Annotated in this window: 54 protein-coding genes (2 of these 54 cut by a window edge); 47 read left to right on the top strand and 7 right to left on the bottom strand. The window is 40.2% G+C overall.

What is annotated here, in order from left to right; all coding sequences use genetic code 11:
* From CPS94_RS04880 to recD2, 21 genes are all read left to right on the top strand, one after another.
* Positions 1 to 1,521, top strand: the 3' portion of a protein-coding gene (locus tag CPS94_RS04880; protein ID WP_112286386.1) for a penicillin-binding transpeptidase domain-containing protein. It extends 627 nt beyond the left edge of the window; the window shows 1,521 of its 2,148 coding nt (coding positions 628-2,148); its start codon lies off the left edge, out of view; its stop codon occupies positions 1,519 to 1,521.
* A gap of 33 nt (positions 1,522 to 1,554) precedes the next feature.
* Positions 1,555 to 2,517 (top strand): phospho-N-acetylmuramoyl-pentapeptide-transferase, encoded by a 963-nt coding sequence (mraY, locus tag CPS94_RS04875; RefSeq protein ID WP_056959361.1) that lies wholly within the window; start codon positions 1,555 to 1,557, stop codon positions 2,515 to 2,517.
* Between the two features lie 21 nt (positions 2,518 to 2,538).
* Complete coding sequence (murD, locus tag CPS94_RS04870) at positions 2,539 to 3,909, top strand: UDP-N-acetylmuramoyl-L-alanine--D-glutamate ligase (protein ID WP_112286385.1); 1,371 nt, start codon at positions 2,539 to 2,541, stop codon at positions 3,907 to 3,909.
* A 1-nt stretch (position 3,910) separates the two neighbouring features.
* Positions 3,911 to 5,005, top strand: coding sequence for an undecaprenyldiphospho-muramoylpentapeptide beta-N-acetylglucosaminyltransferase (murG, locus tag CPS94_RS04865; RefSeq protein WP_112286384.1), 1,095 nt, complete (start codon positions 3,911 to 3,913; stop codon positions 5,003 to 5,005).
* A 160-nt stretch (positions 5,006 to 5,165) separates the two neighbouring features.
* Positions 5,166 to 5,867, top strand: coding sequence for a cell division protein FtsQ/DivIB (locus tag CPS94_RS04860; RefSeq protein ID WP_225418307.1), 702 nt, complete (start codon positions 5,166 to 5,168; stop codon positions 5,865 to 5,867).
* A gap of 152 nt (positions 5,868 to 6,019) precedes the next feature.
* Positions 6,020 to 7,366: a cell division protein FtsA gene (gene ftsA / locus CPS94_RS04855; RefSeq protein ID WP_004048973.1), complete on the top strand. Its 1,347-nt coding sequence runs from the start codon at positions 6,020 to 6,022 to the stop codon at positions 7,364 to 7,366.
* Between the two features lie 26 nt (positions 7,367 to 7,392).
* Entirely contained in the window at positions 7,393 to 8,649 is a 1,257-nt protein-coding gene (gene ftsZ, locus CPS94_RS04850; RefSeq protein ID WP_004048971.1) for a cell division protein FtsZ, read from the top strand.
* A 17-nt stretch (positions 8,650 to 8,666) separates the two neighbouring features.
* Entirely contained in the window at positions 8,667 to 9,104 is a 438-nt protein-coding gene (locus CPS94_RS04845) for a cell division protein SepF (RefSeq protein WP_004048969.1), read from the top strand.
* Positions 9,105 to 9,114: 10 nt separating this feature from the next.
* A complete protein-coding gene (locus CPS94_RS04840; protein WP_004048968.1) occupies positions 9,115 to 9,369 on the top strand; it encodes a YggT family protein in 255 nt (84 codons plus the stop codon).
* Between the two features lie 17 nt (positions 9,370 to 9,386).
* Positions 9,387 to 10,169: a YlmH family RNA-binding protein gene (locus CPS94_RS04835; RefSeq protein WP_004048966.1), complete on the top strand. Its 783-nt coding sequence runs from the start codon at positions 9,387 to 9,389 to the stop codon at positions 10,167 to 10,169.
* 24 nt (positions 10,170 to 10,193) lie between these two features.
* Positions 10,194 to 10,940, top strand: coding sequence for a DivIVA domain-containing protein (locus CPS94_RS04830; protein WP_004048964.1), 747 nt, complete (start codon positions 10,194 to 10,196; stop codon positions 10,938 to 10,940).
* 313 nt (positions 10,941 to 11,253) lie between these two features.
* Positions 11,254 to 14,049 (top strand): isoleucine--tRNA ligase, encoded by a 2,796-nt coding sequence (ileS, locus tag CPS94_RS04825; protein ID WP_039936113.1) that lies wholly within the window; start codon positions 11,254 to 11,256, stop codon positions 14,047 to 14,049.
* 100 nt (positions 14,050 to 14,149) lie between these two features.
* Complete coding sequence (locus CPS94_RS04820; protein ID WP_004048961.1) at positions 14,150 to 14,692, top strand: NUDIX hydrolase; 543 nt, start codon at positions 14,150 to 14,152, stop codon at positions 14,690 to 14,692.
* Between the two features lie 10 nt (positions 14,693 to 14,702).
* Positions 14,703 to 14,927, top strand: coding sequence for a hypothetical protein (locus CPS94_RS04815; protein WP_004048960.1), 225 nt, complete (start codon positions 14,703 to 14,705; stop codon positions 14,925 to 14,927).
* Between the two features lie 20 nt (positions 14,928 to 14,947).
* Positions 14,948 to 15,634, top strand: coding sequence for a 5'-methylthioadenosine/adenosylhomocysteine nucleosidase (locus CPS94_RS04810; RefSeq protein ID WP_004048959.1), 687 nt, complete (start codon positions 14,948 to 14,950; stop codon positions 15,632 to 15,634).
* 12 nt (positions 15,635 to 15,646) lie between these two features.
* Positions 15,647 to 16,795 carry a cysteine desulfurase family protein gene (locus CPS94_RS04805; RefSeq protein ID WP_112286382.1) on the top strand — a complete coding sequence of 383 codons (1,149 nt, stop codon included), beginning with the start codon at positions 15,647 to 15,649 and terminating at the stop codon, positions 16,793 to 16,795.
* Between the two features lie 17 nt (positions 16,796 to 16,812).
* Positions 16,813 to 17,151, top strand: a complete 339-nt coding sequence (locus tag CPS94_RS04800) for a DUF1831 domain-containing protein (RefSeq protein WP_004048957.1) — start codon at positions 16,813 to 16,815, stop codon at positions 17,149 to 17,151.
* 129 nt (positions 17,152 to 17,280) lie between these two features.
* Positions 17,281 to 18,408: a tRNA 2-thiouridine(34) synthase MnmA gene (mnmA, locus tag CPS94_RS04795; RefSeq protein ID WP_238145387.1), complete on the top strand. Its 1,128-nt coding sequence runs from the start codon at positions 17,281 to 17,283 to the stop codon at positions 18,406 to 18,408.
* Between the two features lie 94 nt (positions 18,409 to 18,502).
* Positions 18,503 to 19,156 carry a histidine phosphatase family protein gene (locus tag CPS94_RS04790; RefSeq protein ID WP_112194738.1) on the top strand — a complete coding sequence of 218 codons (654 nt, stop codon included), beginning with the start codon at positions 18,503 to 18,505 and terminating at the stop codon, positions 19,154 to 19,156.
* A gap of 12 nt (positions 19,157 to 19,168) precedes the next feature.
* A complete protein-coding gene (locus CPS94_RS04785; RefSeq protein ID WP_112194740.1) occupies positions 19,169 to 19,828 on the top strand; it encodes a tetratricopeptide repeat protein in 660 nt (219 codons plus the stop codon).
* A gap of 11 nt (positions 19,829 to 19,839) precedes the next feature.
* Complete coding sequence (recD2, locus tag CPS94_RS04780) at positions 19,840 to 22,233, top strand: SF1B family DNA helicase RecD2 (protein ID WP_112194742.1); 2,394 nt, start codon at positions 19,840 to 19,842, stop codon at positions 22,231 to 22,233.
* A 96-nt stretch (positions 22,234 to 22,329) separates the two neighbouring features.
* Here recD2 and CPS94_RS04775 read toward each other — a convergent pair whose 3' ends face one another.
* From CPS94_RS04775 to CPS94_RS04765, 3 genes are all read right to left on the bottom strand, one after another.
* Positions 22,330 to 23,316 carry a diacylglycerol/lipid kinase family protein gene (locus CPS94_RS04775; RefSeq protein ID WP_191981790.1) on the bottom strand — a complete coding sequence of 329 codons (987 nt, stop codon included), beginning with the start codon at positions 23,314 to 23,316 and terminating at the stop codon, positions 22,330 to 22,332.
* A 210-nt stretch (positions 23,317 to 23,526) separates the two neighbouring features.
* Positions 23,527 to 25,203 carry a ribonuclease J1 gene (rnjA, locus tag CPS94_RS04770; RefSeq protein WP_004048946.1) on the bottom strand — a complete coding sequence of 559 codons (1,677 nt, stop codon included), beginning with the start codon at positions 25,201 to 25,203 and terminating at the stop codon, positions 23,527 to 23,529.
* A gap of 3 nt (positions 25,204 to 25,206) precedes the next feature.
* Complete coding sequence (locus CPS94_RS04765) at positions 25,207 to 25,419, bottom strand: DNA-directed RNA polymerase subunit epsilon (protein WP_010688769.1); 213 nt, start codon at positions 25,417 to 25,419, stop codon at positions 25,207 to 25,209.
* Positions 25,420 to 25,703: 284 nt separating this feature from the next.
* Between CPS94_RS04765 and CPS94_RS04760 the strand changes: the two genes are divergently transcribed.
* Positions 25,704 to 26,174 carry a hypothetical protein gene (locus CPS94_RS04760; protein ID WP_112194747.1) on the top strand — a complete coding sequence of 157 codons (471 nt, stop codon included), beginning with the start codon at positions 25,704 to 25,706 and terminating at the stop codon, positions 26,172 to 26,174.
* Positions 26,175 to 26,247: 73 nt separating this feature from the next.
* Here CPS94_RS04760 and def read toward each other — a convergent pair whose 3' ends face one another.
* Complete coding sequence (gene def / locus CPS94_RS04755; protein ID WP_112194749.1) at positions 26,248 to 26,802, bottom strand: peptide deformylase; 555 nt, start codon at positions 26,800 to 26,802, stop codon at positions 26,248 to 26,250.
* Between the two features lie 278 nt (positions 26,803 to 27,080).
* Here def and CPS94_RS04750 point away from each other — a divergent pair, with 278 nt between their 5' ends.
* From CPS94_RS04750 to holA, 16 genes are all read left to right on the top strand, one after another.
* The gene (locus tag CPS94_RS04750; protein WP_238145386.1) at positions 27,081 to 27,983 is read left to right on the top strand and encodes a Rossmann-fold NAD(P)-binding domain-containing protein; all 903 of its coding nucleotides are present in this window, start codon (positions 27,081 to 27,083) and stop codon (positions 27,981 to 27,983) included.
* Between the two features lie 18 nt (positions 27,984 to 28,001).
* The gene (locus CPS94_RS04745) at positions 28,002 to 28,292 is read left to right on the top strand and encodes a UPF0223 family protein (RefSeq protein WP_112194753.1); all 291 of its coding nucleotides are present in this window, start codon (positions 28,002 to 28,004) and stop codon (positions 28,290 to 28,292) included.
* On the top strand, positions 28,292 to 29,077 hold the full coding sequence (locus CPS94_RS04740) for an inositol monophosphatase family protein (RefSeq protein WP_112194755.1): 786 nt from the start codon (positions 28,292 to 28,294) through the stop codon (positions 29,075 to 29,077). The genes CPS94_RS04745 and CPS94_RS04740 overlap by 1 nt, the downstream gene beginning before the upstream one ends.
* Positions 29,078 to 29,229: 152 nt before the next feature.
* Positions 29,230 to 31,071, top strand: coding sequence for a translational GTPase TypA (gene typA / locus CPS94_RS04735; RefSeq protein WP_004048932.1), 1,842 nt, complete (start codon positions 29,230 to 29,232; stop codon positions 31,069 to 31,071).
* Between the two features lie 144 nt (positions 31,072 to 31,215).
* Positions 31,216 to 31,506 carry a DUF1507 family protein gene (locus CPS94_RS04730; RefSeq protein WP_112194757.1) on the top strand — a complete coding sequence of 97 codons (291 nt, stop codon included), beginning with the start codon at positions 31,216 to 31,218 and terminating at the stop codon, positions 31,504 to 31,506.
* Positions 31,503 to 32,705 (top strand): FtsW/RodA/SpoVE family cell cycle protein, encoded by a 1,203-nt coding sequence (locus CPS94_RS04725; RefSeq protein ID WP_112194759.1) that lies wholly within the window; start codon positions 31,503 to 31,505, stop codon positions 32,703 to 32,705. Before CPS94_RS04730 ends, CPS94_RS04725 begins: the two co-directional genes overlap by 4 nt.
* A 42-nt stretch (positions 32,706 to 32,747) precedes the next feature.
* Entirely contained in the window at positions 32,748 to 36,173 is a 3,426-nt protein-coding gene (locus tag CPS94_RS04720) for a pyruvate carboxylase (protein WP_112194761.1), read from the top strand.
* A complete protein-coding gene (locus CPS94_RS04715) occupies positions 36,173 to 37,294 on the top strand; it encodes a CAP-associated domain-containing protein (protein WP_112194763.1) in 1,122 nt (373 codons plus the stop codon). Before CPS94_RS04720 ends, CPS94_RS04715 begins: the two co-directional genes overlap by 1 nt.
* Positions 37,295 to 37,346: 52 nt before the next feature.
* The gene (locus CPS94_RS04710; RefSeq protein ID WP_004048926.1) at positions 37,347 to 37,637 is read left to right on the top strand and encodes a YlbG family protein; all 291 of its coding nucleotides are present in this window, start codon (positions 37,347 to 37,349) and stop codon (positions 37,635 to 37,637) included.
* A gap of 96 nt (positions 37,638 to 37,733) precedes the next feature.
* Positions 37,734 to 38,294: a 16S rRNA (guanine(966)-N(2))-methyltransferase RsmD gene (gene rsmD / locus CPS94_RS04705; RefSeq protein ID WP_004048925.1), complete on the top strand. Its 561-nt coding sequence runs from the start codon at positions 37,734 to 37,736 to the stop codon at positions 38,292 to 38,294.
* 1 nt (position 38,295) lies between these two features.
* Positions 38,296 to 38,766, top strand: a complete 471-nt coding sequence (coaD, locus tag CPS94_RS04700; RefSeq protein WP_004048924.1) for a pantetheine-phosphate adenylyltransferase — start codon at positions 38,296 to 38,298, stop codon at positions 38,764 to 38,766.
* Between the two features lie 62 nt (positions 38,767 to 38,828).
* Entirely contained in the window at positions 38,829 to 39,110 is a 282-nt protein-coding gene (locus tag CPS94_RS04695) for a hypothetical protein (protein WP_112194765.1), read from the top strand.
* 94 nt (positions 39,111 to 39,204) lie between these two features.
* On the top strand, positions 39,205 to 39,477 hold the full coding sequence (locus tag CPS94_RS04690; RefSeq protein ID WP_238145385.1) for a ComEA family DNA-binding protein: 273 nt from the start codon (positions 39,205 to 39,207) through the stop codon (positions 39,475 to 39,477).
* 59 nt (positions 39,478 to 39,536) lie between these two features.
* Positions 39,537 to 40,025, top strand: coding sequence for a ComE operon protein 2 (locus tag CPS94_RS04685; RefSeq protein ID WP_056959413.1), 489 nt, complete (start codon positions 39,537 to 39,539; stop codon positions 40,023 to 40,025).
* Positions 40,026 to 40,111: 86 nt separating this feature from the next.
* Positions 40,112 to 42,262 (top strand): DNA internalization-related competence protein ComEC/Rec2, encoded by a 2,151-nt coding sequence (locus CPS94_RS04680; protein WP_112194769.1) that lies wholly within the window; start codon positions 40,112 to 40,114, stop codon positions 42,260 to 42,262.
* A 77-nt stretch (positions 42,263 to 42,339) separates the two neighbouring features.
* Positions 42,340 to 43,371, top strand: a complete 1,032-nt coding sequence (holA, locus tag CPS94_RS04675; protein ID WP_004048916.1) for a DNA polymerase III subunit delta — start codon at positions 42,340 to 42,342, stop codon at positions 43,369 to 43,371.
* A gap of 50 nt (positions 43,372 to 43,421) precedes the next feature.
* Here the strand turns inward: holA and rpsT are convergent, their stop codons facing one another.
* Complete coding sequence (gene rpsT, locus CPS94_RS04670; RefSeq protein WP_004048909.1) at positions 43,422 to 43,676, bottom strand: 30S ribosomal protein S20; 255 nt, start codon at positions 43,674 to 43,676, stop codon at positions 43,422 to 43,424.
* A 273-nt stretch (positions 43,677 to 43,949) separates the two neighbouring features.
* Between rpsT and rpsO the strand changes: the two genes are divergently transcribed.
* From rpsO to gndA, 7 genes are all read left to right on the top strand, one after another.
* The gene (gene rpsO, locus CPS94_RS04665) at positions 43,950 to 44,219 is read left to right on the top strand and encodes a 30S ribosomal protein S15 (RefSeq protein ID WP_004048905.1); all 270 of its coding nucleotides are present in this window, start codon (positions 43,950 to 43,952) and stop codon (positions 44,217 to 44,219) included.
* Between the two features lie 178 nt (positions 44,220 to 44,397).
* Entirely contained in the window at positions 44,398 to 46,107 is a 1,710-nt protein-coding gene (locus CPS94_RS04660) for a ribonuclease J (protein ID WP_112194771.1), read from the top strand.
* 69 nt (positions 46,108 to 46,176) lie between these two features.
* Positions 46,177 to 47,061 (top strand): hypothetical protein, encoded by an 885-nt coding sequence (locus CPS94_RS04655; RefSeq protein ID WP_112194773.1) that lies wholly within the window; start codon positions 46,177 to 46,179, stop codon positions 47,059 to 47,061.
* A 205-nt stretch (positions 47,062 to 47,266) separates the two neighbouring features.
* Positions 47,267 to 48,454 carry an elongation factor Tu gene (gene tuf / locus CPS94_RS04650; protein WP_112194775.1) on the top strand — a complete coding sequence of 396 codons (1,188 nt, stop codon included), beginning with the start codon at positions 47,267 to 47,269 and terminating at the stop codon, positions 48,452 to 48,454.
* A gap of 168 nt (positions 48,455 to 48,622) precedes the next feature.
* A complete protein-coding gene (gene tig, locus CPS94_RS04645; protein WP_004048893.1) occupies positions 48,623 to 49,909 on the top strand; it encodes a trigger factor in 1,287 nt (428 codons plus the stop codon).
* A gap of 169 nt (positions 49,910 to 50,078) precedes the next feature.
* Positions 50,079 to 51,314 (top strand): ATP-dependent Clp protease ATP-binding subunit ClpX, encoded by a 1,236-nt coding sequence (gene clpX / locus CPS94_RS04640; RefSeq protein WP_112194777.1) that lies wholly within the window; start codon positions 50,079 to 50,081, stop codon positions 51,312 to 51,314.
* A gap of 80 nt (positions 51,315 to 51,394) precedes the next feature.
* Complete coding sequence (gene gndA, locus CPS94_RS04635; protein WP_112194779.1) at positions 51,395 to 52,819, top strand: NADP-dependent phosphogluconate dehydrogenase; 1,425 nt, start codon at positions 51,395 to 51,397, stop codon at positions 52,817 to 52,819.
* Between the two features lie 5 nt (positions 52,820 to 52,824).
* Here gndA and CPS94_RS04630 read toward each other — a convergent pair whose 3' ends face one another.
* On the bottom strand, positions 52,825 to 54,480 hold the full coding sequence (locus CPS94_RS04630) for an IS1182 family transposase (protein WP_112286381.1): 1,656 nt from the start codon (positions 54,478 to 54,480) through the stop codon (positions 52,825 to 52,827).
* Between the two features lie 374 nt (positions 54,481 to 54,854).
* On the opposite strand from CPS94_RS04630, the gene CPS94_RS04625 reads away from it, so the two are divergent.
* Both CPS94_RS04625 and CPS94_RS04620 read left to right on the top strand, forming a co-directional pair.
* Entirely contained in the window at positions 54,855 to 55,541 is a 687-nt protein-coding gene (locus CPS94_RS04625; protein WP_004048888.1) for a response regulator transcription factor, read from the top strand.
* Positions 55,541 to 57,070 (top strand): HAMP domain-containing sensor histidine kinase, encoded by a 1,530-nt coding sequence (locus CPS94_RS04620; RefSeq protein ID WP_112194781.1) that lies wholly within the window; start codon positions 55,541 to 55,543, stop codon positions 57,068 to 57,070. Before CPS94_RS04625 ends, CPS94_RS04620 begins: the two co-directional genes overlap by 1 nt.
* A gap of 28 nt (positions 57,071 to 57,098) precedes the next feature.
* Here the strand turns inward: CPS94_RS04620 and yidC are convergent, their stop codons facing one another.
* Positions 57,099 to 57,671, bottom strand: partial view of a membrane protein insertase YidC gene (gene yidC / locus CPS94_RS04615; RefSeq protein ID WP_004048886.1) — the 3' portion only. The gene runs 339 nt beyond the window's last position; the window shows 573 of its 912 coding nt (coding positions 340-912); the start codon falls outside the window, past its right edge; its stop codon occupies positions 57,099 to 57,101.

The following is a 57,671-nucleotide window of genomic DNA, read 5'->3' as shown; positions in this document are numbered from 1 at the left end:
TTTGAAAAGCAATTAAAAGGTGTCAACGGAGTCAATAAGCTCGCCATTGATTCACGCGGGACGACTTTACCTAATTCTAAATCGCAAAGTAAGCCCGCTAAAGATGGTGACAATGTTTATACCACTTTAGATACCCGGATCCAGACTTATTTAGAGACTTTGATGAATAAAGCTCAAGAAACTTATAAGCCCAAATCGATGACAGCCGTTTTGATGAATGCCAAGACTGGCGAGATCATTGCGGCGAGTCAACGTCCGACATTTAACCCTCAGACAGGAGAAGGGCTAAATGATATGTGGCGCAATATCTTGTTAGAAGACACCTATGAACCTGGTTCGATCATGAAGATCTTGACGATGGCAGCAGCGATCAATAGTGGAAATTATAATGCCAACGCCACTTTTAAGTCAGGGTCTTATCAGATCGACAATCAACGGATCAATGATTGGAATACGACTGGTTGGGGGGAGATTACCTATCGTGAAGGTTTCATTCGTTCCTCAAACGTTGGGATGGCTAAGCTAGAACAAGCAATGGGAGAAAAGACTTGGCTAAATTACATCAAAAAATTTGGTCTTTTGAAGTCAACAAATGCTGGCTTAGGTAATGAAGCAGCAGGTAGTATCGAATATAAATATCCGATCGAACAAGCTAACACTGCTTTTGGTCAAGGGATAAATGTGACTGTCTTCCAAATGCTACAAGCAATGTCGGCTGTGGCTAATAATGGTAAGATGGTCAAACCTTATCTAGTAAGTAAAGTTGTTGACCCAAATAATGGCAAGACAGTCTTTTCGCAATCACCAACTGTGACCGGAAAACCGATCAGAAGCTCAACTGCTAAAGAAGTCCGTGAAATGATGCAAGATGTTGTAACTGACAAAGACGGGACTGGGACGGCTTACAAGATCGATGGCTATGATGTTGGGGTCAAGACTGGGACGGCTCAGATCGCTAACGAAAATGGAACGGGTTATTTAAGTGGTGAGACTAATTATCTTTTCTCTGTTGCTGGGATGGCACCGATAAATGATCCTAAGTACATTTTATACATCACGATGAAACAACCTAAGACCTTTGCTGATCAGGGGGAAACAGGAATGTTAGCTTCTATTTTTGATCCTTTGATGAAACGAGTCTTGGATGAGGCAAACGACTCAAATGATGAAAAGGTACAGACTAGTGTCCCAGATGTGAAGGAGATGTCACCTAAAGAAGCTAGTGAAGAAGTGACTCAAAGCGATTTAGTACCAGCAGTGGTCGGCGAAGGTAAAAAGGTCATTGAGCAATCACAGACTGCGGGCACGAGCATGTTGACCGGAGAGCGTGTGATCTTAGTTACAAATGGAACACTAACGATGCCAGATATCACTGGATGGTCGCGACTTGATGTGATGAAATTATCCGAGCTGACAGGCATTGACTTAGACGTCCAGGGGAATGGTTACGTTACTAAGCAAAGCGTTGCACCTGGTGAGAAGCTAAGTAAGCAAACAAAATTGACAGTTGAGTTAAAATAAAATAGATAGAAAAAAAGAGGAAGGAAAAATAACATGACTATTTTTCAAATGTTGATCCCGGTGATCAGCAGTTTAGTATTGACTGCTTTATTTACACCGATGTTTATCAACTATGCACACAAAAAAAAGCAAGGACAAATGATCCGCGAAGAAGGTCCAAGTTGGCACCAAGTAAAAGCGGGTACACCAACGATGGGGGGCTTTGTCTTTAATTTAGCGATCATCGTTACGGGGCTTTGGGTCCCCTTAGGTTTGCACATGCTAAGTCCTAAGATCTTGGTCTTAGACTTTATTTTATTGTTATATGGCTTTTTGGGGTTTTTTGACGATTCTGTTAAGCTATGGAAAAAACAAAATGAGGGCTTGAAGCCTTGGCAAAAATTATTGGGGCAAATAATCGGGGGCTTGATCTTTTTAGCCGTCTATCACCATGAAAAGTTGCCTTTTGCGCTTTCATTTTTTGGACACGAGATCACTTTAGGCTTCATCTATGTATTATTTGTGCTCTTTTGGTTGGTCGGCTTTTCAAATGCGGTCAATTTGACCGATGGGATCGATGGCTTAGTATCAGGTCAAGCGATCATTGCCTTTGGTGCTTATGCGATCATCGCTTATCACCAAGCACAATACGATGTTTTGATCTTCTGTTTATCCGTGATCGGAGCTTTGATCGCCTTTTTAGGGTTTAATCATAAACCGGCTAAGATCTTCATGGGTGATACTGGTTCATTAGCTCTAGGGGGAGCTTTAGCAGCCGTTTCGATCATCTTGCATCAAGAGTTGTCATTGCTGGTGATCGGGATCATCTTTGTATTAGAGACGCTTAGTGTGATCTTACAAGTTGCAAGCTTTAAGTTGACCGGCAAACGGATCTTCAAGATGAGTCCGATCCACCATCATTTTGAAGAATGTGGCTGGAGTGAATGGCGTATCGATCTAACTTTTTGGGCAATTGGCCTAGTAGCTGCGATCATTGCAGTTATGACGATAATTTAATATCAAAGGAAGTCATTAGACATGAAAAATGTGACAGATTATAAGGATAAAAACGTATTAGTCGTTGGTTTAGGGAAAAGTGGGCTCAATAGTGCCTACCTGTTAAAAGAACTCGGAGCCAATGTGACGGTAAATGATAAGAATATTCCAACCGATAAGCAAGTCTTATCTGAGCTGGAAAATGCTGGTATCAAAGTAATTGTTGGCTCACATCCGCTTGCTTTGTTGGATGAAGCGGAATTGATCGTGAAAAATCCTGGGATCCCCTACACGAATCCTTTGATCGCTGAAGCCCAAAACAGAGGCTTTTTGATCATCACCGAACCTGAATTAGCGTATGAGATCGCTGATGCTGATCTAGTAGGCGTTACTGGGACAAATGGTAAGACGACAACGACGACTTTGATCTCCTTGATGTTAAATCATCTAAAGAATAAAAATAAGGCCTATGCTTGTGGTAATATCGGGATCTCAGCCGTTGAAACAGCCAAAAAAGCAACCGTTGACGATATCTTAGTCATGGAACTCTCCAGTTTCCAACTACTAGGGATCACTAAACTCCATCCTAAGATCGCAGTCTTGACTAATATTTACGAAGCACATACTGATTATCACGGTTCACGTGAAAATTATGTCAAAGCTAAGATGCGCTTATTGAAAAATCAAACAAAAACTGATCACTTTGTAGTCAATTTTGACCAAGCTGAATGGCGTGAGCTTAGCCAACAAGCTAAAGCTAAGGTCGTACCATTTTCACGGACAGCTTTTACTAAAGAAGGCGCCTACGAAGAAAATGGGATCTTATATTTCAAAGATGAAGCGATCATGCCTGCTGATGAGATCAAAGTTCCCGGAACACACAACATTGAGAATGCTTTAGCGGCGATCGCAGTTGCCAAACTCATGGGAGTAGCAACAGCTGATATCGTTGAAGTATTGCAGACTTTTTCGGGAGTCAAACATCGAACGCAATATGTGACAACGTTTAATGAGCGCAAGTTTTATAATGACTCTAAGGCAACCAATATCGAAGCAACTGAAAAAGCACTTGCTGGTTTCAAAACACCAGTTGTCTTGTTAGCTGGTGGGCTAGACCGTGGTTTTACTTTTGAGCGTTTAGTACCATATCTAAAAGAACATGTCAGTGCTTTGGTCGTTTTTGGTGAGACCAAAGAATTATTGAAAGAAGCTGGAAAACAGGCTGGCTTAGACCAGATCGTCGAGGCCAAAGATGCAATCGACGCTGTGCCTAAAGCTTATGCTCTTAGTCGACCAGGTGATACGATCTTATTGTCACCAGCATGTGCAAGTTGGGATCAATGGAAGACATTTGAAGAACGTGGCGATAAATTTATCGAAGCAGTAGAAAATTTAGAAAAAAAGGATGAATAGTATGCGACTATTAGTATCTGGTGGCGGAACGGGTGGCCATATCTACCCAGCGCTAGCACTGATCGAAGCTATCAAACAACAACGACCTGACACAGAGGTTTTATATGTTGGGACAACTAAAGGATTAGAGAGTAAGATCGTTCCAAATGCCGGGATCCCTTTTAAAACGATCGAGATCCAAGGCTTTAAACGTTCACTTTCTCCTGAAAATTTTAAGACAGTATATCTCTTTTTAAAGAGTGCGCATGACTCTAAAAAGATCATCAAGGAATTCAAACCAGATGTTGTGATCGGAACTGGTGGCTATGTTTGTGGAGCAGTGGTGTATGCGGCTGCCAAAATGAAGGTCAAAACGATCATTCACGAGCAAAATAGTGTTGCTGGTGTAACGAATAAGTTTTTGAGTCACTATGTTGATAAGGTTGGGATCTGTTTTGATGATGTGAGAGCTGATTTTCCCGCTAAAAAAGTTGTCTTTACCGGTAATCCGCGGGCACAACAAGTAGCAACGATGAAGCCAACAGGGCGCTTAGCTACAGAATACCAGCTTGATCCAAATAAAAAGACGATCTTGATCTTTGGTGGTTCACGTGGGGCCTTAGGAATCAATAATGCTAGCCTAGAAGCAATAGAATATTTCAAAGATCAGCCATATCAAGTATTATTTGTGACGGGACGTGTTCACTATGATAAGATCATGGAAGATAGCCGTGTTAAGGACTTGCCAAAAAATGTAGTGATCAAGCCTTATATTGCGGATATGCCATCGATCTTACCCGAGATCGCTGCGATCGTGGGTCGTGCTGGGGCAACTAGTTTGGCTGAGATCACTGCGCTAGGGATCCCAACGATCTTGATCCCTAGTCCATATGTCACACATGATCATCAAACTAAAAATGCCCAAAGTTTAGTAAATAAAGGGGCAGCTCTAATGATCAAGGAAAGTGAACTTAACGGTAAGGTCTTATTTGAAAATATCCAAGCGATGATGGCTGATCCTAAAAAACAAGCACAAATGGCAGCTAATGCTAAAAAAGCAGGTGTACCGGATGCAGCTGATCGTTTGATCAAGGTGATGAAAGATTTACTAGATTAGTAGTTAGTGAGAGGGGCTGAAGAGGATCAGATTTTGGAAGAAAAAGAAGCCAGTTGTCCCTAACCAGAAACTTCAACCATGGCTCGAAAAACAAGCAAAACGCGGTCAGGATAAGCCAAAACCACCAGCTAAAGATCTGTTCAATGGCAAATTGATCCGATTGACTGAACAGCGCAAAAAAGCATTGCGTCAACAAGCGTTATTTCCGCTAGTCTTTTTTTCGATAATGACATTATTGACGCTTTGTTTGATCTTACCGATCAGTCGCGTTAGATCAGTGACAGTCGATTCAAATGATAAGCAGTTACGCGTGGCAGTCATCAAAGCCAGTGGACTTCATTATTATGAATCTTTGTTCAATGTGTGGTTCAATGCTAGCAAGATCGAAAATAAGATCCAGAGCAAAGTAGGCTTAGTTGAGCAAGCGACATTACGCTATGTAGATGTTAATAATATAGTGATCGACGTAAAAGAAGATCCCCAAGTAGGCTATATTTATCGGAATAATAAGTATTATAAGATCGGAACGACTGGACGACCTTTGAGTGAAGGAACTCCTATAGTAAAGGGCAGTTATCCCGTGTTTTATAATTTTAAAGATAAAGCCAAGTTGAAATTAGCAGTCACAAAAATGCAAGAATTGCCTACCGAATTGAAAAAGTCCGTTTCAGAGATCCACTATGATCCATCTAAAGTAAATCCAAATCGGATCAAGCTTTACATGAATGATGGCAATGAGGTCATTGCTGATCTTTCAACGCTGACAAAGAAGATGAAATATTACCCTCAGATCGCGACAAAAATGGAGCAAAAAGGCATCGTTGACCTTGAAGTTGGGGCATTTTCATACCCAAAAAATTAAGAATTAGAAATAACTAAAATGTTGTGAACTAAATTTTTTATTTTGGGGGGTTGACAAGTAGCCAATTACTATATTTTTGTGTTAAAATTAACCTATTGAATTTAAATAATAAACAATGAGAACATTATTAAAATCATAAGGGAGGCAAATTGATGGGAAACTCTAGTATCTATGTTGGCATAGACATCGGTACGACTTCGATTAAAGTCATAATAGCTGAGTATCTCAAAGACCAGATCAACATAATCGGTTACGGTAATACACGTTCTGCCGGTCTCAATCGTGGAGTGATCGTTGATATTGACCAAGTTGTTAAGGCGATAAAAGAAGCTGTGAAGCAAGCCGAAGAAAAGGCAAATATTCAAATTTCTGAGGTGAGTGTTGGTGTTCCAGCTAATATGCTCCAAATAGAGCGTTGTAAAGGGATGATCGCCATCGGTAACGAAGACGGTAACTCTAAAGAGATCAGTGATATTGATGTTCGGCGTGTGACCGAAGCTGCTTTGGTCCAAAATTTACCACCTGAACGCGATGTGATCGATATTGTTACAGATGAGTTTATCGTTGATGGCTTTGATGGGATCAAAGACCCACGAGGAATGGTCGGCGTCAGATTAGAGATGCAAGGAGTAATGTACACAGGTCCTAAGACGATCTTACATAATACTCGTAAATGTATCGAACGGGCAGGGTTAAAGGTCAAAGATATGATCGTAGCCCCACTTGCATTATCTCAAGTTGCATTGACTGATGGCGAAAAGGACTTTGGAGCGATCTTGATCGATCTTGGTGGTGGGCAAACAACGGCTGCTGTGATCCACGATCATCAATTGAAGTATACTTATGTTGATCAAGAGGGTGGCGATTATGTGACCCGTGATATTTCGATCGTCTTGAATACTTCGATCGAGAATGCTGAGATCTTAAAACGAAATTATGGCTATGCCGATGAAACATTAGCTTCAAGTGAAGATACTTTCCCAGTAACTGTTGTGGGACAACAAGAGCCAGAGATGATCACTGAAGAATATTTAGCTCAGATCATTGAAGCTCGTTTACAGCAGATCTTTGGTAAACTGAAAGCTGATCTAGATCGGATCAATGCTTTACAGTTACCGGGAGGGATCGTCTTGACTGGTGGCTTAGCTGCCTTGCCAGGTGTCAAAGAATTGGCCCAAAAAGTCTTTGGGGTCAATGTTAAAGTTTTTATTCCTCAAGAGATGAATTTACGATTTCCATCTTTTGCACAGGTCATTGGGATCGTAGAATACGTCACGCAAGAAAATGAGATCGATCAGATCATCAGACGAACGCTCGACGGTCAAGAATTCATCAGTAAACCAAAAGTAAACCAGATCGATGAAGATGAACAACAAGATGTCGAGACTGATTTTGATCCAGTAGCTGATGGGTATGATACACCTAGGGATAAAAAGAAAGAAGATAAACCTAAGAGAATGGATCGATTCAAGGCGATATTTGATAAATTCTTTGACTAAAAGATTAGGAGATGGAGGAATACAGAATGGAATTTGCATTAGACGCAGATCAAATGGAACATGGTGCCACAATTAAAGTTATTGGTGTTGGTGGCGCTGGTGGTAATGCGGTCAACCGTATGATCGCCGATGATGTTAAAGGGGTAGAATTTATCGTTGCGAACACAGATGTGCAGGCATTGAAAAATTCTAACGCAGAAACAAAGATCCAATTAGGACCTAAATTGACTCGGGGATTGGGGGCAGGTGCTAACCCTGAGATCGGAAGTAAGGCTGCTCAAGAAAGTGAAGAAGCCTTAGCGGAAGCCTTGAGCGGGGCCGATATGATCTTTGTCACGGCTGGTATGGGCGGTGGCACTGGTACTGGTGCTGCCCCTATCATTGCTAAGATTGCTAAAGAGCAAGGTGCTTTGACGGTCGGGGTCGTGACGCGTCCATTTAGTTTTGAAGGTCCAAAGCGTGCTCGTTTTGCTGCTGAAGGTGTGGCAAAGATGAAAGAGCATGTTGATACTTTAGTTATCATTGCTAACAACCGCTTGCTTGAGATCGTTGATAAGAAAACCCCGATGTTGCAAGCTTTCCAAGAAGCTGATAACGTGCTACGTCAAGGTGTGCAAGGGATCTCTGATCTGATCACTTCACCAGGGTACGTGAACTTGGACTTTGCTGACGTTAAGACAGTGATGCAAAATCAAGGGTCTGCTTTGATGGGGATCGGTTCTGCTAACGGCGAAACCCGGACCGAAGAAGCAACTAAGAAAGCTATCTCTTCACCATTGCTCGAAGTTTCGATCGACGGTGCAGAACAAGTCTTGTTAAACATTACTGGTGGCCCAGATCTAAGCTTATTTGAAGCTCAAGCTGCTTCAGATATTGTTTCCCAAGCAGCTACAAGTGATGTCAATATCATCTTTGGGACTTCGATCAACGAATCTTTGGAAGATAACGTAGTCGTGACTGTGATCGCAACTGGGATCGATAAAAAGAAAAAAGAAAATAGCGCATCTAAAGTTGTACCACCACGAACGTTCAATACACCAACGCCAAGTGCACCAGAAAACAACGCGGCCACACGATCAGCACAAAATAATGATCCATTAGGTGATTGGGATCTTTCCCGTGAGATCAACGGTACAAGAAAAGCAGCGCAACAACGTGAGACTGAATTTCAAAATGTTGAGAAGAAGGATTTTAACGTCTTTGGTTCCAATTCTTCAGCTGAACAAAGTAGTGACGAAGACGATTTAAATAATCCACCATTCTTTACTCGGCGCCGTCATTAAGACAAGGAGGCTGAAAAATGTCATTTTCAAGCAAACTCAGTAGTTTCTTCAGCGTAGATGATGATTTTGAAAATTACGAAGAAGAGCCACGTGAGGAAAGTTATCCAGGGTCTAAAGCTACCACTGAAAGTCGAGATGAGAGAAACGTAATGGCTTTGCACAATGAACGTCGGCCACTTGAAAAGAAGATCATGCTGTTTGAACCTCGGATCTTTTCTGATGTTAAAGCGATCGCTGGCAAGCTTTTGGCGGGGCAAGCAGCTGTCGTTAATTTTCAAAGGATCGATGATGAGCAAGCACATCGCGTAGTTGATTTTCTTTCAGGCGTAGTTTTTGCAGTCGATGGTGAGATCCAACGCATCGGTGAACAGATCTTTTTATGTACTCCGCATGATTTTGAAGTTGAGGGCAACTTGACTGATACGATGCGTAATGGTGATTATAAGTACAATTAAGGAGAATAATTTGGGAATATTAAGTCTTATCAGTAGTTTATTTAGTTTGTACTCTTTTTTGATCATCGCCTATTGTTTATTATCTTGGTTTCCAGGAGCTTATCAAACGCAATTAAGCCAATTATTGATCAAAGTGTGCCAACCATATTTACGGTTATTTGATTTTATTCCACCGATCGCTGGGATCAGCTTTGCTCCGGTGGTCGCATTGATCGTGTTACAGTTTGTTGAAAAAGGGGTCTTTATGTTGTTTTATCTCTTTTAGTGAAATGGGGGAGTATGGTGAATAGTGAGGTCTATCAACATTTTCGCGCAGAAGAAAAGCCACTGATCGATTCATTGAACGATTATATCAACCAAGCGCAAAATGAATATCGCCCGATCTTGACACACTTTTTAGATCCTAGACAACAGCATATTACCCAGTTCTTATTACAGGCTGATGATATGATCAAAGTCAAAGCTGATGGCGGTTTTGCTCAAGCAGAACGAAAACGACTCTTATTTTATCCTGACTATTATGAACCACAGACAAAGGATTTTGAGTTGCAACTGCTAGAGATAAATTATCCAACTAAATTTGTGTCGTTGACCCACGGACAAATTTTAGGGACTTTGGCAAATAGTGGGTTAGAGCGCGAAGTTTTAGGCGATATTATCACAGATTCACAGCGTTGGCAGATCATTGTCCAAAAAAATATCAGTGATTATCTGCTACAACAAGTCAAACGGATCGGTAAGATCAATGTCAACTTGGAAGAAAAAAACTTGGCTGAGCGCCTTGTTCCTAATAATGATTGGGAACTTGAAACTGTCTTTACCAGTTCGCTTCGGATCGATACGATGATCGCAACAGTCTATAATATATCGCGTAACCGTGTCAAGGAATTGATCAATGCCAAGAAAGTCCAGCTAAATTGGATGGTGTTGACCAAACCGGATACAGAGTTGGGCGCTTTAGATATTGTTTCGGTCCGTGGTTTTGGCCGGATCAAGTTGGGTGCTGTATTAGGTAGATCAAAGCGAGGTAAGTTGCGCTGTGAAGTTGCTGTAATTAGAAAATGATTTAAAAATTTGGAGGTGTTGGGGATGTCATTGACCCCTTTGGATATTCATAATAAAGAGTTTCATACCAAGTTACGTGGTTATGATCAAGATGAAGTCAACGATTTCTTAGATCAGATCATCAAAGACTATGAATTAGTCTTAAAAGAAAATGCACATTTAACTGAGAGCTTGAAACAAAGCCAAGAAAAATTGAAGTATTTCAATGATTTGAAAGATTCTTTGAATCAATCGATCATCGTTGCTCAAGAAGCTGCTGATAAAGTCAAAGCTAATTCGCAACGTGAAGCTGAGATCATCAATCGTGAAGCTCAAAAGCAAGGACAAGATATTATTGACCAAGCAAATGAAAAAGCACGTCATATTATCGATGAAGCTTCCAAGAAATCAAAACGTTTGGCTTTGGAGACCGACGATTTGCGCAAGCAAGCCCGTATCTTCCGCCAAAAGCTTCAAGTTATGCTGGAATCCCAGCTTGAAGTTGTTAAAGGTAGTGAATGGGACGATATTTTGCAACAAGGTGAAACAACGAGCTATGAAGCGATCCAAGAAGCAATTCGTCACGATGATACCCTTGACAAATCCCATGCAAAAGAAGTAAAATCATTCTCAAATGATACAGACGCAGAAAATGAAGTTTATGTTGCTGACAATACACCTGTGAGTGAAACAGTTGAAGAAGCAAAAGAGACTGAAACAGTAGTTATCTTCCCTGATTCTAACGATAATACTAGTTCACAACGCTTTGCTGATGACAGCAACAACGACTAGGCGTCTAGCTTAACAGATATAGTGCTAAGATTATAAGAGAACACGGACCTCTTTTTATGATGTCAGCGAGCCGGAAAAATGGTGCAAGGACCGGCCATCCTCTGAATTTAGGTTTATCACCTCTTTTTTATCGAACTGAAATCAAGTAGGTTTGGTCGGTTGATCGCGTTATATGATCAAAGAGTGGAATTTATTTAAATTCTTAAATTGGGTGGTACCGCGAGATCTCGTCCCTTTGTGGGCGAGATCTTTTTGTTTTATCAAAAAGAAAGGATAGCTGTGTCTTACCACCTGAGCACAGTGGGTAAAGAGTATGCGAATCAAAGATACTTTGAACTTAGGGAAAACCAAATTCCCAATGCGTGGCAATTTGCCTGTTCGTGAATTAGAACGTCAAAACGAATGGGAAGAAAATAAGGTTTACGAAAAGCGCCAAAAATTAAATGAAGGTAAGCCAACTTTTGTCTTACATGATGGACCTCCATATGCCAATGGTAACATCCACATGGGACATGCGATGAACAAGATCTCAAAAGATATTATTGTCCGTGCTAAGTCAATGATGGGCTTTAGAGCGCCATATGTGCCTGGTTGGGATACACACGGGTTACCGATCGAACAACAGCTCAAAAAAGCTGGGGTCGACCGTAAAGCTTTATCTGTAGCTGATTTTCGTGAAAAATGTCGTGCATATGCTTTAGAACAAGTTGATAAGCAACGGACCGACTTCAAACGTTTAGGGGTCGCAGGCGAATGGGATGACCCATATGTGACTTTAGATCCTGAATATGAAGCTCAACAAATTCGGGTCTTTGGTAAGATGGCTGAAGAAGGACTTATTTACAAAGGTAAGCGTCCAGTTTACTGGTCTTGGTCATCAGAATCTGCTTTAGCTGAAGCCGAAGTTGAATACCATGACGTGACTTCACCATCTGCTTTTTATGCAGAACGAGTTCTTGATGGTAAGGGTGTCTTAGATGAAGATACATACATGGTCGTATGGACAACGACACCATGGACGATCCCAGCTTCAGAAGGGATCACGATCGATGCTTCTTTTGATTATGCAGTGGTCCAACCAGCTGGCGAAGACCGTAAATTCGTGATGGTAGCTGATCTGATCCAAAAGAATGCTGAATTATTCGGCTGGGAAGATGTTAAGACTTTGAAGGTCGTTAAGGGTCGAGAACTTGAATACATCACAGCGCAACATCCATTCTACGAAGATCGTGAATTATTAGTCATGTTAGGTGACTTTGTAACGACTGAATCTGGTACAGGTTTAGTCCACACGGCTCCTGGCTATGGTGATGATGACTACAAGATGGGGATGAAGTATGGTTTAGAGATCTTTGCTCCTATTAATGATACTGGTCATTTAACAGCTGAATGTGGTCCTGAATTCGATGGGGTCTTCTATGAAGATGCTAATGAAGTTGCTTTGAACAAATTACGTGAAGCTAACTTGCTCTTAAAGGAAATGGATTATGCACACAGCTATCCATTTGACTGGCGGACTAAAAAGCCGATCATCTTCCGGGCGACACCACAATGGTTTGCTTCAGTCGATAAGATCAGAGATAACATTTTGAATGCGATCAATGAAGTTAAGTTCTTACCTGTATGGGGTCAAAAACGTCTCTACAATATGATCCGTGACCGTGGTGACTGGGTCATCTCACGCCAACGTGTTTGGGGCGTTCCCCTTCCGATCTTCTACGCTGAAGACGGAACAGCGATCATGGAAAAAGAAACGATCGAGCATGTGGCTAAATTAGTCGAAAAACACGGGTCAAATATCTGGTTCAAATTAGATGCTAAAGATCTATTGCCAGAAGGCTATACTAACGAACATTCACCAAATGGTAAGTTCACTAAAGAAACTGACATCATGGATGTGTGGTTTGACTCAGGCTCTTCTCACCAAGGTGTTTGTGCTCAACGTGATTACTTGACCTATCCAGCCGATCTTTACTTGGAAGGCTCTGACCAATATCGTGGCTGGTTCAACTCGAGTTTGATCACAAGTGTGGCGGTCTCAGGGCATGCTCCATACAAGCAGATCTTGTCGCAAGGTTTCACCCTTGATGCTGAAGGACGCAAGATGAGTAAGTCATTAGGCAACACGATCGTTCCTGAAGAAGTTATCAAGCAGATGGGCGCTGAGATCATCCGGCTTTGGGTCTTAAGTGTTGATACTTCAGCTGACGTTCGTGTCTCAATGGAAAGTTTTGCTCAAATTTCTGAAAGTTACCGTAAATTCAGAAATACGATGCGTTTCTTATTGGCTAACACAACAGATTTCGATCCGGCTAAAGATACTGTACCATTTGATGAACTCGAAGCGATCGATCAATACATGTTGATCTTAGCCAATAGATTTACCAAAGAGATCTTGGATGACTATGCTAACTACAACTTCATGGACATTTACAAGAAAGTCATCAATTTTGTAACGACAGAATTATCTGCTTTCTACTTGGCAGTAGCTAAAGATGTTGTTTATATCGAAGCTAAGGATGCTAAGAAGCGTCGTTCAATGCAAACTGTTTTATATGAAACGGTTGTTCGTTTGGCTAAATTGATGACACCAGTAATGCCACATACGACTGAAGAAGTTTGGAACTTTGTCAAAGAACCTGAAGAATATGTGCAATTAGCTGAAATGCCTGCAGTTGAACATTTCGATAGTGAAGCACAGATCATGGAAAACTGGACTCATTTCATGAAAGTTCGTTCCCATGTTTTGAAGAGTTTAGAAGAAGCCCGCAATCAAAAATTGATCGGTAAATCTTTTGAAGCTCATGTAACACTTTATGTTTCTGAAGGTGTAAAACAAGAATTAGATAACTTAGGTGCTGACGTTCGTGAAGCCTTGATCGTATCCCAATTAGATATTGCTGATCTAGCTGATGCTCCAGCTGATGCGGATGATTATGGTGAAGTTAAGATCAAAGTTGAACATGCTACGGGTGAAACTTGTCCACGTTGCCGTCGGATCACGCCTGATGTTGGTACTGATGAACGTTTCAAGGAATTATGTGCTAGCTGTGCTAAGATCGTAGCTGATAATTTCCCCGAAGCTGTTACTGAAGGCTTAGAAAAATAATATTTCCTAACAAGCTGTGTTTTTGCTATGGCAAGAGCATGGCTTGTTGATGTTTAGCTAGATCGTATTTTTTGCTATAATGACAAGTGAGGTGAACGAAATGGATTTTGAAGAAAAAGTTACAAATGTTGAACATTTATTTGACGGTAAAGTGATCGATCTTGATCGTGAAACAGTGACGCTTCCAAATGGAAAGAAAGCTTTGCGTGAGATCGTACGCCATCATGGGGCTGTTGGTGTGATCGCGATCACACCACAAGATAAAATGGTCTTTATCAAGCAATGGCGCTCACCTTTAGGACAAGTGACCTTAGAGATCCCCGCAGGAAAGATCGAGCCCGATGAACAAAATTCGCCTTTAGAAACTGCGACACGTGAGTTAAATGAAGAAGCACGTTACATGGCGAAAAATTTAGAATTAGTGATGCCTTTTTATACATCACCTGGTTTTGCCGATGAAAAGATCTATTTATATCATGCAAGTGGTTTAAGTCCAGTAACGACTGAATTGCCACAAGATGAAGATGAATTTTTAGAAAAGGTCGAATTGACTTTACCTGAAGCTTTAAAAGCCATGCAAGAAGGTTTGATCTGTGATAGTAAAACGATCATGGCCGTAATGTTTTGGCAATTGATGAATTAGGTAACTGCCAATGACAGAAAACAATCTAGAAGAAAAGCCATTGCGTCGTAGTAAAAAAACGGTCGAAACTGCAGAAGACACCGGTTTTAGCCGGACTAAGACGCGTCAAAAACAAAAATTAGAAAGCCAAGCAGAAAAGACAAAGCAGTTAGCAAGAAAACTAAATTATGCCATTATCGGTCTGATCGTTGCGATCATTTTAGTTTTTCTTTTTATGCGTTTTGTCAATTTCTAAGTTAGAAAGGTCGTTTATTGATGAAGTATGGAATTATTTGTGCGATGGAAGAAGAGATCAAGGAATTGCGGGCTCAGTTGACCCACAGTACTGAAAAAACATTAGGTGGGATCGCTTTTTATGCAGGCCAGCTCAACGGACATGATGTTGTTTTAGTGCGTTCAGGGATCGGGAAAGTCCAAGCTGGTGTGACGACAGCCTTATTGATCGTTGAATTTGGAGTCGATCACTTGATCAACTCAGGTTCAGCTGGTGGGATCGGTGAAGGCCTTCATGTTGGTGATGTGGTCTTTTCAACTGGAGCAGCTTATCATGATGCTGATGCAACAGCATTTGGCTACCTACCAGGACAGTTACCACAGCAACCGCAGATTTACCCAGCTGATGAAGAGTTATTGCATGCTTTAGAAAAAGCAGCTAAAAAAGCTGATCTGGCAACTAAGACTGGTTTGATCGTCACGGGTGATCAATTTGTGGCTTCAAATGATAAGATCCAAGCGATCAAAGAGATCTATCCTAAGGCTCTTTGCTGTGAAATGGAGGGGGCTGCGATCGCACAAGTAGCTTATCAATTTAAGGTGCCATTTGTTATCGTACGTGCAATGTCAGATGTTGGGGATGAAGATGCGGGCCAAACATTTGACGAATTTATCGTTGATGCTGGCAAGCGTTCAGCTAAGATGATCTTAAATTTGATGCAAGATTAGTGAGGAATAAACGTGAATAATATTTATTTGGATAATGCTGGAACGACCCCGATGGATCCAGCGGTTATCGAAACGATGACGGAAATGATGCAAAACGTTTTTGGCAATGCCTCGGCGACTAATTCTTTTGGTCGCAAAGCGCATAGCATTTTAGAACAAAGTCGTCAAAAAATAGCGACTTCGATCAATGCCAAAGATCCTAATGAGATCATTTTTACGAGCGGGGGGACAGAAAGCGATAATACTGCGATCATTCAAACTGCTTTGAAGCGAAGAGATGAGGGGCGGCATTTGATCACGACTATGATCGAGCACGAAGCTGTTTTAAAACCAATGGCTTATTTGGAAGAAAATGGCTACGAGGTGACTTATTTACCAGTTGATGAAAATGGTGTGATCTCATTAGATGAGCTAAAACAAGCTTTACGGCCAGATACGATCCTAGTTTCGATCATGACAGGCAACAATGAAGTTGGTAGCCATATGCCGATAACTGAGATCGGAGCTATTGTGGCTAAAAGCAATGCGTGGTTTCATACAGACGCAGTTCAAGCTTATGGGATCTTAGATATTGATGTCAAACGCGATCAGATCGATCTCATGTCGACTTCGGCTCATAAATTGAATGGGCCAAAACAAATGGGCTTTTTATATGAACGTGAAGGCCTTGATCTAGCGCCACATCTTAGGGGGGGCGATCAAGAAATGAAAAGACGGGCTGGAACTGAAAATATTCCAGCGATCGCCGCTTTTGCAAAAGCGATCGAACTCGAACAAAACGCTCGCGCTGAATTGACAGCACGTTATCAAGGCTTTAAGCGTCAATTGGTGGATAAGCTAGTTGAAAATGGCGTGATCGTTAAGGTAAATGGTAAAATGGGAGCAGATGAACTCCCACAGATCATCAATCTGTGGTTTGAGGGCTGTCCAAGTGATGCGATGTTGACTAATTTAGATTTGGCAGGGATCGCAGCTGCCGCTGGTTCCGCCTGTACCGCTGGTTCTTTAGAACCCTCGCATGTTTTAGCAGCAATGTATGGTAAAGATCAGGCACGGGTCAGTCAGTCACTGCGATTTAGCTTTGGCAGATATAATACGGCTGCTGAGATCGATGAATTGGTCGCTCAATTGACCAAGATCAGTCAACGTATCAAAAAATAAGTTAGAGGTGTGTAATTATGGCATATGCTACAACAGCTAAAATTTTAGGTGATACGACCACATATCAACTATCACCAAATGTTAAGAAGTATTCTTTACGTGATACGGGCTTCATTGAGACTAAAGGTGGTAAATTTCAACTAGAACGTTCGCTAGATCCAGCGTCACCATTTAAGGGCTTTAAGCTAAAGATCGTCGTTTCTGCCGACCTAAAGAGTTTCAAAATGGTGACGACAACAGCTAATGGTTTAAAAGAAGTCAATATCTTCAAAGGAAAAGATACAGCTACTAACCAAGAACAGTTGGAATATATCTTGGCTGATCTCGTGGCGCGAAATGTTATCGAAAAAGCATAAAAATTTAATATAAAAAAGTAAGCAAACCTTGTCAAAGTTGGGAATAATCGTTATAATGGTAGCTACTGAATAAAACGACCTTCAAATCGTCTGGATTCAGAATCTAATGAAATGATGGTGAGTTCTTACATGCAAGATAATAGTAAGACAAGAGTTGTTGTGGGCATGAGTGGTGGCGTTGACTCGTCAGTTGTGGCTTATTTGCTCAAGCAACAAGGTTATGATGTTGTCGGAGTTTTCATGAAAAACTGGGATGATAAAAATGATAGCGGAGTTTGTACCGCTACCGAAGACTACCAAGATGTAGCTAAAGTAGCCGACCAGATCGGGATCCCGTATTATTCGGTCAACTTTGAAAAAGAATATTGGGATGGTGTTTTCACATACTTCTTAGATGAATACAAGAAGGGACGCACACCTAATCCTGATGTGATGTGTAACAAAGAGGTCAAGTTCAAGGCTTTCTTGGATTATGCAATGCAATTAGATGCCGATTACATCGCTATGGGACACTATGCACAGTTGTCACGTGATGAAGATGGTACGGTACACTTATTGCGTGGGGCTGATGAAAATAAGGATCAGACTTATTTCTTGAGTCAATTGACCCAAAAAAATCTGCAAAAAGCGATGTTTCCGATCGGTGGCATGGATAAGTCAGAAGTGCGTAAGATCGCAGAAGAAGCTGGTCTAGCAACTGCTAAGAAGAAAGATTCGACCGGTGTTTGTTTTATCGGTGAACGTGATTTTAACAAGTTTTTAAGTGAATTTTTACCAGCTAAGCCAGGTTTGATGAAGACTTTAGATGGCGAAGTAAAAGGTGAACACTTTGGCTTGATGAACTACACGATCGGTCAACGCCGTGGTCTAGGGATCGGTGGCGATGCTAAGAGTAATGAACCTTGGTTTGTTGTAGGTAAAGATCTAGCCACTAATACATTGTTAGTTGGACAAGGTTATCACAATGAATACCTATATGCAACAAGCTTAAAAGCGAGTGAATTGAGCTTTGTTGCGCCGATCGAGGAGCGTGGAAATGAATTCCATTGTACTGCGAAGTTTCGTTATCGCCAAAAAGATTCGGGCGTGACAGTTCGTTTTAACGATGAACGAACAGAGGTAGAAGTTATCTTTGATGAACCCGTTAGAGCGATCACACCAGGTCAAGAAGTCGTCTTTTATGATGGCGCTGAATGTCTAGGTAGTGGAACGATCGATCACGCTTATCAAAACGGCAAACAATTGCAATATGTTTAGATATTTTAGGGACTGTAGCTTAAGGCTATGGTCCTTTTTTCTTTGGGCTAGGTATGCTAAAATTTAGACAATAGACATGGAAGAGGGATGGATTTTGACAAAGTTGTTTTTTGTACGCCATGGAAAAACCAAATGGAATTTAGAAGGGCGTTATCAAGGGGCACGTGGTGATTCACCACTATTACCCGAGAGTTATCGCGAGATCGAAGAATTAGCGACCTATTTAAATAATTTTAAATTTGCTAAGGTCTATTGTAGTCCGATACGACGGGCTAAAGTGACCGCACAAAAGCTAGTCGCTAATTTAGAACGACCGGTCAATTTAGAGGCTGATGTAGCTTTCCAAGAATTTAACTTAGGAAAAATGGAGGGGATGAAATTTACCGAGGTCGCAGAAAAATATCCGGCTGAACTCGACGGTTTTCGGCATCACCCTGACAAATACGATCCAAGTAAGATCGAGGGTGAAAGCTTTGAAGAGTTATTTGAAAGAATGACACCAAAGATCAAGGCGATCTGTGAACGTTATCCTAAAGACAATGTGATCATTGTCAGTCATGGAGCAGCTTTGTGTGCTGAGATCAGACATTTACTCGGTGTTCCTTTAGCCCAAATTCGCACTAAAGGTGGCTTGGCTAACACAAGCACCACGATCTTAGAGACTAAAGATGGCAAAAACTTTAAGTGTCTAGCTTGGAATAAGACGGATTATCTAAAAAAGAAACTTGATCCGACTGATATTGTGTAAGAAGGTGTAATGATGAAACGGGCTAAACAAGATGAAAAGATGCAACAAGTCATCCAAAAATTGATCGCTAAGATCGATGCTGATCCATACGATCAAGAGAGCTATTACGCTTTAGGAACAGCGTTAACTGAAGAAAAGAGCTTTACCCAAGCGGAAGAACTTTTTAAAAAAGCACTCAATGCTTTGAGTGATCGGGCAGAAAAAACAGAATTATTGCATTATGGGCTAGGTAATGTCTACTATGCAAGTGAACTTTATGATGAGGCGATCGCACAGTTCAATTTGGTCCAAGATGGGAAATTACAAGCTCAAGCCTATACGATGTTGGCCCAATCTTATTATGCAAAGGCCAACTATCAAAAAGCTTTAGTTTTTGCTTTGACGGCAAGTGAGAAGCTAAGATCAGCTACAACCTTAAGTTTGATGGGCGATTGCTTTTTAGCCTTGGGAAATTTTGGCCCAGCCAAGGATTATTATCAACAGGCCTTGCAATTAGAACCAAATGACGCGCGGATCAATTTTCAATTGGGTGTGATCGCAGTCGTTAACGGTGTCGATCCAACAGCGTATTTTGATCGTGCCAAGCAAAGTGATCCTAAGCTCTATCAAACGCTAAAGACACGTCTAAATGATGTGGAACAGACGATGCAGGCAACAACAAAGAAAAAATAAGGCGGTAGATGATGCAACAAGAGACACTGACACTATTTGATGAGGATAAAAAAAATGAAGGTTATTTAGTCGCTGAAGTTCTAAATATCTTTTTTGAAGCACCAGCAAGTTTGTATAAAGTAGCACTTGTGGGCATCACCGAGACCGATCTTGATCTAGACAGTGAAGTGACGATCACAGGAAATTTTCCCGAGCTCATCGAGGGAACGAGTTACTATTTTAAGGGAAAGATCACGGAACATCCTAAATATGGGCGCCAAGTTCAAGTGCTCAGTTATAAGCCAGAGATCTTGTCCTCAAAAGATGGTGTGATCGCATATTTAGCTGGTGATCATTTTGAAGGGATCGGTAAGAAGACAGCTGAAAAAATCGTTTCTCAGCTGGGAGAAAATGCCGTAGATAAGCTTTTAAATGATCCCAAAGTTGCTGATGAACTGGGTTTGAGTGCTAAGCAAAAAGAGAATTTATTAGCTGGGATCACGGCTGATAATGGAGCGGAACACACTTTGATCGGTTTGAGCACCTTAGGTTTTTCCGAGAAAATGGCTGGTAAACTATTTGAAAAATATCGTGAAAAGACTTTAGATGTCATCCATGAAAATCCATATCAGCTAGTTTATGACATTGAAGGTTTCGGGTTTGAGCGTGCTGATCAATTGGCATTAAAACTAGGCGTGGCTGCAACAGCTGAAGTTCGCTTAGCAGCTGCGATCTTTGCAAGTATGGCACAATTGAGCCTATTTTTGGGTAATACCTATACGGATGGTGCCACATTATTAAAAGAAGCTTTACGTTTATTGGAGAGTCGTCCTGAGCCGATCGAACCTGAATTATTAGCTGATCAGTTATTGAAAATGGGTGAAAAAGGCCAAGTGATCTCAGATGATGGTCGAATATATTTACGGCGCTACTATGAAGCTGAATATGCGATTGCCGAAGAACTCAAGCGTTTGGCGACTAAAGTAAGTGATCAAGAAGTAAATGATGCTCAGATCGATGACTTTATCCAAGCGATCCAAAAAGATCTTCAGATAACGTATGGACCTGATCAAAAAGCAGCGATCAAAGCGGCTGTTAAAGCACCAGTTTTCTTACTGACAGGGGGACCTGGTACGGGGAAAACAACGATCATTATGGGAATCGTGCGGACGTTTGCTGCGCTACATGAGCTTGATCTATCAGATACGAGTCAAACGCCGATCCTCTTAGCGGCACCTACCGGAAGAGCCGCTAAGAAGATGAGTGAGGCTACCGGGCTACCAGCTTCAACGATCCATCGACTACTGGGATTGAATGGCAGAGAAGATGAATTACCGGAAGAGACAAAAGCGCTAGAAGGTAAATTATTGATCGTTGATGAAACTTCGATGGTCGATACTGTCTTGTTACAGTTATTATTAGAAAGTATTCCCGAACAGATGCAAGTCATCTTTGTCGGTGACCGCAATCAGTTACCTTCAGTGGGACCAGGCCAGGTCTTTTCCGATCTGTTAGCTAGTGAAACTTTACCACAAAAAGAACTCGCTAAGATCTATCGGCAAGGTGATGGCTCAACGATCATCCAATTGGCACATGCAGTCAAGGATGGGATCGTCCCTCCTGATCTAATGCAAAAGACAAATGATCGTTCGTTTATTCCTTGTCATGCTGATCAAGTGAGTTCAGTGATCGAACAAGTTGTTGCTGCGGCTTTAGCTAAGCAAAATAAGGTCGATGATGTTCAGATCTTAGCGCCTATGTATCGTGGAGCGGCCGGGATCACGAGCTTGAACCAAACGCTACAGGCACTCTTGAATCCTAAAAAACCACAACAAAAAGAAGTCAAGTTTGGAAATAACGTATTTCGGATCGGTGATCGTGTGTTACATTTAGTCAACGACCCAGAAAATAATATTTTTAACGGTGATATCGGGAAGATAGTCGGGATCGAGTTAAAAAAAGATCGCCCCAAAGACGACAAGGTGCTCATCGCATTTGATGGTCAAGAAGTCGAGTTTGGCCGAAAAGATCTCGTCAACTTGACACTAGCTTATTGTATGTCGATCCATAAGTCACAAGGCAGTGAATTTCCGATCGTGATCTTGCCCATGGTCCAACAGTATTCACGGATGTTTGCGCGAAATTTGCTCTATACAGCTTTAACACGGGCTAAGGAGAAACTCATTTTATTGGGTGAACCAGAATCTTATGCCAAATGTATCCAGACCTTAGCTTTAAACCGTAAAACTACTCTTACGACGCGTTTGTGGGAAGTTTTGGGTAAACCTAAGGATTCAAGCGTTAAAGAAGCTACTAAAGTAGAAAGCACGCCAAAATTTATCTTAACCCCAGCTTTGGTCAAAAAGGGTGAGATCGACCCGATGATCGGAATGGATAATTTGACACCGGCGGATTTTATGCGTTGACACTAATACGGTTATATGTAAGACGAGGGTCCTACCGCGATGCAAACCGCATCCTAGTAGGACCCTCGTTATTAGTTATATTTAAAGTAGATGCTTTTACACACGTTTAGTAACAGGGACACCTTGGATATTGATCCAGAAAGGGTATTTGATCGTCCCAAAAAAGATATCATAGTATTTACTTCCGGCTTCTTCACCGTCGATCTGGCCGTATTCTAAAGAATTGATGATCAAATGGATATTTTTATCTTTGTAGTGATGAAGATAGGGGAGTTTAAGTTGCTTTTTGAAATAGATCGCGATACTCAGTGCTAAAAATTTAAAAAAGCCTAAATTATCAGCAATGATCAAGTCAAGCTGATGATCATTGATATCGGCTTTTGGCGACAAGATGATCCCATTTTCAAAATAAGGATGGTTGGCGATATTGACCAAGCGAGCATGTTTGAAGAACTCATATTTATCACCGATCCTCAAAGTTACTGCAAAGGCTTCTTGATTTAGAAAAGCAGTAAAGACATTGATGAGATATGCCAAAAAGTTCAAGTGAAGTTTCAGCAAGAGCTTACGCAAACGCATATGTTTATGCACGTTAGCATTTAGGCTGATCGTATAAGCATCAAGCCCGATCCCAAAATCATTTAAAAAGTATCCTTGTTCGTTATGTGTCGTTTCTTGATATTCCCCAACATTATAATAGGTCGGTTCAGTTGCGGCTAAGATCTGATCTAGCGCAACCAAAGGATCTGAAGCGATCCCGATCCCTTTAGCAAAACCATTATTATGGCCGACAGGGATGAACGCAAGTGGGACTTCCAAAGGAGCTTCATGTTTGAGCGCATTGAACGTCTCATTTAAAGTTCCGTCTCCACCTACGACTAAAACGACTTGATCTTTGATATTTTCTGCTTTTTGCTTGCCAAAATTTAAATGGATCAACTGTTTAGCATGGCCAACATGTGTCGTTTGATGAGCTTCATATTTAACTTGACGGGTAAGCAAAATCTGTTCAACTTGCTCCCAAACATTAGCAGCTTGACCATGATCAGCATTTGGATTAACAATAATAAAGAAAGTTTTCAAAACGAGTGGTGATATAAAATATGGACGTTATTAGAAACAACGAGAAAGATCATATATGTCCTTTCCTTTATTTTCGAACTAAGCAAAGCCTGATCCATATTAACTTTCTTCAGGCATTAGTAGCTACTAAACAATTATAGCTAATATTTTAGCAAGCGACAAGCACAAAAAAACAAGCCAAAAGCTACTCTTGGCTTGTTTTTTTAGCATTTAAACTGTAACAAACATTGGTAAGATCATTGGATGACGCTCAGTTTGTTCGAAAAGGAACGTTTGGAGCTCAGCAATAATATTTTCACGCAACATTGCTTCAGTAACTTTTTCATTTTTCAAAGTTTGTCTGATCGTCCGATAAACGCGTTTACGTCCCTGTTTGATCAATTCACCAGATTCACGCATATAGATGAAACCACGTGATAGTAGATCAGGACCAGCTAAGATCTCACGCTTTTGCATATCGATCGTAGCGACTACAACGACAAGGCCTTCTTCTGAGAGGACCCGGCGATCGCGCAAGACGATATTACCGATATCACCGATCCCGGAACCATCGACATAGACATCTTCAGCGTTGAAATGCCCGGCATAACGGGCGGAATCTTTAGTCAAGGCCAAGACATCACCGTTTTCCAAGATAAAGGAGTTTTCGGTAGGGACATCACATTTTTCGGCCAATTCAGTATGGATTTTCAACATCCGATACTCACCGTGGACTGGCATGAAGAATTTAGGCTTCATCAAACGAAGCATCAATTTTTGCTCTTCTTGACCACCGTGTCCAGAAGCATGGATATTATTGACCTTACCATGGATGACCGTTGCACCAGCTTCTTCAAGTTCGTTGATGACTTTGTTGACACTCAAAGTGTTACCTGGGATCGGCGAACTTGAAAAGACGACTGTATCGCCTGGTTGGATCGCTACTTGACGGTGAGTCCCATTAGCGATCCGACTTAAAGCAGCCATGGGTTCACCTTGCGAACCGGTACATAAGATCATGACTTTATTAGCAGGTAAACTATTGATCTCGCGTGCATCAACGATCGCATCATCAGGGATATCAAGATAACCTAATTCCCGTCCGTTTACGATAGCTGCTTCCATACTACGACCAAAGACCGCGATCTTACGCCCCTTAGCGATCGCAGCAGCAGCAGCTTGTTGGATACGTGAGATGTTTGAAGCAAAGGTCGCAAAGATGATCCGACCTTCGACTTGTTCGAAGATACGTTTGATCGATTTGCCGACCCAACGTTCAGATTTAGTGAAGTTAGGGACTTCTGCATTAGTACTATCGGATAGTAAGCACAAAACGCCTTCTTCACCCAAGCGCGCCATCTTTTGAAGATTAGGCGCTTGGTTTGTGATCGGAGTTAGATCAAATTTATAGTCACCGGTGCAGACAACGGTACCAGAAGGGGTCTTGATCGCAACACCTAGGGTATCAGGGATCGAGTGTGTAGTTCTAAAGAAGGACACGCTTGTCTTTCTGAAACGTAGGACCGTATCTTCATTGATCTCATGCAATTCAGTTGAGTTCAATAGGCCATGCTCTTCTAGTTTGCTCTTGATCAAGGCAAGGGCTAATGGACCAGCATAGATCGGAACATTTACCTGTTTCAAAAGGTAAGGAATGCCACCGATATGGTCCTCGTGACCGTGTGTAATGACTAAAGCTTTGATTTTTTGCTGATTTGCGACGAGATATTGATAGTCAGGGATGACGTAATCGATCCCTAAAAGGTCATCTTCAGGGAATTTGATGCCGGCATCGACGACGATGATCTCGTCTTGAAATTGGATACCATAAGTATTTTTTCCAATTTCCCCCAGACCACCGAGTGCAAAAACGGCAGTCTCGTTATTTTTAACATTTAGTTTTTTCATCTTTTAAAACTCCGTAAGTTTAAAAGCTGGACTTTCCTTTTCGTATTCTAAAGCTGCGTCGCTCAATTCTTCGATAAATTCAACATTGTATTCGGTATTTGATTCTACTAAAACGCGTGCTTCTGGTTCTGAGTCAGCTTCTAAATATAAAGATTCCGTGTTTTCACGGCGAGGATTGATTTTTTTCGTTGGTTGATAATATACTTTAAAGATCATTAATGATTCTCCTTTTATGAAATTAATTATAGTTATTTGCACTTAGGTAAAAGTTCAAATCAGCAAAAATAAACTTCCGAACAGGGATTGTTTACACAATAATTAAACCTATTTTACCATAGTTTACAAACTAAGTATATAAAGTTGATCAAACGTGTCAGATAAAAGACTAGACAAAGTTACGGTCAAGATAAAGGCTAAGATACTTTTAAGTTTAGGCCCCAAATGATGCTAGCTTGGTTAAATTTAGTATATAATCAAAGAGTAAACAAGTAGGTGAAGTTATGGAATTTTTATATCTGATCATTGGAGTGGTCATTATCGGAACCTTAGCTCTTATTTTGCAGCGATATCGCCGAAAGAAAGCTTTAAAATTGATCCAGCTCGACAGTCAAAATTTGACGGATGTGGCAATGGAGGAAAGTTTAACAAATTTAAAGCTGTTAAATGAAAGTTTAGCGGATTCAGTCTTGATCTCAGATGTTTGGGGCAAGGGAGTCATGGCCTTTGAGTATCAGCTTGAAGTTAAAAATTTAACTAAGGCTGATCTAAATGGTCTAAAAAACCGGCTTGAACAGCAACTGGCAGTGCAAGCTAAAGCCCAAGGGATCAAAGGCTACCAACAAAATAGGGCTTTTGTGGTCTCCGATATTTGGGTAAAAGATGATATCTTGCACATCGACGTTTCCTATCTAGTCAATAAGGCGACCGTAGAATATGTCAATGATATGAATACGTTAGAACAAAATAACTAAAAAGGCCATAAATGACAAGGAACCCCAACATGAGGTAAAAACATGTTGAGGTTCCTTGTCATTTGCAGTCTTTTTAAAGTAAGATCAAGTCTTCAGAGGCAGCAAATGGATTTTCTTTATTGATATGATCAAAGAACAAGACACCATTCAAGTGGTCGATCTCGTGTTGAACTACGATCGCAACATAGTCTCGTAAGCGTTCAACGTGCTCGTTGCCGTCTAGATCATACCAGCGTAATTTGAGCCGAGCATGGCGGGGAACATAGCCGGGGATCTCACGGTCAACAGAAAGGCAACCTTCACCTTCTGCTAGAGCAGCCATTTGAACTGATTCGCTCAAGATCGTTGGGTTGATCAAGATGTGCTTAAAAAGCGGTTCTTGCCCTTCTTCACCAGGAACTAGGACTGCAGTCATCCGTTTAGAGACATCGATCTGAGGTGCTGCTAATCCAACACCGGCGCGGAGACCATACTTTTCTGCGATCTCAGGGTCTTGGCTGTTTTCTAAAAATTCCATCATTTTTTGAGCAGTTTGCTTTTCTTCAGCGGTCAATGGAAACGTAAATTTCTCTGCTCGTGCCCGCAAAGTTGGATGCCCTTCGCGGATAATATCATGCATAGTGATCAAAAATAATCATCCCTTCATTTATTGTCTACCTTGATTTTAGCACATCTTAGAAAAAAAGTTTTCAGCTTTTTAGCGTAACGTTTTTATGACAAAGCCATGGTAGCTGTTACATTATTGTTAAATAAGGCTAGAAATTATTGTGCTATAATTAAAGAGAATTTTAAATGTTTACGAAAGTACGTTTGCGTTTTGACATTAAAAGAGATATACTTTTACTTTTGTATCGTGGCGGTCCAAAAGAGATCGCATTTCGGCAAGATGAAAAGTGGGGGATTCAAATGAATAATAATATAATGATTTGTGGGGAAAACCCTGAACTGCAGTTATTTTTACAGACATGTATCTTACACGATGAACATTTAAAATGTTTTTGGTTCCAGATCAATGAAACACCGACTGCACAAGTTGTTTCATTAGTTGAAAGTTCAGCTTTTGCTGATAATTTTGTCTTGGAAGCAACTGCACACCCAAACTGGGCTGAACTACAGCTACTCTTGCTAGGGACCCCACCCAAAGATTATGTTGAAGCTGAGGGGGAAAATGCACAACGTCGCTGGATCCAACTGGTGATCAATCAAGCAATGGCTAATGGTTTTAGGGGTAAGATCTGTGTGGTCTTGCCCCATGATCATCTGTGGGTCTATTCGGCCTTGCGTTTTTCCGGTTTGCCCGCTAATAATGTTTTTGGTTTAGGCACGATGGGGTTTTCTGAAACAGTTGCCCGCTTATTAGGGGAGCGTTTGGATATTGGGAGCGATCCGATCTACGCTAATGTTATCGGAACGCAAGATGAGGCCTTTATCGCTTGGAGTCGCGCACAGATCGCAGGAAATTCGGTGTTAGGGATCGTTGCGCAAGATAATAGTTTATTTGGACAAGCAAATTTAGATGAGATCACTAAAGACTATCAAGCTAAAGCGCTACAAGCAAACAAAGTCGTGACAGTTTTGTGCTTACAGCGGATCTGTCGTGCATTGTTTTTCAATCATCCGATCTTAGTCCCCTTGACCCATGAGATCGAATTTGCTAAGCAAAAGATCGCGATCAGTGAGCCAGTTGTTTTATCAAAGCAAGGGGTAGCTGTTTTAACAAAATTGACGCTCTCAGAAGAGGAAATGACACAATATATTGAAGTAAAGCAAAACGTTTTAGCTGAATTAGAAAATTTACGTAAACAATAGATAAAGGTGAGGTTTAAGATGAAGATCAGTGAAAATTTTGAATACCCACTATTACCTGAGTGGACGACCGCAGATATCATTACTGCAAGTGAATTTTACGAAGCAGTTGAGAAAGTTTATACTACTGGGATCGAACGCGAAGAGTTTTTAGCTAAGCATAAAAAATTTTTGCAAATGGAGCCAGCGATCATGACTCAAAAACAACTTGATCGAGATTTTGAGCAAGCTTCAGGACTCAGTATTTATCAAGCAGTTATGCTGGCTAAGGCAACGACTGGAAAACGGGTAAAATTTAATGAAAAGGGTTGATGGTAGTGACTGATTGGCAGAAGATCAATGCTAGTGTGCAAGCTTGGTTCAAAGAAGTCCGATGCCAGTTGCTTGCTGGTTGTGAGGCAAAACTACAAGTTGCAAAAAAAAGTGGACGCACCGATCTAGTGACTAATATCGATAAGCAAGTTGAAAAATATTTAGTCACGCAGATCAAGCAGACTTTTCCTGGTTCGCGCGTTTTAGGCGAAGAAGGTGATCGTGACCAAGATCTGGCAACCTATCAGGGGTTAGTTTGGATCATTGATCCGTTGGATGGAACTTTGAATTTTGTGAAACAAAAAGACCATTTTGCAAGTATGCTAGCTGTTTATGAAAATGGTCATGAAAAATTGGGCTACATTCTCGATGTGATCAACGATAAACTCTATTGGGGCGGACCAGAAAGTGGCGTTTTTTGTAATACTGCTCGGTTGCCCAAAGTGCCCGATCTTTTTCTTGACCAAGGATTATTAGATGTCAGTGGCCGGATGCTGATTCGTAATTACCGCAATGTTGCGCAAGTTGCTGAAAAGAGTATGGGGATCCGAGTTTATGGTAGTGCGGGGATCGGTTTTATCCATGTTTTGACCGGTAAAACGGTCGGCTATTGCTCCCATCTTCATCCTTGGGATCATGCAGCTGGAAAGATATTGGCCAAAGCGCATGGTTTGAGCGTAAAAAGCATTGACGATAATGAATTAGATGTGCTATCATCAAATGATGTATTAGTAGCGACGAAAAATGCTAAGAACGATATTATCAAGCTGATGCGCAAGCGTTAGTTTGAGACTGTGGCACTAAGTCACAGTTTTTTTATGTGGGTTCTTGAAAATGAGATAATTTTTTTCATAACATTCAAAGTCGATAGGCCGTTAGGGTTATTGAATTGAAGGGGCATTTCTCAAGCAGTAGATTTTGAAAGGAAGAAACAACTTTGAAAACACGTGATGATATTCGTAATGTTGCGATCATTGCCCACGTTGACCATGGTAAGACAACATTAGTTAACGAATTATTAAAACAATCAGATACGCTTGATGAACACACCGACATCGGCGATCGTGCGATGGACTCAAATGATATTGAAAAGGAACGTGGGATCACGATCCTTTCTAAGAACACAGCGGTAAAATATAACGGTAAACAGATCAACATCTTAGATACACCAGGACACGCCGACTTCGGTGGGGAAGTGGAACGTATCATGAAGATGGTCGACGGTGTTTTGCTTATCGTGGATGCGTTTGAAGGAACGATGCCACAAACACGTTTCGTGTTGAAAAAAGCTTTAGAACAACACTTGACACCAGTGGTCGTGATCAATAAGATCGACCGTCCAGGTGCTCGTCCAGAAGAAGTTGTCGATGAAGTGTTAGACCTCTTTATCGAACTCGGGGCTGATGAAGAACAGCTTGAATTTCCAGTTATCTACGCATCTGCGATGAACGGGACATCTTCTTTTGATTCTGACCCTGCTAAGCAAGAACACACAATGGATCCGATCTTTAACACGATCTTAGATGCTATCCCAGCTCCTAAAGATAATGCTGAGGAACCATTGCAATTCCAAGTCGCAATGCTTGACTATGATGACTTCGTAGGTCGTATCGGTATCGGTCGCGTCTTCCGTGGCAAGATCAAAGTGGGTGATCAAGTTACAGTTATGAAACTTGATGGTACACAAAAGAACTTCCGTGTAACTAAACTCTTTGGTTTCTTTGGCTTGAAGCGACTTGAGATCCAAGAAGCTAAAGCCGGTGATTTGATCGCTGTTTCAGGGATGGATGATATCTTCGTTGGGGAAACAGTTTGCCCAGCCGATCATCCTGAAGCATTACCATTATTGCGGATCGACCCACCTACATTGCAAATGACCTTTATGACAAATGATTCTCCATTTGTTGGGCGTGACGGTGACAAGGTCACTGCACGTAAATTAGAAGATCGTTTGAAGATGCAATTGCACACGGACGTTTCTTTGAAGGTCGAAGATACTGATTCACCAGATGCTTGGACTGTTTCTGGTCGTGGTGAGTTACACTTATCGATCTTGATCGAAATGTTACGTCGTGAAGGCTTTGAATTGGCGGTATCTCGTCCTAAAGTTATTTACCGTGAGATCGATGGCCAATTATGTGAACCGTTTGAAAGTGTGATCATCGATACACCTGATGAATACTCTGGTTCTGTTATCGACTCAATGGCTCAACGTAAAGGTGAAATGTTGAACATGGAAACTGGTTTGAACGGCCAAACACGTTTGGTATTCTCGACTCCAACACGTGGTTTGATCGGTTATGATTCCCAATTCCTTTCCATGACACGTGGTTATGGTATCTTGAACCACACATTTGCTGAATATAAACCAGTTATCCGCAACTGGGAACCTGGTCGTCGTAACGGTGCTTTGGTTTCGATCAACCAAGGTAAAGCAACGACTTATGCGATCATGGGGGTCGAAGGTCGTGGTACGATCTACGTTGATCCAGGTACAGAAGTTTACGAAGGGATGATCGTGGGTCAATCTTCACGTGAACGTGATATCTCAGTTAATATCACTAAGGGTAAGAACATGACCAACGTTCGCTCTTCTAACAAGGACCAAACAGCAACGATCAAGAAACCAACACATTTGACATTGGAAGAATCGCTTGAATTCTTGAATGAAGATGAATTGTTGGAGATCACGCCAGAAAATATTCGTTTACGCAAACGGATCTTAGAAACAAATGCGCGTGAAAAAGCAGCTAAAAAGGCAGCTAAAGCAACACAATAATAGTCAAGAAAAACCACAAGTGCGATCTCAATTGCACTTGTGGTTTTTAGTGATTTTGTAAATATTTTTAAGTGTTACAGTTGAACAGACATATTCAAGCGGTTTTATGATATAATTGCGGAAGTATGAGAGGAGATCAAGTTGATGGAAAACTTTATTTCAAAACAACAGGCTTTAGCTGTTTTGCAACAAGATGCAGCTGAGATCTGTGACCTATTAGGCAAGCAAAGTAATATTTTGTGTCGGACGGATTGTCCTGCTTTTGAAGAAGTTGCAGACACACGGCTCTACGGCTTTTCTTGTGAAGTCAAGTTTTTGATACGTAGTGGTTTATTGACCACTTCGGAGGGGCATCAGCTGATAAAAGAACTTGAAGAAAAATTGGGTAATATCCAAGAAAGGGTGACACCAGACGTTGGAGTGGAATGGGAATGAAGACAAAGTTTTTAAATAAACTAAAATATTTTGATTATGGCTTATTTATACCTTTTCTAATTTTATGCTTGATCGGGATCGTGATGGTTTATTCGGCTAGTTCGATCAATCTATCATATTTGACCGGAAAGACGATGCAGTATTTTATCCGTCAATCGATCTATGTGATCCTTGGGATCGTTTTGACAGTACTATTTGCGCAAACTAATCCACGTTGGTGGCGCCGACCACGGATGTTATTATTCGGCTGGATCTTTTTGATGGGACTTTTGGCTTATGCTAAGTTCTTTACTTCAGCTATCAATGGGGCAAATGGTTGGATCAATTTAAAGGTGATCAGTATCCAGCCTTCTGAAATTTGTAAGTTATACTTAGTGATGTTTTTAGCCAATCTTTTTGCTAATTACACAGCTAAAGGTAAGAACGTCTTTTGTAAAAGAATACGAAGAAAGCTTATCACAAAAGAACTATTTCTTTTTTTGATGGTCGCATCAATGTTGGGACTGATCGTATATGCACCTGACTTTGGTGGCTTTGGGATCAGTTTTGCGATCGTTATCGTGATGTACTTGGCGTATGCTGATATAAACTACAAAACGAGCACGTGGATCATTGTTTTAGGGACTGCGCTTTTAGGTTTCCTTGCTTATCTTTTGCAGTTTACGACTATTCTTAGTAACACAAAGCTCGGTTATATCATACAACGTTTTTTGGCAGTATTTGATCCATTTAAATATGCTAACTCAAGTGGTAAACAGTTGGTAAATTCATTTTATGCTGTCAGCAATGGTGGTTTGATCGGGCGCGGGCTTGGTGAAAGTATCCAAAAAAGAGGTTACCTTCCCGAACCGTATACTGATTTTATTCTCTCTGTGATCGCTGAAGAATTAGGTGTGTTGGGAGTGATCGTTGTGCTGTGTTTATTGGCTTGGATCATTTTGAGGATCTTTATGATCGGCATTCGCTCAAAGAGCATCTATGCGATGTATTTTTGTTATGGCGTAGGGACCTTTTTTGCTGTTGAGACCTTCTTTAATGTTGGTGGGGCGATCGGCTTGCTACCGATCACCGGTGTTACATTGCCATTTATCTCTTATGGGGGCTCAAGTATGATCGTTTTGACGATCGCTTTGGGGATGGTGATGAACATTTCGGCGACACAAAAAAGAGGCCTTGAAGTAGAAGTTTTTGGTAAGTAGGTCTGTAGGAAATAGAAGAATTTAGGAAAGTGGTGTTTATTGATGAAAAAGATTTTAGTTGCTAACCGTGGCGAGATCGCTATTCGAATCATTCGAGCGTGTCATGAACTTAATTTACAAACAGTTGCGATCTATGCTAAAGAAGATGAGTATGGAGTCCATCGTTTTAGAGCCGATGAATCCTATTTGGTTGGTGCTGGCAAAAAGCCGATCGAAGCTTATCTAGATATGGATGATATCATCCGGATCGCTAAAATGACAGGAGCTGATGGGATCCACCCTGGTTATGGTTTTCTTTCTGAAAATGAAGAATTTGCCCAAAAATGTGAAGAGGCTGGGATCACATTTATTGGACCAACAGTTAAGCAATTACAAATGTTTGGTGATAAGATCGAAGCTAAAGAAGTGGCGCATGCTGCTGGCTTAGAGACGATCCCAGGGACTGAAGATCCAGTCAGATCGATCACTCAAGTCCGTGAATTTGCTGATCAACATGGTTATCCGATCATGGTCAAAGCTGCTTTAGGTGGCGGGGGCCGTGGGATGCGGATCGTCTACTCTGAAGCTGAATTAGAAGAAGCTTATAATCGTGCGCGTAGTGAAGCCATGCAATCTTTTGGCGATGATGAGCTTTATGTCGAAAAATACCTACAAAATCCTAAGCATATCGAAGTCCAGATCTTGGGAGACAAATATGGCAATATCTTGCATTTGTTTGAACGTGATTGTTCTGTGCAGCGTCGTCATCAAAAGGTGATCGAATTTGCCCCGAGTATCACTTTAGATGATAAGCGGCGACAAGAGATCTGTGAAGCAGCTGTTCGCTTAGCCAAAAGTGTCAACTATCAGAATGCTGGGACAGTTGAATTCTTAGTTACAGATGATAAATTTTATTTCATCGAAGTCAATCCTCGTGTCCAAGTAGAGCACACGGTCACTGAAATGATCACCGAGATCGACATCGTCCAATCGCAGATCTTGATCGCTGCAGGTAAAGATCTCTTTAAAGATCTGCATCTACCACAGCAAAAAGAGCTTAAATATCATGGCTGTGCGATCCAATGTCGGATCACGACCGAAGATCCTGAAAATAACTTCATGCCAGATACAGGTAAGATCGAAACGTATCGTTCACCAGGTGGTTTTGGCGTGCGGTTAGATGGTGGGAATGCTTATGCTGGTGCCGTTGTGACCCCATTTTACGATTCATTGTTGGTAAAGACATGTGTGCAGGCACGGACTTTTAATGAAGCTGTAGCTAAAATGGATCGGGTCTTACGTGAATTCAAGATCCGGGGAGTCAAGACTAATATTGATTTCATGCGTAAAGTTATCAATAATGATGTCTTCAAAGCGGGGGCTGCGAATACGACTTTCATCGATCAAACACCTAGCCTCTTTGAGTTTGAACGGAAAGCTAATACTGTCAACCAGTTGCTCAAATATATCGGGGATGTAACAGTCAATGGGTTCCCGGGCGTTAAGCAACAAAAGAAGATCTTTGTGCCAGATATCAAGTTAAAAGATACTTTTGCACCAAGTGATACGATCAATGCTAAAAAAGTCTTTGATGACTTAGGGGCTGAGGCAACGATGAAGTGGGTCAAAGATCAAAAAGAAGTTCTTTTGACCGATACTTCAATGCGTGATGCGCACCAAAGTTTGTTTGCCACACGGATGCGGACTAAAGACATGGTTCCAGTGATCGAAGTTTACGATAAAGCTTTGCCAAACGTCTTTTCCGCTGAAGTTTGGGGGGGAGCGACCTTTGATGTAGCTTATCGTTTCTTGAATGAAGATCCATGGTTACGTTTGAAATTCATGCGTGAAAAAATGCCACATACGCTCTTGCAAATGCTTTTACGTGGATCAAATGCAGTTGGTTATCAAAACTACCCAGATAACGTCTTAAAAGCATTTATCGATAAAAGTGCAGCTAATGGGGTCGATGTTTTCCGGATCTTTGATAGCCTAAACTGGATCGAACAAATGGAAAAGAGCATTCAATATGTACGTGATACAGGCAAGATCGCTGAAGGTACGATGTGTTATACCGGAGATATTTTAGATAAACATGAAACTAAATATACTTTGGCTTACTATGAAAACTTAGCTAAACAATTAGTTGATGCAGGTTCACAGATTATCGGGATCAAAGATATGGCCGGCTTGCTCAAACCAAAAGCGGCCTTTGAGTTGGTCGGAGCTTTGAAGCAAAAAGTTGATGTGCCGATCCATTTGCACACACATGATACAACCGGAAATGGAGTCTCAACTTATGTGGCTGCAACGAAAGCTGGCGTTGACATTGTCGATACAGCTATGAGCTCACTTTCTGGTACAACAAGTCAACCAAGTATGGGAAGTTTTTATTACGCATTGGAAGAAGATGCACGCCAACCAAAACTTGAAATGGAAAATGTTGAAAAAATCAATCAATATTGGCAAGGAGTAAAACCGTTCTACCAAGCATTCATGAATGGGATGACTTCGCCACAAACTGATATTTATCAAACTGGAATGCCAGGTGGACAATATTCTAACTTACAACAACAAGCTAAGGCCTTAGGGATCGATGACTTTGAATTAGTCAAGCAAACTTATCGCAATGTCAACGAACTTTTAGGTGATATCATCAAGGTCACACCAAGTTCAAAAGTTGTTGGTGACTTTGCGATTTTTATGATCCAAAATAATTTAACTAAAGATAACATCTTGACTCGTGGGCAACAGCTCGACTTCCCTGAATCAGTAGTTGATTTCTTCTATGGGGATCTTGGCCAGCCATATGGTGGTTTCCCAGAAGAATTGCAAAAAGTTGTCTTAAAGGGCAAAAAGCCGATCACCGTTCGTCCAGGAAGTTTAGCAAAACCAGTTGATTTTGCCAAGATGGAACAAGAATTACTAGAAAAGATCAAGCGTAAACCGACGGCTGAAGAAGTGTTGAGCTATATTCTTTACCCAGATGTCTTCATGGGCTATGAAGAAAATACCAAACGCTTTGGTTCAATGGGCGTCTTAGATACGACCACGTTCTATCAAGGAATGCGTCCAGGCGAAACGATCCGGGTCAAATTTAGACCTGGTCGTTCTTCGATCTTTAGATTGGATTCGATCTCTGATGCTGACGAAGATGGTAATCGCAGTCTCTTCTTCTCAGCTAACGGTCAAAACTTGCAGATCGTGATCCATGACAAGAGTAAAGAAGCTAAGGTCAATGCTATTCCTAAAGCCGAGCCAACTAACCCAAATCATATTGGTGCAACATTGAGTGGTTCAGTGCTAAACGTTTTAGTCAAAAAAGACCAAGTCGTTAAGAAGGGTGAACCTTTGGTCGTTACTGAAGCGATGAAGATGGAAACTACGATCAAAGCACCATTTGATGGTAAAGTGACGCATATTTATGTTAAAGATGGCGATGTGTTGGCAAGTCAAGATCTGTTGCTTGAATTAGAGCCGGTCAAATAATGTTTAAACGCAGCTTTTGGAAAAAAACGTGTGTGTGTTTTGTGATCATTTTGCCAGTTTTGTATTTATTGGCGATCTTTACAAATGATGACAAGACTGATAAAAAAGAGTTGTCTCATTCAAATGAACCACACTCGCAAGTTGTTCCTAAAGTAACTAAAATAAAGACACAAGGTTTGGCACGCTATATTGGCGTGTCAAATCTTGCTTTTAGCGCTGATTTTGGTCGACCAACACAAGTGATCACCAGTGCAGAAAATATCGAATGGCAGCAGTACCGCTGGGAAGATAAAACATATATGTTGGTCGGGATCAATAAATATAGCGCTAAGGTCTGTGCGATCTACCTTTTAGGAGAATCGCCCCTAGCAAGTGAGTTAAAAAATGGTTTGAAAAAAAGAAAATTACAACAAAAATTTCCACTAGCTATGGATCTTAAGCTTAGATCAAATGAACAAACGGCACAGATAAAGTTGAATCAGACCGACATAGAAACAAAACCCTTGATCGCATTTAAAAATGGTAGTTATGCAGTGAGCTATTTTTCTAGAGTGACTAAAAAAGTAGTTGCAGTGGAATATCTCGATAAAGAAGAATTACTGCGTAGTGGCTTATATCAGGTAAGCTCGCAGACACCTTTACCAGTGCGCTATAGTACGGATGTTTTATCCTCTGATGATCAAGATACGATGATACAGGGAATCTGGGAAGTTTTAACTTTTGAACGGGCACAAAGAAAAGTGGCCCAGTTGAGCCAAAGTGAAGTTGCAACAGCCGTAGCTCAAAGAATAAGTCAGACTTTAGAAAACGATCCTAAAAAATATTTGCCCAAAAAACAATTACAACAGTACCAGCGACTTAAAGCAGATCGTTTAAATGACGTCAAAGTTTTACAATTAAAGCCCAATGATATATCAGCACAATTATTAGCCGATGCACAAGTTGAGGCAGCTCGCTTTGAAATATATATCAGTGGCCCAGTTGTGAATCCAGCACAGTTAGTAGCAACGACGGGGAAAAATCAAAGCTTTTGGAATAAGATTTTGTTTTCTAAAAATACAAAAATTGGATTTGATTATGAAAATTCATGCTTGATCGTCGTTTATGATAAAAATGAATAAAATATTTGAAAAATGATGATACAATAGTAGAAGATATGTAGGTGATAAAAAGATGGCTTTTGAAGCAAAAAAACGTCGTGGCGTGATCGTATATCTTTATCATTTGCGCCAAAGTAAACAATTAAGACGTTATGGCAATCTTCAGTATGTTTCACGTAAGATGAAGTATGCCTTGATCTATATGGATGAGGTAGATGTAAAAAAAACGGTCGAAAAATTGAAACAGTTACGCTTTGTTAAAGAAGTCGAGATCTCAAATCGACCTGATATCACGACAGAATTTTCCAAACAAGATCATCAAGCATATAAACTGACTGAAGAAGATCAAGAAAAGTTTAATTAAAGATATATCTATTTATATAGATCTTGGTAAAAAAACGATGTTATGAGTTGCGTTATTGCTAGCGTGACAATTGACAATAAAAGAGAGCTGAATTATATGAGAGTTGTAGCAGGAGAATATGGGGGGCGGCGTTTAAAGGCAGTTCCCGGAATGAAGACCCGTCCTACGACGGATAAAGTTAAAGAAGCGATGTTTAATATCATTGGTCCGTATTTAGAGGGGGGCCAAGTTTTAGATCTATTTGCTGGTTCAGGTGGTCTTAGTATCGAAGCTGTTTCACGTGGCGCTGACCATGCGACTTTGGTAGACCGACAATATCAAGCGATCAAAACGATCCATGAAAACTTGAGTGTTACCAAAGAAGAAGATAAATTCACAGTGCTAAAAGGTGACGCTTATAAAATGCTCAATAAGTTGGCTAAACAAGAGCAAGGCTTCGATTATGTTTTCCTTGATCCACCGTATAAAAAACAACAGATCTTAGAATTGATGGAGCAATTAAAAAAATTAGGGCTGTTAAATACCGATGCTTTGATCATTTGTGAAACAGATCAAGTCGCCGATCTTCCCGAAGAATTGGCTGATTTTGAACTTATTAAAAAAGCTGATTACGGGATCACAGAATTAACGTTTTATCGTTATAAGGAAGTGAACTAAAATGAAGGCGATCTTTCCTGGAAGTTTTGATCCTGTAACAAATGGACATTTAGATATCATTAAACGCAGTGCAGCGATATTTGATGAAGTGTTTGTCGTGGTTTTGACCAATACCGCTAAAAAGCCGATGTTTTCGGCAAATGAACGTCAAAGCTTTATTCAAAAAGCAACTGAAAAAATACCTAATGTCAAGGTTTTATCTAAGGAAGCTGATCTAACAGTGAATGTTGCTCAAACATTAAAAGCCCAGGTCATTATTCGCTCAGTCAGAAATACTCAAGACCTCGAATTTGAGCAAAATATTGCGGCTATGAACAAAGAGCTGGCACCAAAGATCGAGACTTTGATCTTATTGACCGATCCCAAGTATGCCTTTTTATCATCGACTTTGGTCAAAGAAGTTGCACGCTTTAAGGGGGAACTAGGTAATTTAGTGCCGCCGATCGTTCAAGCAGCATTAAGTGAAAAATAATTTTTAAGAGTAGGAAATATTTCCTGCTCTTTTTTCGTATTTATGTAATAGGGGGCGAGAAAATGAATGATTGGCATGATTTTTTGATGGAATATAAGTGGCGATTTCTTTCAGGTGGTATTTTAGCAGTGATCTTGGCTATTGTGGGTGTTTTTGTGTTTGGACATTCAGCTACGAATACAGCTAAAGTTTTTACCTCAAATTCTTCAAGTCATCAAGTGATCCAAACAGTTAAGCAAAAGAAAACAACGGACTACGTATATGTAGATGTTAAAGGTGAAGTCAACCATCCAGGGTTATATAAGCTTTTGGCTAGTGGCCATGTGAGGCGATGCGATCGCTAGCGCTGGTGGTCTAACAGCTCAAGCAGAAGTTTCGCAGTTAAACTACGCCAAAAAACTGACCGACCAACTATTGATATATGTTCCTAAGCAAGGAGTGGCTACTAATGCTCAGACGGCGGTTGCTCCAGCAGATCCACAGACTTCTTTGAGCGCAAATGTATCGGGAGCAAACGGTAGTAAAGTGAATTTAAATACAGCAACCAAAGAACAGCTGATGCAAGTCGATGGGATCGGTGATAAAAAAGCGACAAAGATCATCGAATATCGGCAACAGCATGGTTCATTCAAACAATTATCTGAATTAAAGGATATTTCGGGTATTGGTGATAAAACGTATCAGAAATTGAGTAAGTCTTTAACGATATAGGCAATAATAGTTATCTTTGATATACTATTACTAAATTTAGAGATGACGAGGTAGGAAAAATGGAAAAACGAATCCCTTGGGATCAATATTTTATGTTACAAGCAGTTTTGCTATCGTTACGGAGTACTTGTACACGTTTATCTGTAGGGGCGATCTTGGTCAGAGATCAGCGAATGATCGCCGGTGGCTATAATGGCTCAGTTTCAGGTGATAAACATTGTATTGATGACGGTTGCTACATGGTCGATGGGCATTGTTTACGCACGATCCATGCTGAAATGAATGCCGTTTTACAATGTGCTAAGTTTGGGATCCCCACAGATGGGGCAGAACTTTATGTCACGGATTTTCCATGCCTACAATGCACTAAGATGTTATTGCAAGCAGGAGTCAAAAAGATCCACTATCTCAGAAATTACAACAATGACCCTTATGCACTCGAACTATTGAAGCTAAAAGAAGTTGCACTCGAGCAAGTTAAACTCGATAAGGAATATATTGACACTGCTTTGTTCAAGCAATTGGTCGCTAAAGGGGAACCTAAGTAATCCAAGTTATACTTTTATTGACAGCCTTTATAGCTGTTAGTATAAGTTTTTGGATACTTGACCATACTTGGATAGCAGGAGTGGTCGTGTTAGTTTTGTTCTTAAGACTGTTGGCTACTAAAAATATTCAAATGATCAGTAGTGTGTTGGTGGTTTGTGTGTTTTTTAGTATCCGATTTTATACTTGGCAGCAAAATACACGCCAGGTCATGCAAGTTACACCATATGTGACCCAGAAACAACATTTGCTGATCTACAGTGATGAAACTAAGATAAGCGGAGATTTGTTAACGTTTAAAGCCTGGTGGTGGGAAAAACGCCAGTGGGTGAATGGATATTATCGGATCAAAACTTTAGCTGAAAAAAAGACATTATTGCAAATGGATAAGACTAAGATCTGGGATGTAGCGGGAAAAGTTTTACCGTTACAAGCACCGACGAATGAGGCTCAATTTGATTGGCGTCGTTTTTATCAAGGGAAAAATATATTTCTAGCTTTTGCTGTGAAACATTATACTTTACAAAAGGTGCCACCAGGACAAATGGCGTGGCGCGGGAGGTTGCACGATCTACGCCAAGTGTTGCGTGTAACGTTAAAAAAGCTTCCGCAACCATTAGATTGGTATAGTGCTACATTGTTATTAGGAATAAAGCTGGCTGATGCTGATAAAACTTTAGCTGATGTCACGCGATTAGGATTGTTGTATCTATTTAGTTTATCTGGTCTGCATGTTTTCTATGTAGTTAAAACTTTACGTCATTTATTAAAGCTATTGCGTTTACCTAGATGGCTAGAGATTTTAGTGATTTTGGGAGTTTTACCCGTTTATGTGATCTTGGGTGGAGCCTCTGCGAGTTTAGTACGTGCGGTCTGGATGTGTTGGCTGAAGTTGGCAACTAGCCTCATAAAAGGAGTGCACTTAAAACTAGCCACTATTTGGGCAGTAGTGTTATTACTCGAATTATGGCGTTATCCGGCGTTATTTTATCAGCTAGGGGCACAACTGAGCTATCTTTTGACTTTGGTGATCATTACAAGTAAAACGAGTTCGAATTGGCTGTTTAATTTGAAACTAAATGCTTTTAGTGCGCCACTCGTATTATATTATACGTATCAGTGGAATTTCTTGACCTTTTTGATAACGGGTTGGATGAACCTAATATTTGAGTATATTATTTTACCAGTGACATTTATCGGTGCAGTGATCCCATTTTTGCAGAATTTAGCAGCTCAGATCTTACAGCTGATCTCAACTGGTTTAACTTTATTAGCGCGTGCACCGAGTAATTTTGTTTTTGGAAGACCACCGCTGATAATGGTCTTACTTTGGGTGGGCATATTATTGTGGTTACAGGGTAGTTCTAAAAAACTTCGCTGGTCAGCTTTGCTAGGAATAAGTTATTTTTTGACCTTTTTATTGCTACGCTATCCCTTGAGTAGTGAGATCGTGTATTTTGACATAGGGCAAGGTGACTGTACTTTGATCAGAGAACGTTTTTCGCGTCGGGTGATATTGATCGATACTGGGGGCAAAGTCCATTTCGCAATGCCTAACTGGAAAAAGCGTCCTACTAAGACAAGTGGTGAGACGATCGTGGCTAATTATTTGCTAAGTAAAGGGATCACTCAGATCGACCAACTATATTTGACACATCAAGATGCAGACCATGTTGGAAATTTTCCTAGTTTGAGCCGATCGATCAAGATCAACCAGATGACCGTACCAGCTGGGATGGAAGACCTCCCTAGTTTTAAGCGCCGGTTAGCTAAGTCAACTGTTGCGCCTAAAGCAGTTAAAGGGGTAACTGATAAGGTGAGCCTATCTGATCCACATTTGAAGTTACTGCATCCTTTTACTCGTGGTCAAGGAACAAATGCTGATTCGCTCGTTTTGTGGCTTGATTTTTATGGCCTAAAATGTATTTTTACAGGTGATCTTGATCGTAAAGGAGAACTTGCGATCATCAAAAAATACCCTGATTTGACAGCAACTGTGTTAAAGACTGGACATCATGGAAGTAAGACAGCGACTGATCCAAAATTTGTACGACAATTAGCCCCTAAAGTTGCGATCATTTCTGCTGGACGGCATAATCGATATGGTCATCCCAATAAAGAAACTTTAGTGACTTTACAGAATGCAAAAGTTTCGTACTATGTGACGGCTAAAGTCGGGATGATAAAACTTACTGAAATGTTAGGTCATTTCTCATTTTGGGATCTTAAAGATAATTAGAGCTAATAGGATAAATATGGTATGATTGTTAAATCGGAATAATAGCAGAAGAAGGGAAGCGAGCTTTAGTTAAAACTATGGTGACAGTAGAAAAAGTCTTAAATGACATTGAAAAAAATCAGATGGCACCAGTTTATTTGGTCTTAGGTGAAGAACAGGTCAATGCTGAAAAGATCAAACAAAAACTGATCGCCAATTTCCCAGAAGAAGAACGTGAATTTAATATTGGAATTTATGATATGGAGGAGGTAACGCTATCAACTGCGCTAGCCGATGCAATGTCAGTACCGTTTTTTGGAGAAAAGCGACTCGTATTTATAAATCGACCGTATTTTTTGACCGGTGAAGCTAAAAAGGTAAAACTCGAACACGATCTAGATGAATTGATAGCGTATGTAAATGACCCTGAGCCAACGACTGTATTAGTTTTGATGGCACCTTATGCTAAGCTAGATGAGCGTAAAAAAGTGGTCAAACAGATCAAGCAAAAAGCTGTTGTAGTTGACAATAGTCCCCTAACCGAGATGGCTGTACGTAAGCATTTATTAGCAGAGTTGGCCCAAAAAGGCTATACGATCGATCCCAGAGCTTTAGAGATCTTATTGCAGCGAACAGATGCTAATTTGACTGCGATCGCTAATGAGTTACCTAAATTATTATTGGTAGCTGAAGATAAACAGATCACTGTCAATGAAGTGTCTGCGATGGTCTCACGCTCTTTAGAACAAAATGTGTTTGATCTAGTCGAACTGGTTTTGCAAAAAGATACGGCTAAAGCTTTGGAGTTATATCGTGATCTATTGCAACAAAAAGAAGAACCTTTAAAGATCAATGCGATCTTAGAAGGTCAGTTTCGATTATTGCTTCAAGTTGAGATCTTACAAAAACATGGTTACGCTCAAGGTAATATTGCAAGTACGTTAAAGGTTCATCCGTATCGAGTCAAATTAGCCTTGCAAAAAACCCGAGTCTTTAAGCGCCAGGATTTAAAAAATGCCTATCTCGGTCTGATCCATATCGAGGAACGCTTAAAAACTACGACGCAAGAGCCAGAATTACTCTTTCAATTATTTATGCTTAATTTTGCTCAAAAGGCAGTCGTGGTCTAACAAAAAGAGCTTGGAATTTAACTTTTCCAAGCTCTTTTTGTTATCATTTATTATTTAGCTAAACGTGCAGCCATACGAGACTTGTCACGCGCAGCCTTGTTAGCTTTGATCAAGCCTTTAGAATGTGCGCGGTCAACAGCTGAAACTGCTTCGCGGTAGAGTTTTTCAACATCTTCTGCACCTGCAGTCTTAGCTTTTTCAAATTTCTTGATTGCTGTACGCATCTTGCTTAATTCAGCAGAGTTGCGAGCGTTAGCTTTTTCGTTTGTTTTTACACGTTCGATTGCGGATTTGATAATTGGCATGAATGTCACCTCCACCTGTATGATCCGTAACGGTATCATCTAAATTTTCAACATATCTCATTATACAAGAGCGTTTTAAACAATGCAACAGAAAAATGAATTTGATGTCAAGAAATATTCCTTGACACTTGCTTATAAATTTAAGACTTGCATTTTAAAACAAAATCTAGTAGATTAGATTAAGTACAGATGTACCAGACCTATAACTTAGTTTGGCGACGACACCGACGACTTACTCGGTTTTAGGCAGAATTTTTGAAAGGTGGAAATACAATGGCTATTTCAAACGAAAAGAAAAACGAAATCATGAAAAAATACGCACGTCATGAAGGCGATACAGGTTCAGCAGAAGTTCAAATCGCTGTTTTGACTGCAGATATCAACGAACTTAACGAACACGTACGTAGCCACAAGAAGGACTTTGCTTCTCAACGTGGTTTGATGAAGAAGATCGGTCATCGTCGTAACTTGTTGGCATATTTGCGTAACAAAGACGTTCAACGTTACCGTGAATTGATCAAGAGCTTAGGCTTACGTCGTTAATCTCATTTCGAAGTGTTGCTAGAAGTGATTCTGGCAACACTTTTTTTCTACCTGGATATAATTGTTAACTGGTATCGTAATTATGGTATAATCATATATTGATAGGTCGATTTTTTGACCCGTGTTAAATATGATAATTAAAATATTTTATACAAAAATCTAAAATAGAGGTGAGAATATGAGTGATATAAAGATCATTTCACTTGGTGGCGTACGTGAAAATGCTAAGAATATGTATGCTATTGAAGTGAATGATGATATTTACATCCTAGATTGTGGATTGAAATATCCTGAAAATGAATTATTAGGGATCGATATCGTGATCCCTGACTTTGAATATTTACGTCAAAATGCGCGTCGGATCGTCGGGGTGTTTTTGACACATGGACATGCTGATGCGATCGGAGCTTTACCATATTTTGTAAGTGAGTTTGATGTACCTGTCTTTGGTTCAGAATTGACGATCGCCTTGGCCAAAATTGCTTGTGAAAATGAAGAGATAGCAAAGAAATTTAATGATTTTCATGTTATCAATGAAAAAACAGAGATCGATTTTCCAAGTGCAACTGTTTCGTTTTTCAAAACGACTCATTCGATCCCAGAGAGCCTAGGGGTCGCATTGAAGACAGAGGAAGGAACGATCGTATACACTGGTGATTTTAAGTTTGATCAAACAGCTTCAGCGCAGTATCAAACTGATCTAGCTCGTTTGGCTGAGCTTGGAAACGAGGGTGTTTTAGCGTTACTAAGCGACTCTGCAAATGCAGAAAATCCAAGTGAAACGGTCAATGAACGCGAGATCTATGATTTTATCAGTGAGACCTTTGAGTATCGCAAAGGGCGGATCATCGTTGCTTGTGTTGCTTCCAATATCTCACGTGTTCAACAGGTTTTGGATGCTGCCCAAGCTAACGATCGTAAAGTTGCTTTGACCGGGCATGATGTTGAAAAAATCGTTCGGACGGCTTTGAAATTAAATAAACTTCATTTACCAAGTGATGATATTTTGATCCCGATCAAAGATATCAAACGCTATGATGATGATCAGATCGTTATCTTAGAGGCAGGGCGTTCAGGCGAGCCACTGAAGTCTTTACAAAAAATGGCTTTAAAACGGCATCGTTCTGTTTCGTTGCATGAAGGTGATCTTGTCTTTATCACGACAACGCCATCACATGCAATGGAGACAAACGTGGCTAAAACACGTGATATGATCTATCGTTCTGGGGCTGACGTCAAATCGATCTCAGATGAATTGAATTCTTCTGGTCATGCTAGCAAAAATGACTTGCAGTTGATGATGAACTTATTAAAGCCACGTTATGTGTTGCCGGTCCAAGGCGAATATCGTTTGTTAGCGGCTAATGCACACGCAGCGACAGAAGTTGGTATTCCAGCAGAAAATATCTTCTTGCTAGCAAAAGGAGATGTGGCTGAATATACTCGTGGAAAAATGTTAGTTGCCTCATCGGTCGAAGTTGGAAATACGATGATCGATGGGATCGGAGTAGGTGACATTGGAAATATCGTACTTCGTGACCGTAAGATCTTATCTGAAGACGGGATCTTCATTGCGGTAGTCACGATCGATCGCAAGAAGAAAAAGATCGTCGACCGCCCCAAGATCACATCAAGAGGTTTTGTTTACGTTAAAACAAGTCGAGATCTGATAGCTGAAAGTGCGGATATCATTACCAAAACTGTGCAATCAAATCTTGACAATAAAGAATTTGACTGGGGCCATTTGAAACAAGATGTGCGTGAACAGCTCAATCATTTTCTCTATGAGCAAACCAAACGTCATCCCGTTATTTTGCCAGTGATCATGGAGATAAACCAATATCATGGGCATGGTAAAAACAAGAAGAATAATGATCCGCACAAATAATGTGATTTGAAATTATGAAGGTTGTAACAAAAGATATGTTACAGCCTTTTTGAATAAGGAAAGTGAACGATGGAACAAGAAAAATTATATGAGGCCGGTTGCGCAGCTTTAGAAAAAAGTGATTTCTCACAAGCTAAGGAATTACTATTACAAGCGTATCAAGCAAAAAAAACATTTAAAGTAAATTATTTGCTCTTTACAGCACTAAAAGAACTAAGAGATCACCAAATGGCGAGTTTATTGGCTGAAGATTATTTGTTAGATTATTTACGCGATGATCAAAAGTTGACAGAATATGTAACGGAGATGATCTACGCTGGTAAGGTCAGAAAGATCGAGATGACCTTAAATTTGATGAGTGGATTTATGTCGGCTAAAGAAAAAGATAACTTCATGCGCTTGTTTGACCAAACTTTGGCTACTGTGAGAACACAAACTGATGTAAATACTTTGACTAAAAAATTGAAACATTTAGGTGCGCTTGATATTTTGGAGCAACGCCAAGTTTTTGAAGCTTCGGGAAGTTTGACCATTGCTGAATTTGTGGAAAGTGTTAGCGCTGATCTAGTGGATGAAGATGTACATCCGTTGGTCAGAGCAGCTATCTTAGATGAATTGCGTTATCTTGGAAGTGAAAAAACAGTTACCTATCTGTTATTTACGGGTGAAAAACAAGATTTTGTTCCAGGTGATTTAAAGGAATTAGATGACTACATGATGTATCAGCGCTTGGTAGCTTTACTCGAAGCTGATCTTGAATATGCTGCAGACCAAAAAACACAGATCTTAGCAGAATTAAAATTAAAATTGCAACTGCTTTATCCAAAATTGACAGCACCATTTACTGATCCGGAAAAACTTTATACAGTATTACTAGGAAAATCCAACTTAGAAGCACAAGAGCGTGAATTTGCACAGGCCTTGGAAAGCAGTCTAGCCCAGTGGATGGTTTAACTAATTTCAAATATTTTTTTAAAAAATTGGATTTTAGTATTTACAAAAATCAATAGTGACTATATAATAATTCAAGGTTTTCAGTTTAGAAGGAACCCAAGGAATAAATTACTTGGCATTCTTGGCTGAAAGTAGTATAATAAAATTTAAAGGATTATCGGCAGGATTGCAGATTTTCTTTGCAAAATTACAGGAGGTTCTATTAATGGCAAAAGAACATTACGAAAGAACAAAACCCCATGTAAACATCGGTACAATTGGACACGTTGACCATGGGAAAACAACTTTAACAGCAGCTATCACAAAGGTTTTATCTGAAAAAGGTTTAGCTCAAGCTGAAGATTACGCTTCTATCGATGCTGCTCCAGAAGAACGTGAACGTGGTATCACAATCAACACAGCACACGTTGAATACGAAACAGAAGCTCGTCACTACGCACATATCGATGCTCCAGGACACGCTGACTACGTTAAGAACATGATCACTGGTGCTGCTCAAATGGACGGTGCTATCTTAGTTGTTGCTGCAACTGATGGTCCTATGCCACAAACACGTGAACACATCTTGCTTGCTCGCCAAGTTGGTGTTGAATACATCGTTGTATTCTTGAACAAGTGTGACTTGGTTGACGACGAAGAATTATTAGACTTGGTTGAAATGGAAGTTCGCGACTTATTGAGCGAATACGATTTCCCTGGTGATGATATTCCTGTTATCCGTGGTTCCGCTCTTAAAGCATTGGAAGATGATGAAGATGCTAAGAAGAAGATTCTTGAATTGATGGATACAGTTGACGAATACATCCCAACACCAGAACGTCCAACAGACAAGCCATTCTTGATGCCAGTTGAAGACGTATTTACGATCACAGGTCGTGGTACTGTTGCTTCTGGTCGTATCGATCGTGGTATCGTTAAAGTTGGCGACGAAGTTGAAATCGTTGGTTTGAAAGACGATGTTCTTAAGACAACTGTTACAGGTGTTGAAATGTTCCGTAAGACACTTGACGAAGGTGAAGCTGGTGACAACATCGGTGCATTACTTCGTGGTGTTGACCGTACACAAATCGAACGTGGTCAAGTTCTTGCAAAACCAGGTTCGATCCAAACACACAAGAAGTTCAAGGGTGAAGTTTACGTCTTGACAAAAGAAGAAGGTGGCCGTCATACACCATTCTTCTCAAACTACCGTCCACAATTCTATTTCCACACAACAGACGTTACAGGTGTTATCGAATTGCCTGAAGGTGTAGAAATGGTTATGCCTGGCGATAACGTAACATTCTCCGTTGAATTGATCGCTCCAGTTGCTATCGAAAAAGGTCTTAAATTCACAGTTCGTGAAGGTGGCCGTACAGTTGGTGCTGGTGTCGTTTCTGAAATCGACGACTAATATTTTTTTGAATATTGAAGAAGGCTTGGGTTTATCCCAAGTCTTTTTTGTCTAAAAAATCGACTTTTTGTACTATAAACATTTACATTTAAAGCTTTCTAAGTTAAACTTAGTTAGTATGCAATTACTCAGTAAATTGTACAAACTATTTTACTCGGAGGGAAAATAATGTCTGTAAAATGGGAAAAAGAAGAAGGTACAAACAACGGTAAGTTGACCTTTGAAATCGAACCTGCAAAAATCAAGGAAGGTTTAGACACAGCATTTAACCGTGTCAAGAAAACTTTAAACGTGCCTGGCTTCCGTAAAGGTAAGGTTCCTCGTCAGATCTTTAACAAAATGTTTGGCGAAGAATCACTTTACCAAGATGCTTTGAACGCTGTATTGCCTGAAGCTTATGCTAATGCTGTTGCAGAATCAAACATCAAGCCAGTAGCACAACCAGAGATCGACGTTGAATCAATGGAAAAAGATTCTACATGGGTCTTGACTGCTAAAGTTACGGTTGAACCAGAAGTTAAATTGGGTCAATACAAAGATCTTGAAGTTAAAGCACGATCAACAGAAGTTACTGACGAAGAAGTTGATGCTGAAATCAAGAAATTACAAGAACAACAAGCTGAATTAGTGTTGAAAGAAGATCAACCAGCTGCTGAAGGCGACACAGTTGTTATCGACTTTGAAGGCAAAGTTGATGGTGTTGCTTTTGACGGTGGCAAGGGCGAAAACTACTCTCTTGAACTTGGCTCAAACACATTTATCCCAGGTTTTGAAGACCAATTAGTTGGTCATAAAGCTGGTGAAACAGTAGAAGTTAACGTAACATTCCCTGAAGAATACCATGCTGAAGACCTTAAGGGTAAAGATGCAGTCTTTGAAACAACGATCCACGAAGTTAAGACTAAGGAATTGCCTGAACTTGATGACGAATTTGCTAAAGATGTTGACGAAGAAGTTGATACTTTAGTTGAATTGAAAGCTAAGACACGTGAACGTCTTGAAGCACAAAAACAAAATGCTGCAAAAGAAGCTATCCAAGAAGAAGTTATCGATAAAGCAGTTGAAAATGCAGAGATCGGCGAGATCCCAGGTGCAATGATCGAAGAAGATGTACACCGTCAAATGGATCAATACTTAGCTGGTTTGCAACAACAAGGTATCAGTGCTGACATGTACTACAAACTTACAGGTTCTTCTGAAGAAGACTTGCACAAGCAATTTGAAAGTGGTGCACAAAAGCGTGTTAAGACAAACCTTGTCTTAGAAGCTATCGTAGCTGCTGAAGATATCAAAGCTTCTGAAGAAGAGATCAATGCAGAGATCAAAGAATTAGCTGCACAATATGGCATGGAAGAAGCTGCAGTTCGCTCAGCTCTTTCAGATGACATGTTGAATCATGACATTGCTATCAGAAAAGTCGTTAAAGAAATGACAGATTCTGCAAAACAAGTTTAATACTTGAGTGACAATATCAATTTAATCTTGTGATTTTAGGGATCGCAGCGGAATTTATCTGTTGCGATCCCTAAATTTATCCATTCACCTGATAAATAAAAAGTAAGTATTAGTTTTTAGTAGCAATGTCTGATAGAATATAAGTAATTATTAGATAAAGGTGATTTAGATGTACGAAAATACAGATCCAAACGAACCCGCAGTTTGCTCTTTTTGTGGCAAATCTGAGCGGCAAGTTAAAAGTATGATCTCGGGCCCTGGCGTGTATATATGTAATGAATGCGTCGAATTAGCTCAAACGATCATCAGCGAAGAAAATAAAGCTAATGTTAAAGAGGAATTTACTGATGTGCCGACACCAAAAGAGATCGTTGATATTTTAAATCAATATGTTATCGGACAAGAACAGGCTAAAAAAACTTTGGCAGTAGCTGTGTATAACCACTATAAGCGGATCAATGCTTCATTTGATACTGCTGACGATGATACGGAACTACAAAAGAGCAATATCTGTCTTGTCGGGCCTACTGGTTCAGGTAAGACATTTTTAGCCCAAAGCTTAGCCAAGATCTTAAATGTCCCGTTTACGATCGCTGATGCTACGACATTGACAGAAGCGGGCTATGTTGGTGAAGACGTTGAAAATATCTTATTGAAGCTCTTGCAGAATGCAGATTATGATGTTGAACGGGCCCAAAGAGGGATCGTTTATATTGATGAGATCGATAAGATAGCTAAGAAGAGTGAAAATGTCTCGATCACTCGTGATGTTTCGGGTGAGGGCGTTCAACAATCACTCTTGAAGATCTTGGAAGGAACAGTGGCTAATGTTCCACCACAAGGGGGCAGAAAGCATCCACAACAAGAATTTATCCAGATCGATACAACAAATATCTTGTTTATCGTTGGTGGGGCTTTTGACGGTATCGAAACGATCGTTAAAAATCGTTTAGGCGATAAGACGATCGGGTTTGGCGCTGATAGTAAGCAAAACTATGATGAATCTAAGAGCATTATGCAACAGATCATTCCTGAAGATCTGTTGAAGTTTGGGTTGATCCCAGAATTTATCGGACGTTTGCCGATCTTGACAGCACTTGAAAAGCTTTCTGAAGATGATCTAGTCCGGATCTTGACTGAACCTAAGAATGCTTTAGTCAAGCAATACAGCAAGTTACTTGAATTTGATGGGGTAAAACTCGAATTTGAAGCAGAAGCTTTACGTGAAGTTGCTCATTTAGCGATCGAACGCAATACAGGGGCACGTGGTTTGCGCTCGATCATTGAAGCTACGATGCGTGATATCATGTTCGAGGTCCCAAGTAATAAAGAGATCGAAAAAGTTATCATTTCAAAAGATACAGTTTTAGGTGAAGCAGAACCTACTTTAGTGATGAAAGCCTAATTTTTAGTAAGCATCTTTAAAATCTTAGGCAATTTTGATAAAATTAAGTGCAGTAGGAATTTTAGGAGGTTAAGTTGGATATGAGTAAAGCACAAATCGGTGTTGTCGGTATGGCTGTTATGGGTAAGAACTTGGCTTTGAATATCGAAAGTCGTGGCTATAAAGTTGCGATCTTTAATCGTACAGGTTCAAAGACTGAGCAAGTTGTTGCTGATCATTCAGATAAAAATTTGGTTCCGAGTTATACGATCAAGGACTTTATTGATTCATTGGAAAAACCACGTCGGATCATTTTGATGGTCAAAGCGGGTGCTCCAACAGATGCAACGATCAAGAGTCTCTTACCTTACCTTGATAAAGGCGATGTTTTGATCGATGGTGGAAATACTTTCTTTGAAGATACTATGCGTCGTAATGCTGAATTAGATAATTCAGGGATCAACTTTATCGGTATGGGTGTTTCCGGTGGTGAAAAGGGTGCCTTGGAAGGTCCGTCATTGATGCCAGGCGGACAAAAAGAAGCATATGATCTTGTAGCACCTATTTTAGATCAGATCGCTGCTAAAGCAGATGATGGTCAAGCTTGTGTGACTTATATTGGCCCTAATGGAGCTGGACACTACGTTAAGATGGTCCACAATGGGATCGAATACGGTGATATGGAACTTATCGCTGAAAGTTATAACTTATTGCGTAACTTGCTAGGCCTTTCAGTTGATGAGATCGCTGATATCTTCCATGAATGGAAAGATGGTGAGCTTGATAGCTACTTGATCGATATTACGGCTGATATTTTGACCCGTAAAGATGATGAAGGAACTGATAGACCGATCGTTGATGTGATCTTAGATCGTGCGGGCAATAAGGGAACTGGTAAGTGGAGTTCACAAAGCGCCCTTGAATTAGGAGTCCCACAATCATTGATCACTGAATCTGTTTACGCACGTTATATCTCTGCTCTTAAAGATGAACGTGTAGAAGCGAGTGAAGTTTTAGCTAAACCCAAAGCATTTGATGCTAAAAAGCTTGATAAAAAAGAAATTGTTGAAAAAATCCGCCAAGCGCTTTACTTTAGCAAGATCGTCAGCTATGCTCAAGGTTTTGAACAAATGCGCTTTGCCTCTGAAAAATATGACTGGAATTTGGATTATGGTTCTTTAGCTAAGATCTGGCGTGAAGGTTGCATTATTCGGGCACAATTCTTGCAAAAGATCACAGATGCATTTGATAAACAACCAGAATTGAAGAACTTGATGCTTGATCCGTACTTTACTGAGATCACAGCTAAGTATCAAGCAGCAGTCAGAGAAGTAGCTGCCTTAGCTATTCAAGCGGGGGTACCTTGCCCAGGCTTTACTAGTGCAATTACTTACTACGATCAATATCGGTCAGCTGTTTTACCAGCAAACTTGATCCAAGCACAACGTGATTACTTCGGGGCACATACTTATGAACGTGTCGACAAAGAAGGTAACTATCACTACGAATGGTATCACGAAGAATAAACTAGTCAGCAAAAGAGGCTGTGACATAAGTCTCTATCTTTAAAGAAGACCATTCGAATTTTTTGAAAATTTTGAAAAATTCGGATGGTCTTCTTTTTGTTTTTATTATTTGGTGATATTTTTGAACTACTAGTGGACATTTTCCACATGTTCAATGCCATTAACGCTATCCCCATTTGTCGATTTACCTTTTTCTTACTTCGTACGGTAAATCGAGTAAAACCCAAATAAGCCTTCAAATTACCGAAAATAGGTTCGATCTCATACTTTCTTCTACGATAGATCTTATTTTTTTCAGTATTTGAAAGGTTTGTTTTTACTTTCCCCTTGAAATATTCCCATTGTGGATTGATATAGATCTTTCTGACGTTTCCTTTTTTGGTCAATGCATTTGGATCTTCTTTACGATCTTCATCGAATTTTTCAGCTTCATATACTTTAAAATTTCGTTTATAACCATATGTATCATGGCGATATGCATAGCGTTTAAAGTTAAAACGAACATTCTTTGGATCTATATAGTAATCATCTTCAGCGTTATAATGCCAATTCATCACTTTGCGCTCATCTGATCTCCAACGTTTGGTTTCTTCCTTTAACATCGTATTATATGGAATAAGGTAATCAAACACTCCGAATTTATCTTCGATAAATTCATAGTTAGGTTCAGATCCATAACCAGCATCAGCAACTATCGGACCTTGAATAACATCTGCATCCATCTTTTCTAAAAATGGGATCAAAGTACGCATATCAGTTGGATTAGGTGCGAGGGTGTAGTCCAAAGCAAATTGATTATTAGCAGCGACTTGGAGATTATAGCCAGGTTTGGTTTGACCATTTTTCATTGGATCTTCTTTCATACGCATAAAAGTGGCGTCATTATCAGTTTTAGAATAGCTGTTTCGCTCGCCAACGATGGCAAACTGTTCAGCATATTTAGAGTTTTTCTGTTTGCGCTCGCGTGTTTGTTTTAAGTATTTCTTGGCCGTCCGTCGTTCCTGCTTCGCAGGATTAGGGGAGATCTTCTTAGTCTCTTCGACTTTTTCATTCAAATATTCAATTCGTTGTTCCAATCGGGCACATATCTCATCAAGTTGATCAACAGTCAGATCATCAGCAAAATCAATATTGACGATCGATTCTTTGATCTCTTTCAATAACTTTTTAGCTTTTTGTCGATTTAAATCATCATAGCGAATAGTATTTTTCTTCCAAACAAACGAGTATTTATTTGCGTTAGCAAGAATCTTAGTACCATCAATAAACACAGCCTCATCAATGAGCCCATTTTTTCGCAAATATTCTCTAAATTCAGAAAACGAACTTTTTAGCATCATCTCAATAGTATCAGAGACAACAAAGCGAGCAATAGTACGATAAGTAGGTTGGGCTTCCTGAGTCAACCACATGGCAACAACGTTTTCCCGAGCAAAACGTTCGATCTTTCGACAAGAAAAAATACCATAACTATATGCCAAAAGAACTAACTTGAGTAAGACCCGAGGTTCATATTCGAAAGGACGCCCAAAGGTATAAGAGTCATCAAAATCAATAGATTCGACTAAATGGTGTATGTAGTGTGCTTGATGATTTTTTTCAGGTTCATAGAAGGTCGCCATGTTCAAACTGAGTTGATTTATGTTATAATTACTGTGCATGGGTTTATCTCCTTTCTTTTTTGAAGGGGGTAGACTATAGGGCATCAGGGGGTTCTGATGTCCTTTTTTATTTATAGTATACAAAAACGGTCGTAAATGAACAATTTTTAAAGTCCATTTACGACCGTTTTTTGGAGACTTATGTCACAGCCTCTTTTTTTAGGCAAAAATAAATTATAATTATTACCTAAAAAATTATAATTAAATATCCAAATTTAACGTTGGGTGGCGAGATAATAAGAAGTATGCTATAATTAATCTTTCTTAAGGTAAAATTAAGGTATACTTATTGATGACATCAATGTTAGAATTAAGTATGTTATCATTAAATAAATAATAAAAAATTTAACAACAAAATATAGGAGTGTGGAATAATGAGTAAGATACTTATCATCGAAGATGAAGAAAATTTGGCTCATTTCGTTGAACTTGAATTAAAGCATGAAGGATATGAAACTTACGCTTGTGAGAGTGGTCGGACTGGTTTAGAAGTAGCTTTGAGCGAAGAATGGGATGCCATCTTACTTGACTTGATGCTTCCTGATTTGAATGGTCTTGAAGTATGTCGGCGTGTACGTCAAGTTAAAAACACCCCAATTATCATGATGACTGCGCGTGATTCTGTGATCGACCGTGTATCTGGTTTAGATCATGGGGCAGATGATTATGTGATCAAACCATTTGCGATCGAAGAATTATTAGCTCGCTTACGTGCAGTGTTGCGTCGAGTTGATCTTGAAAGTGAATATAATTCATCTAAGCAAACGACCGTAAGTTATCGTGACCTTGTGATCGAAAAAGAAAATCGTGTTGTACGTCGTGGTGATGAGATCATTGAATTGACAAAGCGTGAATATGAATTGTTATTGACATTGATGGAAAATGTTAATGTAGTTTTAGCTCGTGATGTGTTATTGAAAGAAGTTTGGGGTTATGAATCACAGATCGAAACTAATGTTGTGGATGTTTATATTCGCTACTTACGCAATAAGATCGATCGTCCAGGTGAAGATAGCTATATCCAAACTGTACGTGGAACCGGCTATGTAATGCGTTCCTAATGTGTATTCGAAAGGCTATTTTGCATAAAAAGCAGCTAAAAGATAGTCATGCAAAACCATTCTTCTCACTTAAGCTAAAATGGTCGGTTGGCACTGGGATCGGAGTTTTGCTGATTTTTGCTGTTTTTTCAGTCCTACTTTTTCAAAGTTTTTCGAGTCTATTGCTAAATCAAGAAAAACAATATGCACAAGAAGCGTTGGATACAGCGGTTGAAAGTTTAGCGACCAATACTAAAGAATTGACGCAAGATCGGACTGAGCATTCGTTGAGTTTGCGGGTACATAATGAACGGAACATAAAAGAATTACAGACACTTTATTCAAGTTCATTTTATACCTCACTGACACGCGAAAATATCAGTATCAGTGTCTACAACCTTTCAAATGAAATGGTTTTTGCTTCACGAGATGTGCCTGTAAAGTTTGATCAAGCTGAAATAACTGAGGAAAGCAAGATCAAACATACGTCTGCATATAATGTTTTAGTTTTAGGGAAAAAAGTTTTTTCTGAGAAAGATAAGCATTTGATCGGATATGTTCAAGTTACCAATGATCTGGTCAATTACGATCAGACTAGGCGCAAATTGATCTTGATCTTTTTAGTGTTCTCTTTGATCGCAGCGATCGGGATCGCTTTACTCAGTTATGGCTTATCATCTTGGCTATTAGGGCCGATCGATCTGATAAATGATACGATCGGTAAGATAAATGGTGATGATGAAAGTGATGCTTTAGCCAATTTGCGTGTGCCCGAACTTAAACATGAAGATGAATTGGCCGAACTAGGGCGCTTATTTAATAAGATGCTTGATCGGATGCAACGGTATATCGAACAGCAACAGCAATTCGTAGAAGATGTTTCGCATGAACTTCGGACACCAGTTGCGATCATTCAAGGACATTTATCTCTTTTGAAACGTTGGGGTAAAGATGACCCAGCAGTCTTAGATGAATCGATCGAGGCTTCCTTGCAAGAGATCGCTCGAATGAAGAGTTTAGTTCAAGAAATGTTAGATCTTTCTCGGGCTGAACAAGTTGAGATCCAGTTTGGTAAAGAGATCACTGATGCCAAGGAAGTCGGGCTACAGGTATTCAATAACTTTCAGATGATCCATCCAGACTTTACCTTTGTATTAGATGATGATCTTAAAGATATCACTAATGTTCAGATCTATCGTAATCACTTAGAACAAGTTTTGATCATTTTAATGGATAATGCGGTCAAGTATTCACGTGAACGCAAAGAGGTCCATATGACATTATCCAAAAACATCAATGATATTGATATCGTGATCCAAGATTTTGGCGAGGGGATCTCGCAAGAAAATATCGATCGGATCTTTGATCGTTTCTATCGTGTTGATAAAGCACGAAGTCGAGATAAAGGCGGTAATGGACTAGGGCTTTCGATCGCTCGGCGTTTGATCGAGGGATATCACGGTAAACTAGTCGTTGAAAGTGCCGTGGGACAGGGATCAGTCTTTCGTGTTTCCCTTCCCCTAGTTAAAAATAAAGATAATAAAAAATAGGTTTTTCCAAAGCAGGAAAAACCATTTTTTATTTATGACGATTTTGTTTACCAGCGTTGCGCTTCTTTTTAGAGGTAGCTGAAGTAGGTGATGACTCAATTGTGGTTTCCTTAGCTTCAGTAACTACTTTCTTAGGTTGCTTAACTGGATTTTTCTTTAGCTCTGCCAAGACTTCTTTTCTAATGCGGGGACGCATATAGTTGATGATCAAAGTTTGGATACATGCAAAGATCCCCCCAACAAAGAAGTAAAGTCCCAAACCAGCAGGGGAGATGTAAGTCATGAATGTGATCATCAGTGGGCTGATGATCATCATTTGACGCATTTGAGCTCGTTGGGCTTCTGGTACACCTAGAGTTGATAACCATCCTTGAAGTGCGTAAACGACAAAGGAGAGAGCAACTAGAGTGAAACTTCGCTGTCCAAGGTTGATCCCATAGAAATAAGATCGTGACAGCTCAGGTGAGTACTGGATCGCAGCATAAAGTGCAGCAAAGATCGGCATTTGGATCAAAAGTGGTAAGCAACCGATCCCGCCAGTCATTGAAATATTATTATCGCGGTAAAGCTGCATCATTTCTTGGTTGATCGCCATTCTTTC

It is taken from the genome of Ligilactobacillus murinus (assembly GCF_003288115.1).
Taxonomy (GTDB): domain Bacteria; phylum Bacillota; class Bacilli; order Lactobacillales; family Lactobacillaceae; genus Ligilactobacillus; species Ligilactobacillus murinus.
The sequence above is the reverse complement of the archived record's forward strand: the minus strand, read 5'-3'. Positions and strand labels throughout refer to the sequence as shown.

What these genes read in the sequence shown, in the direction of transcription:
- mraY (WP_056959361.1), top strand. Translation starts at nt 1,555, where the DNA reads ATGACTATTTTTCAAATGTTGATCCCGGTGATCAGCAGTTTAGTATTG.
- murD (WP_112286385.1), top strand. Translation starts at nt 2,539, where the DNA reads ATGAAAAATGTGACAGATTATAAGGATAAAAACGTATTAGTCGTTGGT.
- murG (WP_112286384.1), top strand. Translation starts at nt 3,911, where the DNA reads ATGCGACTATTAGTATCTGGTGGCGGAACGGGTGGCCATATCTACCCA.
- ftsA (WP_004048973.1), top strand. Translation starts at nt 6,020, where the DNA reads ATGGGAAACTCTAGTATCTATGTTGGCATAGACATCGGTACGACTTCG.
- ftsZ (WP_004048971.1), top strand. Translation starts at nt 7,393, where the DNA reads ATGGAATTTGCATTAGACGCAGATCAAATGGAACATGGTGCCACAATT.
- CPS94_RS04845 (WP_004048969.1), top strand. Translation starts at nt 8,667, where the DNA reads ATGTCATTTTCAAGCAAACTCAGTAGTTTCTTCAGCGTAGATGATGAT.
- CPS94_RS04830 (WP_004048964.1), top strand. Translation starts at nt 10,194, where the DNA reads ATGTCATTGACCCCTTTGGATATTCATAATAAAGAGTTTCATACCAAG.
- ileS (WP_039936113.1), top strand. Translation starts at nt 11,254, where the DNA reads ATGCGAATCAAAGATACTTTGAACTTAGGGAAAACCAAATTCCCAATG.
- CPS94_RS04820 (WP_004048961.1), top strand. Translation starts at nt 14,150, where the DNA reads ATGGATTTTGAAGAAAAAGTTACAAATGTTGAACATTTATTTGACGGT.
- CPS94_RS04815 (WP_004048960.1), top strand. Translation starts at nt 14,703, where the DNA reads ATGACAGAAAACAATCTAGAAGAAAAGCCATTGCGTCGTAGTAAAAAA.
- CPS94_RS04810 (WP_004048959.1), top strand. Translation starts at nt 14,948, where the DNA reads ATGAAGTATGGAATTATTTGTGCGATGGAAGAAGAGATCAAGGAATTG.
- CPS94_RS04800 (WP_004048957.1), top strand. Translation starts at nt 16,813, where the DNA reads ATGGCATATGCTACAACAGCTAAAATTTTAGGTGATACGACCACATAT.
- mnmA (WP_238145387.1), top strand. Translation starts at nt 17,281, where the DNA reads ATGCAAGATAATAGTAAGACAAGAGTTGTTGTGGGCATGAGTGGTGGC.
- CPS94_RS04785 (WP_112194740.1), top strand. Translation starts at nt 19,169, where the DNA reads ATGAAACGGGCTAAACAAGATGAAAAGATGCAACAAGTCATCCAAAAA.
- recD2 (WP_112194742.1), top strand. Translation starts at nt 19,840, where the DNA reads ATGCAACAAGAGACACTGACACTATTTGATGAGGATAAAAAAAATGAA.
- rnjA (WP_004048946.1), bottom strand. Translation starts at nt 25,203, where the DNA reads ATGAAAAAACTAAATGTTAAAAATAACGAGACTGCCGTTTTTGCACTC.
- CPS94_RS04765 (WP_010688769.1), bottom strand. Translation starts at nt 25,419, where the DNA reads ATGATCTTTAAAGTATATTATCAACCAACGAAAAAAATCAATCCTCGC.
- CPS94_RS04760 (WP_112194747.1), top strand. Translation starts at nt 25,704, where the DNA reads ATGGAATTTTTATATCTGATCATTGGAGTGGTCATTATCGGAACCTTA.
- CPS94_RS04750 (WP_238145386.1), top strand. Translation starts at nt 27,081, where the DNA reads ATGAATAATAATATAATGATTTGTGGGGAAAACCCTGAACTGCAGTTA.
- CPS94_RS04745 (WP_112194753.1), top strand. Translation starts at nt 28,002, where the DNA reads ATGAAGATCAGTGAAAATTTTGAATACCCACTATTACCTGAGTGGACG.
- CPS94_RS04740 (WP_112194755.1), top strand. Translation starts at nt 28,292, where the DNA reads ATGGTAGTGACTGATTGGCAGAAGATCAATGCTAGTGTGCAAGCTTGG.
- CPS94_RS04730 (WP_112194757.1), top strand. Translation starts at nt 31,216, where the DNA reads ATGGAAAACTTTATTTCAAAACAACAGGCTTTAGCTGTTTTGCAACAA.
- CPS94_RS04725 (WP_112194759.1), top strand. Translation starts at nt 31,503, where the DNA reads ATGAAGACAAAGTTTTTAAATAAACTAAAATATTTTGATTATGGCTTA.
- CPS94_RS04720 (WP_112194761.1), top strand. Translation starts at nt 32,748, where the DNA reads ATGAAAAAGATTTTAGTTGCTAACCGTGGCGAGATCGCTATTCGAATC.
- CPS94_RS04715 (WP_112194763.1), top strand. Translation starts at nt 36,173, where the DNA reads ATGTTTAAACGCAGCTTTTGGAAAAAAACGTGTGTGTGTTTTGTGATC.
- CPS94_RS04710 (WP_004048926.1), top strand. Translation starts at nt 37,347, where the DNA reads ATGGCTTTTGAAGCAAAAAAACGTCGTGGCGTGATCGTATATCTTTAT.
- rsmD (WP_004048925.1), top strand. Translation starts at nt 37,734, where the DNA reads ATGAGAGTTGTAGCAGGAGAATATGGGGGGCGGCGTTTAAAGGCAGTT.
- coaD (WP_004048924.1), top strand. Translation starts at nt 38,296, where the DNA reads ATGAAGGCGATCTTTCCTGGAAGTTTTGATCCTGTAACAAATGGACAT.
- CPS94_RS04695 (WP_112194765.1), top strand. Translation starts at nt 38,829, where the DNA reads ATGAATGATTGGCATGATTTTTTGATGGAATATAAGTGGCGATTTCTT.
- CPS94_RS04685 (WP_056959413.1), top strand. Translation starts at nt 39,537, where the DNA reads ATGGAAAAACGAATCCCTTGGGATCAATATTTTATGTTACAAGCAGTT.
- holA (WP_004048916.1), top strand. Translation starts at nt 42,340, where the DNA reads ATGGTGACAGTAGAAAAAGTCTTAAATGACATTGAAAAAAATCAGATG.
- rpsT (WP_004048909.1), bottom strand. Translation starts at nt 43,676, where the DNA reads ATGCCAATTATCAAATCCGCAATCGAACGTGTAAAAACAAACGAAAAA.
- rpsO (WP_004048905.1), top strand. Translation starts at nt 43,950, where the DNA reads ATGGCTATTTCAAACGAAAAGAAAAACGAAATCATGAAAAAATACGCA.
- CPS94_RS04660 (WP_112194771.1), top strand. Translation starts at nt 44,398, where the DNA reads ATGAGTGATATAAAGATCATTTCACTTGGTGGCGTACGTGAAAATGCT.
- CPS94_RS04655 (WP_112194773.1), top strand. Translation starts at nt 46,177, where the DNA reads ATGGAACAAGAAAAATTATATGAGGCCGGTTGCGCAGCTTTAGAAAAA.
- tuf (WP_112194775.1), top strand. Translation starts at nt 47,267, where the DNA reads ATGGCAAAAGAACATTACGAAAGAACAAAACCCCATGTAAACATCGGT.
- tig (WP_004048893.1), top strand. Translation starts at nt 48,623, where the DNA reads ATGTCTGTAAAATGGGAAAAAGAAGAAGGTACAAACAACGGTAAGTTG.
- clpX (WP_112194777.1), top strand. Translation starts at nt 50,079, where the DNA reads ATGTACGAAAATACAGATCCAAACGAACCCGCAGTTTGCTCTTTTTGT.
- gndA (WP_112194779.1), top strand. Translation starts at nt 51,395, where the DNA reads ATGAGTAAAGCACAAATCGGTGTTGTCGGTATGGCTGTTATGGGTAAG.
- CPS94_RS04630 (WP_112286381.1), bottom strand. Translation starts at nt 54,480, where the DNA reads ATGCACAGTAATTATAACATAAATCAACTCAGTTTGAACATGGCGACC.
- CPS94_RS04625 (WP_004048888.1), top strand. Translation starts at nt 54,855, where the DNA reads ATGAGTAAGATACTTATCATCGAAGATGAAGAAAATTTGGCTCATTTC.
- CPS94_RS04620 (WP_112194781.1), top strand. Translation starts at nt 55,541, where the DNA reads ATGTGTATTCGAAAGGCTATTTTGCATAAAAAGCAGCTAAAAGATAGT.